Origin of the sequence: Saccharospirillum sp. HFRX-2, from assembly GCF_043196805.1 — a bacterium.
Classification (GTDB): Bacteria; Pseudomonadota; Gammaproteobacteria; order Pseudomonadales; family Natronospirillaceae; genus Saccharospirillum.
In genome coordinates, this window is sequence record NZ_JBEBMU010000009.1 from 56578 (window position 1) to 114248 (window position 57671).

Genomic DNA, 57671 nt, shown 5'->3' on the forward strand with positions numbered 1-57671 from the left:
GTCCGATTAAATATTAGCAAAAACTAATTTAAAGGCGAGTTGCAGTAATTCAAGTGGTTTGTGCAAGGCCTGCCAGGTGGCGTTGTTGAGTGCTTGCAGTCTTCGATAAAAGCTCTATGTTATTCGCTATTGGCCGGTTATTTTCGTAAGCCTGTAACACATCGACAAGCGTTCGAATAAACCTTCGCCCGGCGGATGTCCGCCAGCGATTTCCTCCAACGACAACAACAATAAAACCGGTCCTGACAACGAGGAGAAGTCCATGATTCTCGACCATACTCTTGGTATTTTTACGCACCCGGATAGTGAGTGGTCACTGATTCGCCAGCAGCGTCGTTCCAAACTGATGGAATACCTGACGCACGTTCCCATCCTGGCGCTGATTCCCGCAATTTGCTTCTACATCGGTGTGGTGCATGTCGGCTGGTCTCTCGCCGGCGGTCCGAAAACCACCCTGACCGCAGAAAGCGGATTGGTATTGTGCGTACTGAGTTATCTGGCCGCTCTGGTCGGGGTGTGGATTTTTGCGGAATTCATTAACTGGATGTCGCGCACCTATTCGGATGAAGCCACTGATCAGCACCATGGCATGGCGCTGGCGGTTTACACCACGGCGCCGATTTTTCTGGCCAGTATCGTCGGCATCTGGCCGGTGTTGTGGTTGAACGTTGTGGTCTTTGTCTTGGCGGCCGCTTATTCGGTGTATCTGATTTATGAAGGCATGCCGATTGTGATGAACATCCCCAAAGAACGCGCCTTTATGTACGCGACCTCGGTGATAACCGTGGCTCTGGTACTGCTGGTGTCGATGCGTGTGGGTACGGTGATCGTCTGGTCGGCGGGCTTTGGTCCGGAATACGTCGTGCACGGCTGAGCCAATAAAAAAAACCGCCCGCTGTTGTGGCGGGCGGTTTTTTTCTGACTGATCCAATTCCTTCTTGTTCATTAAATTCCTTCTTTCTAACTAAATTCCCACCAGGGCAGATAGGTGTAATAGCCATCGCTGTCGCGGCGACTGACGCCATCGCTCAGAAAGCGCAGTTCCACCCAATCATAACCACTGCTGATGCGCACTCTTCCAGCGTGCGGGAAGGTTGCGCCGCGATAAAAGTGCACGCCTTCCAGCGTATCCAGGCGGGCGCTGCCGCTGTAGCGGGCGTCGTCCAGGTAGAGGCTGGCGTCGGCGAGTAAGCGGAAGTCGGTGGCATCGAGTTCTTCGATGCGCACATCCAGACCACTGAGTTTGACGCTCTGGAAACTGTTGTTCAGCCGCAAATAGCCATTGAGTCGCGCATCCAGGCTGACGATTTCAGCAAAGGCGTCGTCGTACCAGCCGCGCACGTCGTAAACCAGGCGACTGTTTAATGTGCTCAATCCCAACCAACTGCTGGTACCGCACTGGGTGGCGGTGGCGGTCAGTCCCAGTTCAACCCAGGTCATGCCGCCGCTGTAGGTTTCGGTATCGCCAAAGGCTTCGGTTGCGGTGTAACCGCCAAAACTGCAGCTGTCGCTGTCGAACAAATAGGTGCTGGTGGTTTCGATGGGCAGGGCGCGTGTTGCAGCGCGGCTGGAGGGGGATAAATAGTCGTCCGGGTTTTCCAGCATATCGATGCTGCTGGCCCCCAGGGCGTAAGGCATCAGCGCAGTCCGGGTCAGAAAGACGGTGCTGAATTCACTGACCGGCGTGGAACCGTAAGGCGCGTAAGGGTCGACTTCAACGTAGCAACCGGCGAGTAAAACCGTGCTGAGGGCAGTGAGCAACAGTGAGCGGACCATGAGGTTTCCTGCGTTTGGTTCGAAGTGTCGCTACTGTGGCGTGCCGTGACTGAATGCTTTCTGAACTGGTGCCAGGCAGCGGTCGGCGCGTTCAGTTTCAATTCAGTCTGAGGTTGCCTAGTATCAGCCTTTGCTAAATTGCAGGGTTTTAATCATGACGCAGTCGAACAATCCGGTTCTGGTTCAGGTCATTCGTGGCGGTGCTGTGGAAAGCGAACATCGCGGCCGCGCCTTGGTGATGACGTCTGCCGGCGCAACGCTCTGGTCGCTCGGTGATGTCGATACTCCAACCTACCCGCGCTCGGCCATTAAGGCGTTCCAGGCGCTGCCGATGCTGGCCAGTGGCGCCCATCAGGCGTTTGCGCTCGATGACGAAGAACTGGCGCTGTGTTGCGCGTCCCACAATGGCGAACCCGAACACACGGCGGTTGTCGATCGGTTTCTGGGTAAGCTGGGTTTGGCCGCTGCCGATTTTGAATGCGGCCTGCAATGGCCATCGCATCAGCAGGCGTTTATTGACCTGGCTTGGCAACACGCCAAGCCAGATGGGCGGCACAATAACTGTTCTGGCAAGCATCTGGGCATGTTGGCGTTGGCAAGGCATCAGGGCTGGGCAACCGAAGGTTATGTCGGCGTTGATCATCCGGTTCAGCAGGCGATTCGTGACTGCATTGAACAGTGCTGTGATGTTGAATTAACCGGCGCGCCGCTGTCACCCGATGGCTGTACTGCGCCCACCTGGGCCATGCCGCTGCATCGCTTGGCGCTGGGTTTTGCGCGTTTTGCCGATCCGCTATTTCTGCCCGAAGCCTACCGTGATGGCGCGCGTCGTTTGCACCAGGCCGTCAGCAAGCATCCTTTTATGGTCGGTGGCAGCGAGCGTTTTTGTAGCGAAGCCATGCAGGCTTTAGGCGAACAGGCGTTTTTGAAGATTGGTGCCGAAGGGGTTTATATCGCGGCCCTGCCCGAGCTGAAACTGGGCGTGGCGCTGAAGATGGATTCCGGCTCGGCCGATGCCGCCGAGGTGGCGATGGCGGCGATTCTGAATCAGTTGGGCTTGTCGCTGCCGCAGCGCTGGCAACAACCGCCGATCCGCAACCGCAATGGTCTGGTGACCGGCCAGTGGCAGCCGGTCACCGAGGCCTTCAGCGAGTTAACGCTCAGTCGCTGACGTGAATGGCGATCTTGCCGCGGGCATGGCCGCCTTGGCTCAGCTCGAACGCCTTGGCGGTGTCGGCCAGTGCAAAGGTGGCCGCCAATGGCACGGTCAGGGCACCGGCATCGGCCATATCGGCCAATGCTTGCAAGTCGGTATCGCTGGGCCGTACCCAGACCATCTGGCCGCCAGCCTTGGTGACTTCGCCATCGGCAATAGAAGCGTGGCGACCGCCGGTTTTGAGCACGGCCTGAGTGACATCCAGAACACCGCCGACGAAATCGGCCACCAGATCGACGCCTTCCGGCGCCAGCGCTTTGACCCGGTCGGTTAAACCGTCGCCATAAGCCACCGGCTCAGCGCCCAGTTCGCGCAGGAAATCGTGGTTCTTCTCGGACGCTGTGGCGATAACGCGGGCGCCAAAATGTCTGGCGATCTGCACCGCCAGAATGCCGACCCCGCCAGCGGCATTGTGAATCAGCACGGTCTCATCTTGTTGCAGACCCAAACGGGTGAGCAGTTGGTAGCCGGTAAGACCGGCCAAGGGTAAAGCACCGGCTTCATCCCAGCTCAACGCCGCCGGCTTACGCGCCAGCGCGCGCACCGGCACGGTGGTGTATTCGGCGTAGGTGCCGTCGTTGACCATATCGCGGCGGGCGTAGCCGATGACTTCATCGCCTACCTTAAATTCCGGCACGTCCATGCCGACCTGTTCGACCACGCCGGCCACATCCCAGCCGGGCGTGACGGGAAACCAGGTGTGCAGCATCGGATCGAGGTAACCCATCATGATTTTCCAGTCGACCGGGTTCACCGAGGCGCTTTTGACTTTGACCAGCACATCGTCCGGCCCGACTTTGGGCATGGGTTGGTCGGTCAGTTGCAAGACGCTGTTGTCGCCGTATTGGTCGTAGGTGATGGCTTTCATGCTCGACATGGTGGCTTCCTGATTGAGAGTTGTAGAGCGGCAGATTAGGGCGTTAAACAGGGATTCAAGCGCGCACAAAAAAGGGTGGCCGAAGCCACCCCTGATAAAGCCGAACAAGGCAGCGCGGTTACCAGATCAGCACACCCACGAAGGTTGATACCAGCAGACCCAGCACCACCGGCAGGAACAGCGCTCGTACCGCTTCGAGTACCGGTACCCGGGCGAAACCGGCGACCGCAATCAGTGATGACCAGGCCACCAGCGTGCCGCCGCCAGTCCAGATGGCGCCCATCTGACCAATGGAAGCGAGGGTGGCGGCATCGACATTCACTGTCTGACCCAGAGCGCCAGCCAGCGCACCGGTCAACGGCAGGCCGGAGAAGCCAGAACCATCGGCGCCGGTAATCATGCCAATCAGCAGCAGACCGAAGGCAACGAAGAAACCGTTGTGCGGAATGATGCCCTGAGCCGCTTGAACCAGATCGAACAGAAAACCCGGAGCCGGCTCGCTCAAACCCATAATGGAGGTGGCAGTACCGCCGTTACCCATAAAGAAGAAACCAGCGATCGGCAGCACCGCGCCCATGGCTTTAAAGGCAAACACCAGACCATCGGTGATGTGATCGGACGCCACCGACAGCACCTGCTTGCCGGCACCGGCGAGCGTTGCCAACACCAGGATCAGAGCGGCAACACCACCGACCAGGGCCGCACCGCTGCCACCTTCCATACCCGGCAGAGCATCGGAGTACTTGGCCAAGACCATATAGAAGATGATGGCCAGGAAAGCCGCCGGCACGACGATGGCAAAGACCGTGGACCATTTATCCAGGGTGGCTTTGGATACGTCGTCGGTGGAATCCTGTTCATCGATCAGGCGGCTGGCCTGAGACAACTGCGCCTTGCCCGAGAAGCTGCCCATATGGCGATTCTTCTCTTTCTGTTTTTCCAGCACTTCCTGGCTTTCCAGGTTGTCGCCCTGTTCCCACACCTGAATGCGGGCGGCGTCCGGGCCCATGATGTTTTTACGGAAACCCATATAGCCGAACAGCAGCGCGACGACACCGGTGATGATCGACAACACGAAGGCGCGGTCGGACACCAGATTGACATCCACGCCGGCTGCACCGGCACTGATGCCCGGCGCCACCTGAATGATGTAATCCGCCGACAACGCCATGCCCTGACCGGCAATGGCAATCGCCAGTGCGGCGCCCATGGCGGGCAGACCGGCTGCGATGGCCGCCGGAATCAGGATGGCACCGACCAGCGGAACCGCTGGAGTTGGCCAGAAGAACAGGGAAATCAGGTAGGTCACAAAGGCCAGCACGATGTAGGCGATGTGGCCGTTGGACATCACTTTCTGGAACGGCATGATCATCTTCATGTCCGATCCCAAGTGCCGCAACGAGCCAAGCAAAGCGGTCATCAGGGCAATGATCAAAAAGATATTAAACAGCTCGGCCGCGGCGGTCATGCTGGCATTAAACACCGACATAAAACCGATAACAGGGCTGCCAGTGTAGGCCAAGGCCACAAAGAAAGTTGCGGCGATGGCGGGTACAACGACGGTGGTCCGGAAGATCATGGTTACAATTATCGACACCATACCCGCCAGATATAACCAGTGGGCCAGCGTCAGGGTTACGCTCTCGTTCATTGTCTCACCTGTTTTTGACTCTCGTTTTAGTTAGGACTCGGTTACCTGGCATAAGGCATCGATTTCGATGGCCGAACCGCCGGGCAAGGACGCCACACCGATCGCTGATCGGCTGTGCAGACCTCGCTCTGCGAAGATCTCGACCAAAAGATCCGATGCCCCGTTGGCAACCCAGGGCAGCTCTTCAAAGTCTTCGGTACAGTTGATGAAGACGGTCAACTTCAGACATTGCACCAGTCGATCCCAGTCACCCCCGCACACCTCATGCAATTGACTGATCAGATTCAGCGCACACAGGCGCGCTGCACTCTGAGCCGTCTGCCGATCGAGATCGCGACCCACCTTGCCGCGGTACACCAACTCACCATTGCGCTTGCAGGTCTGGCCGGAAATAGACACCAGGCCGGCATGGCTTAGGTAGGGTCGATAATGTCCCGCTGCCGGGTTGGGCTTGGGCAGTTCAATGCCCAGCTCGCTCAATCGTTGCTTGATGACGGTCATGGGGTACTCCCTCTTATGTCACTTGCCGATGCAGTCCCCGACCTCGGTGCCAGGAGACTGCGGTTTAATAAGATTAAGCAGCGTTTCCTCCTGTTTCGTTGGTCAGAGCTTGCAAGGTGCAAGCAGGTGGCATCCGTCAGGCATAAGGGTTCTGTGCCCCTTGCGGCCGGCCGATGCCCGTTACCCGGGTTCTGTGAAGAGCGTTCTAAACGAGCGAAACGAGTGCTTTTCTTGTTGTTCGTTTCAAATTGAGCCGATCTCGGTCCAAGCCGGCTCTTATTATGGTATCGACGCCTTTTTCGGCGGCGACCCTTATTATCCTTGTGACAACTCCAGATCCTCAGTCACCCAAAGCTGGCACGCCAGGCGATAGCCTTCTTGCAGCTTGGGACCGAGCATCTTCTTTTCTTTCCAGTTCGGGGCCGGCAAATTGTCCTGGCCATCGATGATGCGACACGCACAGGTGGCGCATTTGCCCATACCGCATTTGTAATTCAGATGCGGGTAGGGGAACTGGCGAATACCGGCGCGCACCACCAGATTGGCGTTATCCGGGATTTCGCCCTGGTGCACTTCCCCGTTTTTGTGAAACTTGATCATGGGCATAACAATCGTCCTGTTACTTCATTTTTCTTAATGGGTAATCACGCCAGCCAGATGGCGCCATAGACCAGCGAGGCGGCGACCACCAAGGCCGGATGCAGCTTCAACACCATCAGCGCCAGTGCGGCGACGGCCGCTATGGCCACGGTCTGCACCAGGCCGATCGACATCAGGCCTTCTTGAAAAAACGACACTGTCAGCAGCGCCATCAACAGGGTGATGACTGGCCGCACCCAGGCGCTCATGCGTTTGACCTGGTGTGAATCTTTAAAGCGAACCATCAGACCAAGGGCGGCGATCATCAGCAGCAAAGAGGGCGCAATGGTCGCCAGCAGCGCCACGATCGAACCGCCAACACCGGCGACCTCATAACCGATCTGACCGGCCATCTTGGTGGCGATCGGACTGGGCAGCGCATTGCCGATGGCCAGTGTCTGGGCGAATTCTGAAGACGCCATCCAGCCGTAGCGGCCGACGACTTCCGCTTCGATCAACGGAATGATCGCCGGACCACCGCCGTAACCGATGATGTTGGGAATAAAGAAGGCGACGAAGAGTTGCAGATAGATCATGACTGCGACTCCCGCTTCGACCAGGGCCAGCGGATCTGCTTGGGCAGCACCAGCGCCGCTGTCAGCAGCGTCAGAATGATCAGCGCCGGGTGCACCGCCAGACCGACAATCAGCCCAGCCGCCAGCAGCAACATCACCAGACTCACCGGCCAGCCCAGGCTTTGGCGGGATTTATCGAGGAAGTCCCAGCACAGCTGCAGCATCATGATTGCCACCACCGGCACTACACCCAGCGCCATGCCACGAATCCAGGCGACATCCTGATAAAACGCCACAGCACCGAGCGCCGCGATCAGCGCGATCACCATGGGCACGGTGATGGCAATAACCGCCAGCACACAACCGCTGATGCCCGCCACTCGATAACCCACATAGCCAGGCAACTTGGTGGCAATGGGGCCAGGCAGGGAATTGGCGATGGCCAGCACATCGCTGAAATCGTCTTCTTCCAGCCACTGATGACGCTTGACCACTTCATGGTGAATCAGCGGGATCATCGACGGACCGCCACCAAATCCAACCAGGCCGGTGCGTAGAAAAGCAGTGAACAGAGCTGCGTGTTGCGTCATGCCAATTCCCAACTGAAAGCGAACCATCAAACCGAACGAGGCCGGCGAACCAAAACAATCGACGTTCAAGCGCATGATGGACATGTCTTTGAAAAATCGATTTTCAGGAACCTTAGTGCAGCCGAAAAAGAAGAGTCAAGGATTTTTTGGTTTATGGTATACCATTAGCGCAACAGGAAATGAGATGAATCTATGACACGAAGCAAGCTGCAACCCATCAATACCCTGTCCACCCAGGTGTTCACCGCCTTGCGTGAAGATTTGTTAAACGGCCATTACCCGGCGGGTGACAAGATCGGCATCACCCAGTTGCGTGACCGCTACCAGGTTGGTCTGAGTCCGTTGCGCGAGGCGTTGAATCGGCTTGCCGCCACCGGCCTTTTAAACCTGGAAAGCCAGCGCGGCTTTCGGGTGCCAAGGCTGTGCGCTGAAGAACTCGAAGACATCGTCCAGTTGCGCATCGAGCTGGAAGGCATGGCGGTCACGCGCTCGCTCAAGCTCGGTGATGCCGACTGGGAAGCCGAGTTGCTGGCGGCGGGCCATCGCCTTAAGCAGGCCAGCGGCGAAGCTATGAAACTCAGTGACTGGGAAGTGTTGCACGCCCAGTTCCATTCGGTGTTGCTGTCGCGCTGCCAATCGCCCTGGATGCTGCGTTTCATTCGTCAGTTGCATGAGCAGTTCGACCGCTACCGCCGTCAGGCACCGCGCCAGCCCAAGGTCCGGGCGGCACTGGATCAGCAGCATGAAGACATGGTGCAACTGGCGCTGAGCCGCGATATAGCAGGCATGCGCAACCTGGTGGAGGCGCATATCCGGCTGTCGAACGAAGTCGCCAGCGGCAGCTGTGTTTAGCAAAACCACATCTTTCTTGTGTGCTTTTTTGGTCTATGGTATACCAAAAATAGATCAAATCGTCGCCAACTCGGCGGCGCTTAATAATCACAAGTGAATGACCAAGGGTGAGAGGCTACACAATGAATTCCTACGTTCTGGCGGATATGACCTGGCCGGAAGTGGCGGATGCGCTGAAAACGGTGCAGATCGCCATCATTCCGGTGGGCGCACACGAACAACACGGTCCGCATATGGCCGAAAGCTGTGACGGCGTGCTGGCCGAAGCCATGGCTAAAAAACTGGCTGAGCGACTGTTTCCCGATGTGCTGGTGGCGCCGACGGTGGCCATGGGCATTTCGCCGCACCATATGAATTTCCCCGGCACCATCACCCTGCGCCCGGAAACCATGCTCGCTCTGCTGCGCGATATGGTGCATTCGCTGAAACAGCACGGCATCCGCAAGTTTCTGTTTATGAACGGTCACGGCGGTAATCAACCGGTGCTGGGCGTGGCGGCAGCGTCGCTGGCCCAGGAGTTGGACGTGGAATGCTACTACGCCAAGACCACCGCCTCGGCCAAAGAAGCCACGGGCCGCCATGTTAAATCCCAGCTGTTCGGTCACAGCTGCGAGCGCGAAGTATCCGAAGCCTACTATCTGGCGCCGCATCTGGTGCGTCCGGAAAAACTGGAAAAAGGCGACATCCGCACCGGTGAGCGCTGGGAAAACCTGCGCCCGGGTAAGCCCATTCAGGGCTTTTATACCTACGATGAAATGACCCGCAACGGCTGCATTGGTGATGCGACTCAGGCCAGTCTGGAAGCCGGTCAGGAAATTGTTGAACAGGCGCTGGATGCACTGGTCGATGCCACCAGAGCTTTGATGGACTGAGTTGTCTTTTCACCCAACAGAGGAAGCCCGCATGTACGTGGTTCTGACCAGCAAGGTCAATGAATACGATGCCACCCCGGAACGGGGGCTGACGGTTTTGAAAACCTTCGATTATTACTTCTACGACCGCTGTACTACGGCCTTCAGTATCGCTCATGTCGATGCCGACGGCGCCCGGGTGCGCATCACCGAAACCGGCGAGGGCGGGGCGGTGAATTCGATACCGGTGAAGTTCTTTGAATCGTTCGAGTCACTGCAGGAGGCCGAGGCGGAACTGCATCAGCTGACGCGCTCGCCAGTGATGCGCATTCGCCTCGAAGAGCGGGCGGCGGCTTAATATAGAGTGAACCGCTGCCGGCTGGCAGCGGCTGCTATCAGGCGCTGTGTTGTTGCTGCGCTGCTGCGGCGTCGGCCTGCGCCTGAACGCTGGCTTTTAAATAGGCGTTGCGGGCTTTTTCGACGTGCACCCGGGCGTAGTTTTCGGCCAGACCTTCCTGGCCGTCGCGCACCGCGATCAGAATGTTCAAATGCTCTTTCAGCGCTTCCATGGCGCGACCGGGCGTTTGACTGCTGAGGTTGGTGAAGGCGCGCACGTAGTCTTTCAGTTCCATCAGCATTTCGTGCAGGCGGATGTTTTTCGACGCCTTGCCGATCAGGTCGTTGTACTGCAGGTTTATGTCCAGATGGGTGCCGGAATCGCTGATTTGTTCCGGATGCTGTTCGATGGCCGCCAGCGCAGCAATGGCCTGGTCGAATTCGACCCGGGTCTGCTCATCGATTTTCTGCGCCGCCAGCCGCGCCGCCAGCGATTCCAGCGATGACAGAATTAAAAACACCTCGAGAATTTCATCGCGTGAAATCTCATTCACCACCACGCCTTTGCGCGGCACGGTGGAGACAAACTTTTGCGACTCCAGACGAAACAGCGCTTCGCGAATCGGCGTGCGGCTGATGTTCAGTTTGTCCGCCAGGTTGCGTTCCACCAGACGGTCACCGGCTTTGAATTCGCCGCGCAGAATGGCGTCTTTAATGTAGGAGTAGACCTTGTCCCGGATCGGTGCGAGATCCTTGTCGCTCCAAGGTAGATTGATATTATTGTCGGACAGGCTCATGGCTGGGAAGGCATCACCGTTGCTCAAAAGTGGGCCGATGGTATCACAACGTGGCGCGGGTGGTTCAGTGGCGCAGCCGGCGCAGGCTGATCAAGGTGGCCGCCAGACTGATCAACAAGGCCAGCAACAACGGCCACAGCATGGCACCGGGTGATACCGACCAGGCCAGCGCAAAACTGGCTGACCCCAGGCTTTGCCCCAGCGTACGCACCGTGGCCAGCACGCCCGAGGCGGTCGAGCTGAGCGACAGTTCCACCTGCGCCATCACCTCATGATTGTTCGGTGCCTGGAAAAAGCCGTAGCCCAAACCGCTGATCACCGAGGCCACCAACAATAGTGGTAATTGCAGGCTGACGGCACCGAGTAACAGCAGCAGCAAACCGACCACGAACAGCGCCAGCCCGGCGGTGGATAAAGCGGCCGGGTTGAGCCGATCGGACAGACGGCCGGCCAGCGGACCCGACACCAGCAAGGCAATCGGCCAGGGCGAGAACAGCATCGCAGCCATCAGCGGTCCGTGCTGAAAATCGCTTTGATAGAGAAACGACAGCGCCACAAAGGTCAGACCCTGAGCAGTGAACGCCAGCAGCGTCACTAGGATGGCCAGGCTGAAGCGGCGGCGTCGGAAAATCGACAAGGGTACCAGTGGATAGCTGGCGCGCCGCTCGCGACGCACAAAAAGCGCCAGAGCCAGCGCTGCGGTAACCAGCAACAAAACAGGAATCCAGCTGTCAGCGCCATGACCGAGGCGTTCCAGGCTGAGTAGCAGGCAGGCCATCAGCAGCGCTGAATAGAGCCCGCCGAGCCAATCGAAGCGCCGTCGTTGGGCTGGTTCCGGCGTCAGAGCAGTCGCGCTGAGCCAGAGCGCAGTCAGCGCCAGTGGCAGATTCAGCGCAAAGATCCACGGCCAGTCGGCCAGGTAAAGAATCACACCCGCCAGGCTGGGACCGCCAGCGAGACCGGTGGCCACCACCAACGCATTGATCGCCAATGCCTGGCCCAATCGATTGGCCGGATAAATAGTGCGCAACAGCGCTGGCCCCAGACTGAGCAGCGCGGCACCGCCCAGTCCCATCCAGATGCGCGCCACGATCAGCCAGGCAAAGCTGTCAGCCAGCAGCGCCAGGCTGGCGCCAGCGGCAAACAACAGCAGGCCAGCCAAGTAGAGGCGTTTGCGACCGATGACATAACTCAAGCCTGACGCCAGCATCAGGCTGGCAGCGCACACCAGCTGATAGCTGGTCGATATCCACACCGCCTGCGACTCAGCAATCGATAGACCAGCCGCCATGCTCGGCAACGCCAGATTCACCATGCCCAGATCGAGCACCGCGATCAGCGTGCCCAGGGCCACCGCCAGACTGGCGCGTCGATTGATGGGTGCCGTGGCGGCGGGCGATGTAGACGGCATCAGAGGTCCTGCTGGCTGGTGTAAAAATGGATGGCGATGGTATACCAATATTTTATTTCGAGCCATGGTCGACCGCTGTTCAGGCCGGTCGTCAGCGCTAAAAAGTGGGCTGAAACATTCGCTTTAATATCACTCGAATTAAGGATTTATCAGCTTTATATAAGAGTGTCCGGGCATCGATGACGACGGTTTGGGTAAAAAATCGATTTTCGTTCTTGACTTGGTGGTATACCAAAGTTAGGTTTGAACCCAGCTATTTGGTATACCAAAAACCAATTAGCCATGGGATAAGACAAACAGGGAGTACAAAACAACCGACCACGTCGAGGGTCGCGTCAGCGGCACAACGGCGTCAGGCATAAAGGTGAGAACAATGGCTGAATTGATGAACCGTGAAGAATTTCGTGCCGCTCTGGAGCAGGCGATCAAAGGCAAAAGCGCTAACAAGGCGCCGTTCAGTGTGGCCTGGGCCAGCGGCAAGCTGAGCCGTGACCATCTGTCGCGCTGGGCCGAAAACCACTATCACTATGTGGGCCCGTTCGCCGACTATCTGGCTTATATCTATGCCAACACCCCAGAGCAATACACCGAAGCCAAAGACTTCCTGCTGCAAAACATGAGCGAAGAGGAAATCAGCGGCGATCGTCACACCGATCTGCTGATCCGTTTTGCTGAAGCCTGTGGTACCACGCGTGAGCGCGTTGAAAACCCGGACAACATGTCACCGACCACTCGTGGTCTGCAAAGCTGGTGCTACGCCATCGCCATGCGTGAGCATCCGGTTGTGGCGGTCGCTGCTTTGGTGGTCGGTCTGGAATCTCAGGTGCCGTCCATCTACCGCAAGCAGACGCCTGTCCTGCGCGAGCAATACGGCTTCACCGACGAAGAAGTCGAATTCTTCGACCTGCACATCGTCTCTGACGAAATTCACGGCGAACGCGGTTACCAAATTGTGCTGGAACACGCCGACACCGTTGAGCTGCAGCAACGTTGCCTGAAGATCTGTGAAATCGGTGCGCAAATGCGTCTGCTCTACACCACGGCGCTGTACCACGATTACGTGGCCGATGAGCTGCCGTTGTCTGAGCTGGACATGGGTCAGGCTGCTTAAGCGCTGATACCGATTGCCACCACCGGTTTACCGGCCGGTCGGTGGTGTCATCCGGCGTCCGCTGCGATGACTGAATTCCTGTTGGATATTTCCCGACCGGGCTGACGATCTCAGCCGGGCGGTCGGGTTATATCCGTACTTCCCAAGGGGAGAGACACCATGACCGATTATCTGAATTACATCGATGGACAGTGGCAGCCATCGGTCAGCAACTGCCAGTTTGAAAGCCGTAATCCGGCCAACCGCGAAGAGGTCGTCGGTCGTTTTCAGGCGTCTCTGGATGCGGATGCCAAGGCGGCGATCGAAGCGGCCGAACGCGCCTTCGAGAGCTGGAAAAAAACACCGCTCGGTCAGCGTGCCAAGGTGCTGAATAAGGCGGCCGATTATCTGGAAGCCAAGGTCGAACAGTTCGCCGAAGAGCTGACCCGTGAAGAAGGCAAACTGCTGTCAAACAGCCGCATGGAAATTCTGCGCTCGGCGCAGACGCTGCGTTTTTATGCCGTTGAAGGCACTACCTTTACCGGCGAGACTTATCCATCGGACGATCCGGCGATGCTGGTCTATTCCCAGCGCGAACCACTGGGCGTGGTCAGCGTTATTACGCCGTGGAATTTTCCGATTTCCATTCCCGCCCGCAAGATCGCTCCGGCTTTGATCACCGGCAACACCGTGGTGTTCAAACCCTCTTCCGATACACCGCTGGTGGGTTTGCGTCTGGCGGAAGCCCTGGTAGCCGGTGGTGTTCCGGCCGGTGTGTTCAACTTTATTACCGGCTCTGCCAGCGATGTCGGTCAGGCCCTGACCACTCATCCGGCAATTCGCGCCATCACCTTCACCGGCTCCACCGATGCCGGTGAACGCATCCATCGCGCTGCGGGTTTAACCACCCGTACCCAGATGGAACTCGGCGGCAAAAACCCGCTGATCGTGCTCGACGACGCCGACATCGACACCGCCGTGAAGTTGACTGTTCAGGGTGGTTTTTCTCTCACCGGCCAGGCTTGTACTGGTACCAGTCGGGTGTTGGTAACACCGGCGGTCAAAGACCGTTATCTGGATGCGCTGGTCACCGCCATCGAGCAAATCCGCATTGGCGATGGCATGGACGACAGTACCACTGTCGGTCCCTTGGCGAATCAGAAACAACTCGATTCGGTGCTGCGGTATATCGAAGCGGGTAAGGCTGAAGCGCGATGGGTGTGCGGCGGTGAAAAGCTGACGGGCGGTGTTTACGACCAAGGTTACTACGTCAGCCCGGCGGTTTTTGCCGACGTTACCGGCGAGATGACCATAGCGCGTGAAGAAATTTTCGGCCCGGTGATCGCGGTGATGGAAGTGGCCGATTACGACGCCGCCATCGTCGAAGCCAACAACACCGAATACGGCCTGAGTGCCGCTCTGGTGACCAACGACATCCGCTACATCCAGCGTTTCCCGCTGGAGATCGAAGCCGGCACCGTCAAGGTCAACCGAACCACCACCGGTAATCTGGTCAACGCACCTTTCGGTGGTATCAAACGCTCCAGTACCTCGACCTTCCGCGAATCCGGTCGTACCGGTCTGGAATTTTTTACTCAGGTTAAGACCGTCTATATCGGTCGCTGAACACATCAGGAGACAGCATGAAATCGTTTTTCCGTCTGGAACTGGCCGAAGCCAAAGTGATGCTCGAAGCCGCCAAGCAAAAGTCCGAAGAAATTGGCGTGTTGGAAACCATCTGCATCTGTGACGAAGGCGGTTATCCGCTGGCCATGGAACGCATGGATGGCGCGCGTGTTACCGGTCCGCAAATCGCCTGGAACAAAGCCTTCACTGCCGCCGGCCACAAACGGTCGACGCATCTGTTCAATACCGCGCCCAACGGTCCGGCACTGCCGGGCAATGAAGCCTTCGGTATTCAGTGGAGTTTTGAAGGCAAGTTCGCCGTCTTCGTCGGTGGTTTTCCGATCGTCGTCGATGGTGAAGTTGTCGGTGGCGTTGGCCTCAGTGGTGGCAATGGCGAACAAGATACCCAAGCCGGCGTCGCCGCCTTGCAGGCACTGAGTGATTACCTGGCAAGCCAAAACAAAGAAGTGCTGGTCGCCGCTGATATTAAAAAATAAAGCCGGTCGCCACGCCTTGGCGTGGCCGGTTCGGCAAACAGAGGAGAGAGTCAGGTGAGTTACCGGATAACGCTGGAAGAAACCGACGAGAGTTTTACCGTCGCTGACGACGAGCCCATTCTGGATGCGGCCGAACGCGCCGGTATCAACCTGGCGCATGACTGCCGCTATGGCGGTTGCAGCACCTGTCGGTTCAAGTTGCTTAGCGGCGAAGTGGGCTACGAAGAAATGCCCTTTGCGCTGACCGAAGCTGAAGCCGAAGCGGGTTACGGTTTGGCGTGCCAGGCGCGCGCCAAATCGGATTTGCACATCAGCGCGACCATTCGTCCGGAAGGGTTTATTCAGCCGGATTACCATGAAGCGATCATCGAACAATTGGAATTATTGTGTCACGACGTGGTGCATCTGGTGTTGCGCATTCCGTCGGCCGCCGAGGTGATTTTTCATCCCGGTCAGTATCTCAATGTGATGCTCGATGATGGTGAACCGCGGTCGTTTTCGATGGCATCGCCGCCGGGATCGGAATTGTTTGATCTGCATGTTCGGCGAGTGCCGGGTGGGCGTTTTACCGACACCCTGATCGAACACTATAAGGTCGGCGATACGCTCGATGTGGAACTGCCACTGGGTGATTTCCGCTTGCAATCGGACGACATCAGCCGGCCGATTTTATTGGTCGCCAGCGGTACTGGTCTGGCACCGATCAAGTCGATCATCGAGTCGCTGTGTGACAACGCGCTGCGACCGCCGATGACGCTTTATTGGGGCGTGCGCAGTGAACAGGATCTGTATCTCAATCAGCAACTGACGCAGTGGGTAGAGCAGTTGGACGACTTTGACTACGCGCCGGTGTTGTCGCGCCCCGATAGCAATTGGCAAGGCCGCAGCGGCTATGTGCAGGACGCCGTTGTTGCCGACTTTGCCGATCTTTCCGGTTTCGATGCCTATCTGTGCGGTTCGCCGACCATGGTCAAGGCCGCGCGAGATTTATTCGTGCGTCATGGCATGCCGATCGAACGCATCTATTCCGATGCCTTTAATTTCAGCCACGAACTGACGGGTGAGTCGGTCGAGACGGCTTAAGCAGGTGAAGTTATGTTTGACATCGTTTTTATCAGTAACGACAACAAAACCGTATCGGTCGCCGACAACGCCAATTTATTGCGCGTCTCCTTGCGCGAACAATGCGGCATTCCGTTTAAATGTGGCGGCGGTATCTGCGGTACCTGCAAATGCAAAATCGAGCAGGGCCTTGAGAACACCGATGCCGTGAAAAAGAAAGAAGAAAAGTTGCTGACTGCTGAAGAAATTGCCAGCGGTCATCGCCTGGCTTGCCAGACCTTTGTTAACGGTGACATCGCCGTCAGTTGGCAACCGCGTGCGCGTTAAGGTCGGAGGTGCAGAATGAAAGTTGGCATCATCGGCCTGGGTACAGCCGGGCAGCAATTGATCGAGCGACTGAACAATAAACCCATAGATGGCTGTGAAATTACAGCGGTTTTAGTGCGCGATGTCAGTCGTTATCCGGCGCAAAAACGGCCCTATTTATTAACCCAGAATCGTGATCTGTTTTTCGCCGAAGGTTTGGATTTGGTGGTGGAAACTGCCGGCCATCAGGCTGTGGTTGAACACGGCGTGGAATCTTTGCGGCGTGGTGCAGATTTTGTCGTTGTGTCGGTTGGCGCTTTGGGTGAAGCGGACCTCTACGATGCCTTGCTGGCGCAAGCGCGGGCGTCGAATCGGCGAGTGATTTTACCGTCGGCGGCGATTGCTGGGCTGGATCGTATTGCCGCCGCCGCCGAAGGTGACTTGCAGCAGGTTCGGCTGACGACGCGCAAACCGGTTCGTGCCTGGCGCGGCACCTACGCCGAGACGGTGGTTGATCTGGATGCGGTGCGCGAACCGATCAGTATTTTCGAAGGTAATGCGCGCGAATCATCGCGGCTGTTTCCCGAAAGCGTGAATGTGTCGGCGGCCTTGAGTCTGGCGGGTTTAGGCTTTGAACGTACTGAAGTTCGCGTTGTGGTCGATCCAACCATCGAGCGCAATATTCATGAAGTCAGCGCTGTTGGCGAATTTGGTGAAGTGCATATCGAAGTGCAGAACACGCCGTCGCCGGACAATCCTAAAACTGGCTACATCGTTGCCATGAGCATCGCCAAGGTGCTGCGCAATCTGGCCAGTCCCATCCAGGTCGGTCTCTAGCCGTCGGTTAATTTTTTGGAGTGAATTATGTGGTTGCCTGCACTGGTCTTGCTGGCCGGTTTGGTCGTGCTTGTGTGGAGCGCCGATCGTTTTGTCGATGGCGCGGCGGCACTGGCAAAACATCTGGGCATGTCGAGCTTGATGATCGGTATGGTCATTATCGGTTTTGGTACTTCAGCGCCGGAATTGATGGTGTCGGCATTCTCGGCCTGGACCGGCAATCCCGGTCTGGCGCTGGGTAATGCTTATGGCTCGAACATTACCAACATTGCCTTGGTGGTCGGGGTGACAGCGTTGGTTTTGCCGATCCAGTCGCAGCGCTCCATCGCCCGCCGCGAGTTGCCCATTTTGTTGGGCATTACGCTCTTGGCTGGCTGGCAATTGCTGGACGGTTATTTGAGTCGTCTTGACGCGGCTTTGCTATTGCTGGTCTTTGTTTTGTTGATGGCTTATTCGATCTGGCGGGGTAGCAACGAGCCGGCGGAAGAGATGGCTGACGAGGTTAACGCCCTGCCGCTGTGGCGGGCGCTGGTCGATTTATCCTTAGGCTTGGCGCTGTTGTTGATCAGTTCGCGTGCCTTGGTTTGGGGCGCGGTAGAAGTGGCGCAAGCGTTGGGTGTCAGTGAGCTGATTATCGGTTTGACGGTCGTCGCCTTCGGTACTTCGCTGCCGGAACTGGCATCGGCCTTGGCGGCGGTGCGCAAACGCGAACACGATCTGGCCATCGGCAACGTGCTCGGTTCTGGTCTTTTTAATACGCTGGCGGTGGTCGGTATTGCCGCCGCTGTGCATCCGCTGACGGTGGCAACTGAGCTGTTGCATCGTGACTGGCTGGTGATGCTGGCGGTGACGCTGCTGTTGTGGGCGCTGGTGTGGCGTGGGCTTATTGGTCGGTTGGCTGGGGTGCTATTGCTGTTTATCTATCTGGCGTATATAGCCTGGGTGTCCTTACCCTTGTTGGCTTAACGCGCAATTTCCTCGATCGGCCGCAGCATAGCCGCCAGATCGCCGCTGTTGATCCAGTTATCGAAGGCGTCCGCTAAGCGCTGATTCTCATCGACTACGGTGCGCCAATATTTCAGTCGCGTTTTATCGCTGAGGCGTTCGAAATCCTTGCGGTCGGGAATCTTGCCGTAGGGCAGGCGGGCGATAAATTCCGGGCTCGGTGTGACCACTAAGGTGTGGCTGTAATGCTCTGCGCTGATCTTGCGCCAGGGCAGCGGTTTGTCGAACCAGCCGGGTTTCATCACTGGGGAAAAGTGCGGATAGAGCACGATGCCGTTGTCGGGTTTGAACGGCAGATCGAAATGGTAGTCGACCATGCCGCCATCGCGATAATGCCCCAGCGGTGCACCCGGCGGGTTATCAACACCGTGAATCACCACCGGGATGGCCGCGGTGGCGTGCACCGCCGAGCGGAAGTTGGCGGCGCTTAGCGCGACCTGATGAGTGCTGAAATCGTCCCAGTGCGCCAGCGGCAGTTCGCTGTCGTGGCTGCGGAATACCACGCGCTCGAAATAGCGCGGTAGAGATTTTCTGGATATCAGATTTGCCAAGGCCACCCGGCCAAAGGCCAGCGCTTGCCGGCGCGGGGTGGTGACGGTGGTGGCGCCTTTGCACAGAGCGGTAACGATGTGCAGTTGGCGTTCGGGGTTGAGGTCGGCCAGGCCGCCGGCGCCGATCATGCTGTCGATAAAATCCAGCGTCTTGGTGGTAATTTCATCGGCATCGGCGTGCTCGGTGTAGCGTTGTTCCAGGTAACCTTCTTCCAGCCGTTCAATGGCTGCGAAAGCATCGTTATTGGCGTAGGCGGTCATGCGCAGCGCGCCGATGGACGAGCCGACCAGATCAACCGGATGCGGAATTTTGGGTAGCCATTCGCGCACCAGATAGCGGTCCAGATGGGTCAGTACAAAGCATTTTGGGCCACCGGACGCGCCGAGGATGACGCGGATGTCTTTAGGTGTCAGGCCCTGTTGTTGGATGTGCTCGAAGGCGTTGCGGCCAGCGTACAGATGCAGATCGCTCAAAGGTCAGTCCCCCGCTAAATAAGCAGGGGACTATAACATGACCGTTGGTCAGTTCCGTGAACAGCTGGGTGGTCGTGACTTTTGGCCAGTCGGGCTTAGTGCGCCGCCAGCCATTGCTTGAAGGTTTTCGGTGCAGCGGCAAGCAACTCGCCTTTTTTGATGCTGGCCGGGCCGCCTGTGCGATCACCCGACAGCGCGCCGGCTTCCTGCAGCAACAGGCTGGCAGCGGCGAAATCGACCGGGTTCAGATCGTCGGCGAACGCCAGTTGCAGGCGACCGGCAACCAGGTTGGCCATGCTCAGCAAACCACAGCCCGTAACACGCACACCGGCAACGCGCTCGGCCCATTGGGCGCTGGTGGCGAAGTCGCGGGTTTCGAAGCCAGCGATGGCTTTATCGAGGCTGCCACCGGCGACGCGCACGCGACGCTCGTTCAACTGCACGCCACGGCCGCGCATGGCGCCGTATTCGTCGCCACTGGCCGGGTCGAGTAGGGCCACGGCTTCGATGCGGTCGGCACGGAAGTAGCTGATGTTGATCAGGTAGCCGGGGTAACCGGTGCGGTAGTTGGTCTCGCCGCTGATGATGTTGATCTGCCAGACCGATTCGCCGTCGTAATCACGGCTTTCATCGCGGCCGATTTGCAGGCAGTCGATGTGGTGGCGTTGGTGGGCTTTGCGGATGGCCTTGCGGGCACGCCAGGCGGCGTCTTCGATGGCTTTGCTGAACACCGTCTCACGGCTGTCGCCTTCCGCCGTCAGGGAGTCGATGTTGGCCAGGGTGTAGCTCAGTTTGTCGGCCGCAGCGCGCGCAGCGCGCAGGGCAATGGTTACGATCGGTTGCATAGGCTTACTTCTCACTCATATGACGGCCCAACCGTGCGCAATCGGGCCAGCGTTTCAGATTAGACAGAAACGCGCAGGCCGACGCAGGGTTGAGGCATGCCGCAAGGACGGGTTTGTTAAACAGCGTTCTGGAAGCTGCCAACCTTGGCGAGGTAACACGCCTGGGGCAGCCTTCCGGAAAAAGGGCGCGTATAATAGCGGCATTCGCCTCTTTCTTTAATAGCTTCGGGAAGTTTTTTTCATGTCCGAGCCGCAATCGGCCACCGTTTCCACTAACCCAGCATCGGAGTTGGACCTCAGCGCCATCCGTGTGGTGCTGGTGCACACCTCTCACTCCGGCAATATCGGCGCTGCTGCCCGCGCCATGAAAACCATGGGGCTCAGCGATTTAGCGCTGGTGTCGCCCAAAGAATTCCCGTCGGAAGAAGCCACGGCGCGTTCTTCCGGCGCTCAGGATCTGCTTGAAAACGCCCGGGTGGTCGAAAACCTCGATGACGCCATCGCCGATTGCGGCTTAGTGGTTGGCGCCTCGGCGCGCTCGCGGTCGCTGCCCTGGCCGATGCTCGACCCGCGCCAACTGGCTGATCGAATTGCCGATCATCCCGCCGGTTCGAAAATCGCCTTGCTGTTTGGCCGCGAACGTTCGGGCCTGACCAACGAAGAGCTGGCGCGTTGTCATTATCATGTGAACATTCCCGCCAACCCGGATTATTCCTCGCTGAACCTGGCGCAGGCGGTGCAGGTGCTGGCGTACGAACTGCGCATGCGTTCGCTGGACCAGGAACCGCGTCCGGCTGGCCCTTGGGGCGTGGAGTGGGATCAGCCACCGGCCAATGCCGATCAGTTGGAAGGGCTGTTCCAGGCGTGGGAGAAGACGCTGGTTGAAGTCGATTTCCTCGACCCCACTAACCCGAGAACCTTGATGAATAAGGTGCGCAGGCTAATACTGCGGGCCCAACCCGATGAAGTGGAAGCCAATATCCTGCGTGGCTTTTTGACCCAGGTCGATAAATCCCTGAGGAAGCGTTGATCATGTTTAATGGTGTGAAGGAAGACATTAAAAGCGTCTTCGACCGTGACCCCGCCGCCCGCAACTGGTTCGAAGTACTGCTCAACTACCCGGGCCTGCATGCGCTGCTGTTGCACCGGCTGAACCATCGGTTGTGGAACTGGAACCTGAAAACGCTGGCGCGCTGGATGTCGCAATTTTCCCGCTGGCTGACCGGCATCGAAATCCATCCCGGTGCCAAGATCGGTCGTCGCTTCTTTATCGACCACGGCATGGGCGTGGTGATTGGTGAAACCGCCGAGATCGGCGACGACGTCACCATTTATCAGGGCGTCACCCTGGGTGGCACCAGTTGGAAAAAAGGCAAGCGGCACCCGACGTTAGAAGACGGCGTTATCGTCGGCGCCGGCGCCAAGGTGCTCGGCCCGTTTACTGTCGGCCGCAATGCCCGGATCGGCTCTAATGCCGTAGTGACCAAGGAAGTTCCGGAATCGGCCACGGTGGTGGGCGTGCCTGGTCGTATCGTTAAGCAGGGTGGAGAAAAGGTTCTGCCGTTCAGCGAACAGCAAAAAGCCATGGCCGACAAAATGGGTTTCGATGCCTACGGCGTCTCCTCGATGCCCGACCCGACGGCCCACGCCATTAAAGCCTTGCTCGATCACATTCATGCCCAGGACGAACGCATCAATTCCATCTGCAAGTCGATGAAACGCCTGGATGCGAGTTATAAAGCGCTGGATGCGCCGGAGTTGAGCGATGAAGATTTCGCACCGATTGAAGATTCGGACCGGTCAGCCAACAGTGGTGGCTGAAGACTAAAGAATAAAAAAAACGCGCTCTAGGGCGCGTTTTTTTATGGCCGTAGATCAGCTGTGAGCGATAGGTTGGTTGTTTGGCGCTTGCCAGGTCGGCGACGGATGCAAGTGGGTTCCGGTTTGAGCGTGGGGGACTTCGAGCAGTTCCAGGCTGCCATCTTGGTGTTCGAGCAGGGCGGAGCAGCTTTCTACCCAGTCACCATCGTTGGCGTAAACAAAGCCATCGTTGATGCGCAGTTTGCTTTGGTGAATGTGGCCGCAGACGACGCCTTGAACGCCTTGCTCACGGGCGTAGTGGATGACCTTTTCTTCAAAGCTTTCGATATAGGCGCGGGCTTTTTTCGATCGCATTTTCAGTGCGCCGGGCAGCGACCAATAAGATTTACCCAGCCAGGAGCGCAACCGATTCAGGTGACGGTTCAGGGTGACCACGGTCTCATAAGCCCATTCGCCGATGTGCCACCAGAAATGTCCGCAGTAGATATCGTCGTCGAAGCGGTCGCCGTGCAGCAGCAAATAGCGTTCACCACTGGCGGCGGTATGAATGGCTTCGTGTTCGACGCGCACCGGGCCCAGGTGCGTATCGGCGAAGTGGCGGAAAAACGGATCGTGATTGCCCGGTACATAGACCACTTCGGTACCGCTTTTGGCTTTGGCAAGAATCAGTTTGAGGATGCTTTCGTGATGCTTGTGCCAGCGGCCCTTGCGGGTGCTGAGCTTCCACAGGTCGACGATGTCGCCGAGCAGATAGAGGTAGTCGGTCTCGGTGTTGTTGAGAAAGTCGGCCAGCAAATCCACCTGGCTGTTGGGGTTGGCGAGGTGAATATCGGATATGAACACAGCGCGAACGCGACGTTGGGTCATGGCTCAGTCTCCCATGGCAGAGTTAGGCCAAGGCTAGGCTGGGCGGATGAAGCTAGGGTGACAGCATCATGACGCTTTGATGAATGCGATGACATCTATGCCAGTATTCACCGGGCTAAAAATTCTCCCAACTATCCTCGTCATCATCGAGTTGAGGTTGCAGTGACGGTTTTGGCCTGTTAATCGCGATAGTGTTGGATGTTAATGGGTGCACAGAAGCGTGTTTAGGTGATGATTTGTTGGCGTTAGTAGGCGCTGTGGGTTTAATGCTGTGAGCAGTATGGTCGCTCTCGGTCAGTACAAATCGGTTTACATTTTTGGTTAATAAATCTGCTTGGCTTAATAGATTTTCAGAGGCCGCTGCAGCTTCTTCAACAAGGGCGGCGTTTTGTTGAGTCATTTCATCCATTTGGCTGACGGCCTTATCGATTTCATCCAACCCGGATGATTGTTCTGCAGAGGCGCTGGCGATCTCAGTCATAATGTCATTGACCTGCTTGATCGCAGTCACGACCTCTCGCATGGTGTCACCGGATTTATTGACTAGCTCATTGCCATTGTTGATTTTCCCCGCTGACTCGGAAATGAGATCTTTAATGTTTTTTGCCGCATTCGCTGAGCGTTGCGCTAAGGTTCTTACCTCCGATGCAACAACCGCAAAGCCTCGCCCTTGTTCGCCCGCTCGAGCAGCCTCAACCGCAGCGTTAAGTGCCAGGATATTGGTTTGAAAAGCAATGCCATCGATCATGCCAATGATATCCGCAATTTTTTGTGAGGATTCATTGATGGAGGCCATGGTTTTCACCACGTCTTCTATTAAGTGACCACCATCCAGAGCGATTGTTACTGCGTTGGATGCCAAGTTGTTAGCCTCTTTGGCATTGTTGGCATTTTGGCGAACAGTCGTGGTTAGCTCCTCCATACTAGACGCTGTTTCTTCCAGACTGGAAGCTTGTTGCTCAGTGCGGTTAGAAAGGTCTGTGTTGCCATTGGAGATTTCGCGAGCACCGTTATACACCGCATCAGATGCATTTTTAATATTGACGATGATCTCTGTCATGGTATCAAGCAGTGAGTTTACGCCTTCTGAAATACTGAGCATCATGTCGGATTTGTCTGCCGTTGACACTCGTTGGGTAAGGTCATTATTAACCGCGGCATTAATGGCTGTATTCACCTGGCTAACGGTCAGTTGAAGCTGTTGTTCAGCTTCGACTTCAGCCGTAATATCCGTGGCGAATTTCACTACTTTGTAAGGCGTACCGGTTGCGTCAAAAATAGGGCTATAGTTGGCTTGTATCCAAATAACTTTACCGTTTTTATGAACGCGCGGAAAACGGCCGACAAAATGTTCGCCCTTAGCGAGGCTATCCCAGAAGTTGCGATACTCCTCAGATTTTTGGTATTCGGAATCGACAAACAAACGATGATGTTTGCCTTGCACTTCATTGAGCGTATAGCCAAGAGCGTTTAAGAAATTGTCGTTTGCTGAAAGTATGGTGCCATCCAGTTTAAATGAGATGACCGCTTGAGATTTGGATATGGCTGCTAGTTGACTTTCATAATCGCTAGTTTGTTGTTTCTTCGCAGTGATATCAGTGGCAAATTTAACGACTTTATAGGGTTTTTTGTTGGCATCAAAAATAGGGTTGTAGCTGGCCTCAATCCAGACTGGCTGACCGTTTTTCGAGTAGCGACAGTATTCACCACTTTGAAATTCACCATTACGCAATTTAGCCCAAAAATCTTTGTATTCCTGGCTATTGCGGTAGGTGTTATCGACAAAAATGCTGTGGTGTTGGCCTTTAACTTCCTCTAACGAATAACCTAAAGCGTTCAAGAAGTTGTCATTGGCCATTAAAATATTGCCATTTAAGTCAAACTCAATGACGGCGAGTGAGCGAGATAAGGCGTCGAGTTGACCTTGAGTATTGATCCAATCATCTTTGGCGATAGTTACTTGCTTACCACCTGATATTTTTGCTAACAGGTTTTTTAACATGGTAGTAACCTTTATGTGAGTCTTGTTTACTTTTAAGCCATCAAGATCAGCTGCAAAGAATGTGTGTCTTTATGTGCCTTTGGGTCGTTCGATCTTATCGCTGGATGGCGGTTTTACACTGTTAAAAAAGATGACCAGTGGATTTCCCAATGCGGTAAGTTCATAGAGGAAGCGACTATCAAACACCACTGGAAATTCAAATGCGGGTTTACTGTCTTCGGTTTCTAGGGTCATCTCATCTGAAACGCTCTAAACAGTAACCTTCACTACACCTCTATTTCGTCTACATCGCATAATGAGCGTAGTCCATTTGTCAGTAAGTGGTTTCACGCCTATCGAATTTAATTAAAAAATCCACATATCGGCGTGATATTGTCAGCTAACGGCCACCTCATTTAATAACATTCGGTAACCTAACTAGCGTTCACGTAAATTGGCGTATGCGCTTTTGTGGTGGCTAATGAGTCACCAAGATAACTTTTACCTTCATCAGGCCAATGGCATAGGGTTTATCGTTTGATTTAAGAGTGAAGCACGTTTTTGCAGGCATTCAAGGCGCATTGCACGGTTTAGGTGATGCGCTAGGGGGACGGATGACAGCGGGACGAGAGAGTTGTGACTGTTTGGTGATGAAATAGACATAGAACTTGGGGCCGTGGATACGACCCCGAGAGTTATAGATCAGTGCCTTGGCAGTTGCTGCGTCAGGCTGTCGGTGGCACCGCTGTTATCGGTGACCGTCAGGGTGACCTCGTTGCCTGGCTGGCGCTTAACCTGGCCAATCGACAGCAGTTTCCAGCTGCCGTGGAAACTCAGGTTGCCGACCTGCCAGTGTTGGTCGGTCAGGTAGCCATCCGGGTCTTGGCTGTCGCTGATAAACAGATACCAGAACAGAATTTTAAAGACGCGGAAGCTGGCGACGGGCGGGGCGTTCATGGCCACATCGACAATTACCGGATCGTGGTCTGACGAGCGGTAGGCATTCGGTGCGTAGAAGCTTTCCACCTGAGCCGGCGATTTGTAGTTGGTGTTGTAGTCCAGTGCCAGCGGTTCGTCGGTGTTGATGTGCCAGTCCTGGGTTTTCAGCACTTTGTCGGCCAGTGAACGGCTGGCTAAGGCGTGGTCGAGGTTGCCCGCTGCACCGTCAAAGACATAGGAGTAGTCGCCAGCGGATTTCAGCGAAGCGTAACCGGCGTCAGCCAGGGTCTGGATCGGGTCTTCCATGCTATAGGCGTTAAGGTCACCCATGATCAGTACATCGCTGTCGACGACACCCGTTGGGTTGTTATCCAGCCATTCGGCCATGGCCTGGGCGGCGCGGGTGCGGGCAATGTTATAGGCGCCCTGGCCGTCGCCGGTGGCGCAGTCGTTGTAGTCGGCGCAGTCGCCGTCACCTTTGGATTTGAAGTGATTAACCACGACCGTAAAGCGGTCGCCGCTGGCAGCGTGCTCGAAGCTTTGCGCCAAAGCGGGACGGTTTAGATCGTCGATAAACAAGGGTTCGCCTTCATCGTCCAGCGGTGAGCTGTTGCTGTCGAGAATTTGCGCCAGGTTAACCGGCGATACCACCTCCGGCCGATACAGCAGACCAACGGCGATGACATCGCTGCCGATCTGGCTGACACCCGGGACGACGTAATCGTAGTCGTTGCCAGCGCTTTGGGTGGCGTTCAGGGCGTCGGTCAGTTGGGCGATGGCACTGTCGGCGCTGTAGCCGTCGTTTTCAATTTCCATCAGGCCGATGACATCGGCGTCGAGCGCTTCCAGGGCGGCAACCAGTTTGGTTTGCTGGCGTTCCAGTTCAAACGGCGTTTCGGCGCCGCGCTCGGTTGGAAAACCGCCGCCCATGCCATCGCCATTAAAATAGTTGAGCACGTTGAAACTGGCTAAGCGCAGATCGGCGTCGGGAGTGGCCCTGGGTTCGAGCGTGCGCGGGTTGGTGCCCTGGAACACCGGCGTGCTGGTCGGAATCACCTTGTAGGCGCTAAAGGCGTAAGTCATCACGCCGTTCAGGCTGGCCAGAGTGTCGCCGATGCGCAGGCTGTTGTAGGCCGACAGTTCCGGCGCTGGGAAGATGACCGGGTCCGGGTTTTGGGTGGAAATGCCGTCTTCGACGATCAGTGAGTTCAAAGCATTGGCTTCGACTACCGCTTCAGCCGCAGCGCCGGGTTCGGCCACTTCGGTGGGAATATAGCGACGGCCATTGCCGATCATAAATTCGCCATAACGGCCCAGTTGATAAACCTCGTTCACGGTCAGTATCTGGTTAAAGGCGACGCTCATGCCTTCGACGGCTTCGAGTTCATCACGGTCATTCAGCGGCAGACTGAGGCTGGCGGCGCTGGGCAGCGTTTGGTTGCTGGCGCAGATGTCGATGCCGGCAATTTGATTCAGCTGGGTCAAACCGAAGTATTCATCGACCTGGCCGTTGACGACGACTTTGTCGCCAACAGAAACGGTCGGGGTGTCGGCATAGATAAAGAGGCCTTCGGAGGTGGCCGGGTCGCCATCGGCATCAACATCTTCTTCCTGCACAAAGAAACCGCTTAGCTGATTGTCGTTCTGCAGTTGCGCCACGACGATGGCTTCGATGGCCACCGACTGGCCGAGCAAGGGCGATTCGCTGCCGCTGCCTTGAATGGCAGAGATGGCGGTCATCTCATCACCACATTGCGCCAACGTTGGCTCGCCATCACCCGGATCGCTATCACCATCACCCAGGTAGGCGAAGGTGTCTTGCGGGTAGCTGTCCCACTGGATGCTGGGGTCGAAGGGGGTGTTGTACTGAGGGTCGCCCTGAGTAATGCCGGCTTTGCGCACCAGGGTGACTTCGCCGCCGAAATAGTCGTCGTTGCCCAACTCGCCAATGCGATCGACCACAGTGCCGTTTTGTTTCAGCAACAACACATCGTTGCCGTTGAAGAAGGTGACGCTGGCGGTGAGGTCGGCCTGGTCGAGAATGGCGCTGGTCGCCTGGCTATTGGCGATAACATAGAAACCACCGGCTTCCAGCGTGCCGCTGAGCGTCAGCTGGTTCTGCACGTTGGTATTGCCGTTGGAATAGAGTTCGATGCGGTACTGCGACAGATCGACAGCGTTTGAACCGGTGTTGTTCAGTTCCAACGCTTTGTTGTTGGACGAGCCTTCAATGTACTCGCTGAAAATCAGATCGGCCTGGGCTGTGGCACTGGCGAGCAGCGTCGCCAAGGCCAGAATCGGCAGTTTGTTGTTCATGGAATTCCCTCAGTTTCAGTTCGTTGATTGGCAGAATCCCTGGCTCTCCCCAGCAACAGCGGAGTGTGTAGTCACACTCCGCCGAATTCTCTGTCACAAGAGCGCCGACACCTGGTTCCATTCATTTGAACGACTGGTCAGTTTTTTTGCGACCACTGTCCACCCTAGCGGTTTTTTATGACAGGGCAATATCCGTTGAGTGTCCATTTGAGTCATCGTTTGAAATGACCAATGGCCGATGCCACTGACTTGGGTTCTGCTAGTCTGGCTGACGCCTTATTGCCCATTCCTCATAACTCATAATCAAGGACGTTAGGATGCTGAAAACCACCACTAATACCGTAGAAGGCCGTCCCATTGTCGATTATCTCGACATCGTCGTCGGTGAAGCCATTCTCGGTGCCAACATTTTTAAAGACGTATTCGGCGCCATTCGCGACATTGTCGGTGGTCGTTCGGCCGCTTACGAGCGCGAAATGGGTAAAGCGCGCGAAACCGCCTTTGCCGACATGGAAGAGCGGGCTGCGGCCTTGGGTGCCAACGCCATTGTCGGCATTGATATCGATTACGAAGTGGTCGGTGATCGCGGCAGCATGATGATGGTCAGCGTCAGTGGTACCGCCGTTCGCTTGAGCGACTGACCGGGCAGGCTCTGGCCTTGTCATCACCGTCACAGCCGCTATGATGCGCGCTCCGTGCGCGCCTGCCGGTTACCCATTGACCGAACGATTATGATGCAGTGCGCTAACCGACCCAAATGAGGTAAGCATGCTGTTTCTTTCCCGCCGCCAGGATTGGTTTGGCAATCTGCGTGGCGATATTCTCGCCGGTATCGTCGTCGCCCTGGCGCTGATTCCCGAGGCCATCGCCTTTTCCACCATCGCCGGTGTCGACCCGAAAGTCGGCCTTTATGCGTCTTTTTGTATCGCGGTGATCACCGCTGTTACCGGCGGCAGACCGGGCATGATCTCAGCGGCCACCGGCGCCATGGCGTTGCTGATGGTGACGCTGGTGAAAGATCACGGCCTGCAGTATCTGCTGGCAGCCACCTTGTTAACCGGCGTGCTGCAAATTATCGCCGGTTATTTGCGGCTGGGTTCACTGATGCGCTTTGTGTCGCGTTCCGTGGTGACCGGCTTCGTCAATGCGCTGGCGATTCTGATCTTTATGGCTCAGTTGCCGGAACTGACCAATGTGACCTGGCATGTCTACGCGGTCACTGCCGCCGGCTTGGGCATCATTTATGGCTTCCCCTATCTGAACAAAACGATTCCGTCGCCGCTGGTGACTATTTTGTTTTTGACCGGTGTGGCGATCTGGCTGGATCTGGACATTCGCACCGTCGGTGACCTGGGCCAGTTGCCGGATTCACTGCCGGTGTTTTTATGGCCGCAAGTGCCGCTGAATTTTGAAACGCTGGCGATTATTTTTCCTTATTCCGCCAGCCTGGCGGTTGTCGGTTTGCTGGAATCGTTGATGACCGCGACCATTGTCGATGACCTCACCGATACCAGCAGCGACCGAAATCGTGAATGCAAGGCTCAGGGTTTGGCGAACCTGGGTGCTGGTGTGCTCGGCGGTATGGCCGGCTGCGCCATGATTGGTCAATCAGTCATCAACGTGAAATCCGGTGGCCGGGGACGTTTATCGACGCTGATCGCCGGTGTGGTGTTATTGCTGCTGGTGGTGTTTTTGAAAGACTGGGTGTCGATGATTCCCATGGCGGCGCTGGTTGCGGTGATGATCATGGTGTCCATCGGTACCTTTAACTGGGGTTCGGTGCGCGATTTGAAACGGCTGCCACTGTCGACCAACCTGGTGATGATCGTAACCGTCGTGGTGGTGGTCTGGACCCACAACCTGGCCTATGGTGTGCTCGCCGGCGTACTGTTAGCGAGCCTGTTCTTTGCCAACAAGGTTGGTCATTTTATGTACGTGCGGTCGGATTACGATGCCGACAGCGATACCCGCCGCTACGCCGTGGTCGGCCAGGTGTTTTTCAGCTCGGCCGAGAAATTTATCGCCTCCTTCGATTACAAAGAGGCGGTTGACCGGGTAGTGATCGATCTGCAACGCGCGCATTTTTGGGACATCACTGCGGTTGGCGCGCTCGATAAAGCGGTGATCAAGTTCCGTCGCGAAGGCGCGCAGGTCGAGGTGATTGGTCTGAACGAGGCCAGCGAAACCATCGTCGACCGTTTTGGCGTACACGACAAACCCGATGAAATCGACAAGGTATTGGGAGCCCACTGATGGCCAATGACATCAACAATAACAACAAGAATGGCAAAATTTTAACCTGCATCGACGCGTCCCAGTTCAGCGCGGCGGTGTGCGATTACGCCGCCTGGATTCATCGCCGCACTCAGGCGCCGGTGCAGCTGCTGCACAATTTAGAGCAGGGCCCGGCGGTGGTACCGAGTGATCTTAGCGGCGCTATTGGTCTGGGCAGTCGTGAAACTTTGATGCAGGAACTGACCGACGTCGAAGCTGAGCGCAGCCGCCTGATGTTGGAGCAGGGTAAGCTGATGTTGAACGCGGCGCGTGACCGGCTGCAACAGGCCGGCGTGGTCGAGTCGGAAATGAAGCAGCGTCACGGTGGTTTGACCGAATCGCTGATCGAGCTGGAAGACGACATCCGCGTGCTGGTGTTGGGCATTCGTGGCGAAGAACGCGGCGACGATGACCGTCATCTCGGCGGCCATCTGGAAAGTATTTTGCGCTCGCTGCACAAGCCGGTGCTGGTGGTGAATAATGATTTCCAGGAACCCAAGCGCGTCATGCTGGCTTATGACGGCAGCGATGCCTCGGGCAAGGCGCTGGAGATGCTCGCCAACCGGCCGCTGTTTACCGGCCTGGAAGTGCATCTGGTGACCGTGGGCGAAGATCCGGCCACGGCTCAGGCGTTGCAGCAGGCGGCGACCTTAAAGCTGCGTGAAGCGGGCTTGAATGTCACCGCAGTGACGCTCGATGGCAAACCCAGTGAAGAGCTGGTGCGCTATCAGTCCGAGCATGATATCGACCTGACCTTGATGGGCGCGTTCAGTCACACCCGGCTGCGCGATCTGGTGTTGGGCAGTCTGACGGTGAAGATGCTGCTGCGCGCAAATAAGCCGTTGCTGTTGTTGCGTTAAGTTAAAAGGTTACGTTAATTCGCTGCGTCAGTCCTCTTGCTCCGGCGGGTCCGCCCGCCACACCTTGAACAGATAGACGTACAGACAGATCACCAGGGCGGTAGCCAGAGCCGTTGCCAGCCAGGACGGTTGTTCAATCACTTCCGGGTTGACCGTCAACCCCAGTCCGCCCAGGGTGAAGACCTGCTGCGGCATCAGCCATCGCTTGCGTGGCCGGGGTTTGAACGATAACCGCAAGGTAAAATGCAACGCCATCGGCACCGCCGCAATGATGACGCCCCACCAGGGTCGCGTCGCCTCGCTGAGCAACACTTCCAGCAATGAAACCAGCAAGGATAAACCCAGCAGTGTCTGATAGAAGGTCACAAACCGCTGCATCATCGCGCCGCCTCCAGTCGGTTGAGCAGGTCATCGATGTCATCGGCGACGATCAGACTTGTGGTCAGATCGGACCAGGCGAATTCAGCGCTGATCATGCGATCGATCATCGCCAGCAGTGGGTCGTAATAACCGTTTAAATTCAGCAGCGCCACCGGCTTGCTGTGATAACCCAGCATGCGCCAGGTCCAGACTTCGAATAATTCCTCCATGGTGCCGGGGCCGCCGGGCAGGGCAATAAAGGCATCGGCTTCGCCGGACAGAATGGCTTTGCGCTGATGCATGGTGTCGACCACGTACAACTGAGTCAGGCCATCATGGGCGACTTCTTTCGATACCAGCGCCTTGGGAATGGCGCCGATCACCTCGCGGCCGCCAGCCAAAACACTGTCGGCCACCGCGCCCATCAGCCCGACCTTGGCGCCGCCATAAACCAGATCATGACCGCGCTGCGCCATGCGTTCGCCAAGCCGGCGCGCCGACCGAATAAAGTCCGGGTCCAACCCAGGTTTGGAGCCGCAAAATACCGTAATATGCATCGCTGATTCCTCAGTGCACCCTGATGATTTATCGGCTCGCCATGGTAACGCAAGCCAGGGGCCGTGCAGAGGCCGTCATTGAAAAGGCATCTTATTTAAAGGCGTTAGCATGCCCATCGAACCCTTTGTGGAGCTGGCCTGTCCGCTGGACGGCGAGCCGTTAACCAAGCACGACAACCGCTGGGTCTGCCCGCAGGGCCACAGCTACGACCAGGCGCGCCAGGGCTATGTGAACCTGCTACCGGTACAGCACAAACGCTCCAAAGATCCGGGTGATTCCAAGGCCATGGTCGCCGCCCGCCAGCGCTTTCTGGCGACTGGGCATTATCAGCCAGTGGTGGAATTAATTGCCCGGTTGTGCCGCCCAAGCCCGCTGCCGGATACCGATTTCACGATCCTCGATGCCGGCTGTGGTGAAGGTTATTACCTGCGTCAGTTGGCCGAATGGGCGCCGGATTCGATGCCAGTGAAGATGGCCGGGCTCGATATTTCCAAGGACGCCGTTCTGGCTGCGGCGAAACAGGATAAGCGTGAGACCTGGGTGGTGGGTACCAATGCGCACCTGCCGATTCAAAACGCCAGCCTGGATCGGTTGTTGTGCGTTTTTGGGTTTCCGGTCGCCAGCGAATTTGCCCGCGTACTGAAACCCGGCGGCCGCCTGATACAGGTCGATCCGGGACCGGCGCATCTGCGTGAATTGCGCGAAGTGTTGTACGAACAAGTGGATGGCCCAGAATCGCCCAAAGCGCCGACACTGGACGGTTTTCAGTTGGTTGAGGAGGACGAAGTCAGTTACCGCTTCCAGCTCGACAACGCCCAGGCGATACAGGATTTACTGGCGATGACACCCCACGGTTATCGCGCCCCGGCCGAGGGGAAGGCGAGGGTGGCGGCATTAACGTCATTGGATGTAACGGCTGAGGTGTTTGTGCGGGTGTATGAGCCGACTGATAAATGATTTACAGCCTTGAAGCACGCAAGAAAAAAACCGGCATTGCGCCGGTTTTTTTATGGGAGACGACCATTAGTTCAGCGGTTTAATTAGCTGCCGCCAGTGCTACCGCATCCGGCCCGGCCGGGAACCTCAGCTTGCTGGTGGTGTCGGTGCTGGCGCGCCAGACGCCTTCGGCAACATCGATGGCTTCGGTAACCACTGACGAAACCCCAAAGCTGGCGAAGATCTGTTCAGCAAAGGGCGCATAGGGTTCGGTAACCAGACCGGCCATGCGCTCGGCGCCGTTGGCAGCAAACTGGGTGGAGGGGCCGTAGCCCGGTTCGACCAGTTTGACCTGGATATTGAAGTCGGCCAGTTCCAATGCCAGCGATTCGGTAAAGCCTTCGATGGCGGTCTTGCTTGCGGTGTAAACCGCCACCAGCGGGAAGGGCGCCAGCGTTGCGCTGGAGGTGACGTTGACGATTACGCCGCTGCGTCGCTCGCGAAACTGCGGCAGAACGGCCTGAACCATCGCCATGACACCGAAGGTGTTGGTCTCGAAAATGTCGCGCACCGTGGTCATAGGCGTGGCCTCAAACGCGCCGAACAGGCCAAGACCGGCGTTGTTGACCAGCACGTCGATGGGACCGGCTTCCTGCAACGCAGCGGTGATGCTGGCCGGATCGGTGACATCCAGAGCAATAACGCGCATCCGCGGCGATTGCGGCAGTAGCTCCGGGCGCGGTGTGCGCATGGTGGCGATCACCTGCCAGCCCTGGTCGTGAAAGTAGTGCGCCGTTTCCTGGCCGTAGCCGGATGAACAGCCGGTAATCAGTACGGTTTTCATCTTGAGTGTCCTCTGTTGGTTGGATGGCCATACGATAGTCAGCAGGGTCAGGACTTGCTACGATCCAAAGTCCGTAATTAATTTGCCAGAGTCCGGTTATGGTCGATCCACTCTCCGAAGTCATCAATCTGCTGCAACCGCGCGCCGTGTTCAGCAAGATCATCAGTGGCGCGGGTGCCTGGGCGGTGCGTTACGCCGCCTTTGAACAGCCGAGTTTCAGTGCGGTGCTGGAAGGGCGCTGTCGGCTGCAGGTGGACGGTCAGCCGGAAATCGAACTGGTTGCCGGCGACTTTGTGTTGATGCCGGCGACGCCGGGTTTTGTGATGTCTGGCTATGAGGTTGCTGAGCCTGCCTTTGTTGATCCGAAATTGATGCCGTCGCCTCAGGGTGAAGTCCGCCATGGTCGTCAGGACGGGCCGGCCGAGGTGCGTATGCTCGGTGGCAGCTTTGTGTTTGGTTCCCAGGATGCGTCCTTGCTGGTGTCTCTGTTGCCGACCTTGCTGCACGTGCGTGATGTATCGCGGTTAGCGACCCTGGTGCAGCTGGTACGGGACGAGTCGCTGGCGCAACGGCCAGGGCGAGAACACGTACTGGGCAATCTGGTGGAGGTGTTGCTGGTGGAAGCGCTGCGCGCCAATTCGGCGGAGAATGCACCGGTGGGTTTGTTGCGGGGTTTGGCAGATACCAAGTTGGCAGTGGCGATGCGCGCGCTGCACGCTGATCCGGCCCGCTCCTGGACGGTCGAGGAATTAGCGGCCACGGCGGCGTTATCGCGTTCGGCCTTTTTTGAGCGGTTCAGCCGCGCGGTCGGTGTGCCGCCGATGGAATATCTGCTGGCCTGGCGCATGTCGCTGGCCAAAGACTTGTTGCGCCGTCCGGATAGCGCCATCGCCACAGTGGCGCAGCGCGTCGGTTACGGTTCCGCCAGTACGTTCAGCACCGCTTTCAGTCGCCATGTGGGCACGCCACCGGGGCGCTTTGCGAAGTTGCAGTAATTTTCCAGCCATAAAAAAACCGGCCCAGAGGCCGGTTTTGTGTCGAGCGTAAAACGCCGGTTTAGAGCACCAGTCGACGAACGTCCGCCAGTACCTGAGTCAGGTAGGTGGTGAACTTGGCGGCGTCGGCACCGTTGACGGCTTTGTGGTCGTACGACAACGACAGCGGTGTGAAGGTGCGCGGTACGAACTCTTTGCCGGTCCAGAAGGGTTTTACCTGGTTTTTGGAGACACCGAGGATGGCCACTTCCGGCGCGTTGACGATCGGCGTGAAGGCGGTGCCGCCCAGGCCACCGAGGCTGGAGACGCTGAAGCAGCCGCCTTTCATCTCGTCGGCTTTTACCTTGCCATCGCGACCGCGTTTGGCGAAGTCGATGATCTCTTCGGCAATCTGCCAGATCGACTTCTTGTCGGCGTCTTTGATCACCGGAACGATCAAGCCGTTCGGAGTGTCGACGGCGACACCGATGTTGACGTAGTGCTTCTGCACGTAACGTTTGCCATCGGCCATCAGCGAGACGTTGAAGTTCGGGAACTCGACCAGAGCAGCGGCGCAGGCTTTAACGATAAAGGCCAGCGGGCTGATCTTAACGCCACGTTTTTCCATTTCCGGTTTCAGCGAGTTGCGGAAGGCTTCGGTGTCGGTGACATCGGCTTCGTCAAACTGGGTGACATGCGGGATGTTGACCCAGTTGCGCCACATATTGGCCGCCGTGATCTGCTGAATTCGGCTCAGTTCTTTGATTTCGACGTCGCCGAACTTGCTGTAGTCCTGATCCGGAATGGCCGGGATTCCAGAGCCGCCAGTGGCAGCACCCGGTTCCTGAATGCGCTTTTTCACCCAGGCAGCGACGTCGTCTTTGACGATGCGGCCTTTCGGGCCAGAGCCCGGAACCAACGCCAGATCGACGCCGAATTCGCGTGCCAGTTTGCGCACTGACGGGCCGGCATGAACGTTCTTCGACGGTCGTGTCAGTTCGCCTTCGTGGGCGCTGGCGAGCGTCGGAGCCTGAGCTTCAGCGGCCGCTTTCGGTGCTGGCTTGGATTCTTCTTTGGCAGCCGGAGCAGAGGCGGCCGGAGCCGATTCATTGCTGCCACCGCTGGTCTTGATTTCGATCAGCACGGTGCCTTCGGAGACGTCGTCGCCAACGTTCACCTTGACCGACAGCACTTCACCGGCGGCATCGGACGGTACGTCCATGCTGGCTTTGTCGGATTCCAAGGTGACCAGGGTGTCTTCCTCGGCGATGGTGTCGCCGGCTTTGACATGCACTTCGATGACGCTGGCTTTGTCCATACCGATGTCCGGTACTTTGACTTCGCGCTTCTCACCACCGCTGCTTGATGGTGCTGCAGCCGGAGCTGATTCACCGCTGGACGCAGTTTCTTTGCTGCCGCCACCGGCGGTTTTGACTTCGATCAGTACCGTGCCTTCGGAGATGTCGTCGCCTTCTTTGACCTTCACCGAGACCACTTCACCGGCGACGTCAGACGGAACATCCATGCTGGCTTTGTCGGATTCCAGCGTTACCAGTGCGTCTTCTTCGGCGATGGTGTCGCCGACTTTGACGTGCACTTCGATGATGCTGGCGGAATCCATACCGATGTCCGGTACTTTGACTTCCTGCACTTCGCCACCGCCTTTGCTGGCCGGTGCCGCTTCCGCTTTGGATTCTGTCTTTGACTCTGACTCTGACTCTGATTCGGCCGGAGCGTCGTCGGCCTGGCTGTCGCCAGCGCCTTCAACTTCCAGATACAGAATTTCGTCGCCTTCGGAGACGGAATCGCCTTCTTTGACTTTGATCTCAGTGATCTTGCCGCCTTTGGACGCAGGTACGTCCATGGACGCCTTGTCCGACTCCAACACGATCAGGGTGTCGTCCTCGGCGATCACATCGCCGGGTTTGACGCTGATTTCGATGATGGTCGCCGCGTCCATTCCCAGGTCGGGTACCTTGATAATTTCAGTTGCCATGATGACTCCTCAATTCCTCAACCGACTCAGGCGATGACCGGATTAGGTTTGTTCGGGTCCAGCTTGAATTGCTTGATCGCCTTGGTGACTTCACTGGCTTCAACGCTGCCTTCTTCGACCAGCGCTTTCAGGGCGGCGACCACAATCCAGTAGCGGTTCACTTCAAAGAAGTGGCGCAGCTGGGCGCGCGAATCACTGCGGCCAAAGCCGTCAGTGCCCAGCACGTGGTACGACTGGGGAACCCACTGGCGGATCTGGTTGGCGTAGTTCTTCATGTAATCGCTGGCGGCAATGATCGGGCCGCGACGGCTTTCCAGCATCTCGGTGACGTAGGCCTTACGCGGCTTGTCTTCCGGATGCAGCATGTTCCAGCGCTCAACGTCCTGACCATCGCGTGTCAGTTCGTTGTAGCTGGTCACCGCCCAGACATCAGCCTGTACGCCGAAGTCGTCACGCAGCATGTCAGCGGCGGCACGGACTTCCTGCATGATGGAGCCGGAGCCGAACAGTTGCACGGCTTTCTTGCCTTTCTTGACGCCATCTTCGAGCAAGTACATACCACGTTTGATGCCCTCAACCATCTGTGGTTCGAGGCCCGGATTGTGGTAGTTCTCGTTCAGGGTGGTGATGTAGTAGAAGACGTTTTCGTTGTCTTCAACCATACGCTTCATACCATCCTGAATGATGGTGACCACTTCGTAGCCGTAGCTGCAGTCGTAGGACACGCAGTTCGGAACGGTGCCCGCCAGAATGTGGCTGTGACCGTCCTGGTGCTGCAGACCTTCGCCGTTCAACGTGGTACGGCCAGAAGTCGCGCCGATCAGGAAGCCGCGCGCCTGTTGGTCGCCCGCCGCCCAGCACAGATCGCCAACGCGCTGGAAGCCGAACATGGAGTAGAAGGCGTAGAACGGAATCAGCTGACGGTTGTAGGTGCTGTACGCAGTGGCGGCGGCAATCCAGGAGCTCATGGCGCCGGATTCGTTAATGCCTTCCTGCAGAATCTGACCTTTAACGTCTTCTTTGTACCACATGACCTGACCCTTATCCTGAGGGATATAGAGCTGGCCATTGGGCGAGTAGATGCCGTACTGACGGAACAGACCTTCCATACCAAAGGTGCGCGCTTCATCGGGCACGATGGGCACGATGCGATCGCCGATTTCCTTGTCTTTGAGCAGGTTGGAAATCATCCGCACGAACGACATGGTGGTGGAAATTTCGCGGTCGCCGCTGTCTTTGGTCAGCGACTCAAAGGATTCCAGCGTCGGCACCTTGAGCGTCTCTTTGGATTCCTGACGACGCATCGGCAGGTAGCCACCGAGGTTGTTGCGGTGGTTACGGATGTACTGCATTTCCGGGCTGTTTTCGTCCGGACGATAGAAGGGGATTTTGCCCGCTTCCAGGTCTTCGTCGGAGATCGGCACGCCGCAAGTATCGCGGAAGGCTTTCAACGCATCGACGTCGAGCTTCTTCAGCTGGTGACTGGCGTTCTTGCCTTCACCGGCTTCCAGGCCGTAACCCTTAACGGTGTGCGCCAGAATGACGGTCGGCTGACCGTTGTTGTCGGCAACCGCGCGTTGGAAAGCGGCGAAGACTTTGTACGGATCGTGACCGCCACGGTTCAGACGATAGATATCGTCATCGCTCATATCCTTGACCATTTCGGCCAGTTCCGGATATTTGCCGAAGAAATGTTCACGGGTGTAAGCGCCGCCGTGGGCTTTACAGGCTTGCAGTTCGCCGTCGACGATTTCGTCCATGCGTTTCTGCAGAATGCCTTTGGAATCTTTGGCGAACAGCTTGTCCCAATGCCGTCCCCAAACCACCTTGATGACGTTCCAGCCAGCACCGCGGAACACGCCTTCCAGTTCCTGAATGATCTTGCCGTTACCGCGCACCGGACCGTCCAGACGCTGGAGGTTGCAGTTGACGATAAAGTTCAGGTTGTCGAGGTGTTCACGACCGGCCAGGGCGATGGCGCCCAGTGATTCCGGCTCGTCGGTTTCACCGTCGCCCAGGAAAGCCCAGACGCGACCGCCTTTTTCGATTTCACCGCGGTTTTCCAGGTAACGCATGACGTGCGCCTGGTAGATCGCCTGGATCGGGCCCAGACCCATGGAAACGGTTGGGAACTGCCAGTAGTCCGGCATCAGCCAGGGGTGTGGATAAGATGACAGACCTTTGCCATCGACTTCGCGACGGAAGTTGTCGAGCTGATCTTCGCTCAACCGGCCTTCAACGAAAGAACGCGCGTAGATGCCCGGCGAGATGTGGCCCTGGAAGTAAACCATGTCGCCCGGATGAGTGTCGGTCGGGGCGCGCCAGAAATGGTTGAAGCCCATGTCGTACAGGGTGGCGGACGATTGGAACGAAGAAATATGGCCGCCCAGGTCATCGCCGGATTTATTGGCGCGAACCACCATGGCGACGGCGTTCCAACGAATCATGGCGCGGATTTTCCGCTCCATATCGTTATCGCCCGGGTACTTGGGCTCGTCTTCCAGATTGATGGTGTTGCGGAACGGGGTGTTCAGCGCAAAAGGAACGTCCGGGCCGCTCTGGGTGATATTGTCGGACAGACGCTTGAGCAGAAATTGGGCGCGGTCGGTGCCTTCTTCACGCATGACCGACGCCAGGGCATCAAGCCATTCCTGCGTTTCAATTGGATCGATATCGTTTGCCATAAAGTTCAGACCTCTTCCCCTTTTGGGTTGAATCCTCAACGAGTTGAGTCGGTTGACGATCGCCGCACTTTTTGAGTTTTGGACGACCGGCCTGTTGAAAATCTTGTTGTTACTTGAGTTGTCACTTTAGCCGAATTTATCGGCTGCGCGGATCCTGCGGCGAAGTGACATCTACCAGCGAAATTTCGCTTTTTTCATCCCTTAGATGCACAAACGGCAGCCATGGTGGCTGCCGTCGGTTACCTGAAATTCTATCGGTGCGCCTTTTTACAGGATATTACCGACACTGACAATCTTCAGGGTGTTGGTGCCACCATGAACGCCTTCGTGATCGCCGTAGCTTAAGATCACCAGGTCGCCGTCTTTAACGATGTCGCGTTTTTTCAGTTCGTCCACGGCCAGACGATTAATCTGATCGTTGGGCACACTGTGAATGTCGAACGGCACCGCTTCAACACCACGATACAGCGCCACACGGCGTGCAGTGGTGTCGTGACGGGTCATCGCATAGATCGGCATGCCGGAACTGATGCGTGACATCCAGCGCGGCGTGGCGCCAGATTCAGTCATACAGATGATCGCCTTAACACCACGCAGATGGTTCGCAGCGTACATCACCGACATGGCGATGCTTTCGTCGATGCGATGGAACTCTGTGTTCACACGGTGACGTGACTGAGTGGTCAGCGGGTGTTTTTCCGCGCCCAGACAGACGTCGTGCATGGCTTTGACCGTCTCTACCGGGTAAGCACCGGCGGCGGTTTCAGCCGAACACATGACGGCATCGGTGCCATCGAGTACAGCGTTGGCGACGTCGAACACTTCCGCCCGGGTCGGGAACGGATTGTCGATCATCGATTCCATCATCTGAGTGGCGGTGATGACCACGCGGTCCAGAGTACGGGCGCGTTTAATGATGTGCTTCTGCACGCTGATCAACGCCGGATCGCCAATTTCCACACCCAGGTCGCCACGGGCAACCATAACCACGTCGGACGCCAAAATGATCTGGTCGAGCGTTTCATGGTTGAGGGTGGCTTCGGCGCGTTCCAGCTTGGCAACGACTTCCGCAGTAGAACCGGCAGCGGCCAATAATTGGCGTGCTTCGTTCATGTCTTCGGCGTTGCGCGGGAAGGAAACGGCGATGTAATCGACGCCGATTTCAGCGGCGGTCTTGATGTCTTCTTTGTCTTTCTCGGTCAGCGCCTTGGCAGACAAACCACCACCGAGCTTATTGATGCCTTTGTTGTTCGACAGCGGACCACCTTGAATAACGGTGGTGTGTACTGCGCTGCCTTCAACCTTGTCGACCTTAACCTTAACGCGGCCATCGTCGAGCAGGTAGATGTCGCCCGGCTTGCTGTCTTCAGCCAGGGCCGGGTAGTCGATACCGACACGGCTGTTGTCGCCGGCGGTTTTGTCGAAACCGACATCGAGGATAAAAGCCTGGCCGTCTTCGAGTTGGACTTTGGTGTCCTTGAAGCGGGCAATGCGGATTTTCGGGCCTTGCAGGTCACCTAAAATGGCAACTGAGCGGCCGTGCTTGGCAGCAATTTCACGAACCGCGTTAGCGCGGCCTTTGTGATCATCGGCGCTGCCGTGGGAAAAATTCAGTCGAACCACGTTGGCACCGGCCAGAATCAGCTTTTCCAGCATGCCGGGCTTATCGGTCGCAGGACCCAGGGTGGTTACGATCTTGGTGCGTCTCATCGTCATGAAGAGTCTCTTGTTATGCTTCGCCGCCGAATGAGCGGGTCATTATAACGAAAAAAGCCCGGACCGGGTCCGGGCTCTTATAAGTGGGCTTACTTGGCGTTCATCAGGGCAACGGTGTTGTCCAGCATACGGTTGGAGAAGCCCCATTCGTTGTCATACCAGGACATGACCTTAACCAGACGGCCCTGGACGCGGGTTTGAGTCGCATCAAAGCTGGAGCTGTACGGGTTGTGGTTGAAGTCGGTGGAGACCAGTGGTTCTTCGTTAACGGCCAGAACAGACGCCAGTTTCGGATCGGCAGCGATGGCGTCAGCGATGACCTTGTTGATTTCTTCAACGCTGGTGTCGCGGCTGGCCGTGAAGCTCAGGTCGACCAGAGAAACGTTGGCGGTCGGTACGCGGATCGACAGGCCGTCGAACTTGCCCTGCAGTTCCGGAACCACCAGACCGGTAGCCGCAGCGGCGCCGGTTTTGGTCGGGATCATGTTCAGCGCAGCAGCGCGGGCACGGTAGAGGTCAGAGTGATACACATCGCTCAGACGCTGGTCGTTGGTATAGGAGTGAATGGTGGTCATCAGACCACTTTCGATACCGACGCTGTCGTTCAGTACCTTGGCAACCGGTGCCAGGCAGTTGGTGGTGCACGAAGCGTTGGAGATAACGGTCATGTCTGAAGTCAGCACGCTGTCGTTAACGCCGTAAACCACGGTGGCGTCCACTTCTTTGCCCGGTGCAGAGATGATGACTTTCTTGGCGCCAGCGGTGATGTGCTTGCTGGCATCAGCCTTGGTGGCGAAGAAACCGGTGCACTCGTAAACCACGTCGACCTTCAGTTCAGCCCACGGCAGGTTGGCCGGGTCGCGCTCAGAGCAGGTGATGATCTTGTCGCCGTTGACGTACAACGCTTCGTTGTCGTAATCGACCTTGGCATTGAAGCGACCGTGAACGGTGTCGTACTTGGTCAGGTGAGCATTGGTCTTGGAGTCGCCCAGATCGTTGATGGCAACGATTTCGATGGGGTAGTCCTTACCGTCCTGCTTGGCTTCGTACAGAGCTTTCAGGACATTCCGGCCGATGCGGCCATAGCCATTAATCGCAACGCGTATCTTGGACATTTTGTGCTCCTCTAAGCGTGATTAGGCGGTTTTTGCGCCACCGCCGTTCGAAGTGCGAGTCGAGGTCGGGCGGGGCCGGACATCGTCTCTTAAGCTTGGCTGTTGTTGTGCGATCCTTGCCGGCCTGTTGTCGACTTTGATCGTCTGGTTATGTTGTAGCTTATTTACATCGTTATACAACAAAGCGGCCGCATTCTGCCACCGATCAGCCAGATTGAACAGCAGTTTGTAGTTTTATTACATGATTTGGGTCAAGAAGGCAGGCGATAGCCGCAACTGCCATTCAGTAAGGTTCAGTCGGTTTCGGCTGATTTAAAGCGGGTGTCGGCGAGTGCTGCCTTGATGCGCTTTAAGTGGCTCTGGAATTCCGGGCCGTGTTTGAGGATGACGCCGGTGGCGAGTACATCGATAACCGTCAGGTGCACGATGCGCGAGGTCATGGGTGTATAGATGTCGGTGTTTTCTGGGCTGTCGACACCGAGCAGAATATGGCTGTCTTCGGCCAGCGGTGAATGCGGCTGGGTGATGGCGATAACAGTGGCACCGGAGTCGCGCGCAATGCGTGCGGTCTCTACCAGGGCAATGGTGCGGCCGGTGTTGGAAATAATGATCACCACATCGCCCGGCTTGGTGGCGGCTGCGGCCATGCGCTGCTGTAATACATCGGTGTAGGCGACGCAGGGCGTGTTCATGCGGAAGAACTTGTGCTGCGCATCCATGGCGACGCTGCCGGACGCGCCCAGGCCGTAGATTTCGATGCGTCGTGCCTGTGCCAGCGTATCGACGGTGCGGCTTAAGGCATTGGGATCGATAGAGCGTTTGGCGTCGGAGATGGCGCTCATCGTCGCCTCGAAAATTTTGCTCGAGTATTCCTCGACGTTGTCGCTGGCTTCGACGTTGCGGTTCACATAGGGCGTGCCGGTAGCCAGGCATTGTGCCAGCTTCAGTTTGAAGTCGGGGAAGCCGGTGCAGTCGAGGCTGCGGCAAAAGCGGTTGACCGTCGGTTCAGAAACGTCGGCGGCCTTGGCCAGGCTGGCAATACTGGAACGAATCGCTTTGTTCGGATCTTCGAGAATGACCTGGGCGACCTTGCGTTCGCTCTTGCTCAGGCAGCTCGGGTTCGACTTGAGTCGTTCCAGAATGTTCAATGACATGCGTGCGCTATCCTTAAATGGTCGCCTTGGGCCTTGATGATGTCGCTAACTAGTCGCTGGCGGATTGTATGGAATATCCCGGGCCAGCGAAAGGCTGACAGCCTTGCACGCTGGCGGTGGTAACCAGCGTTCAGGCGGCCTGATGTCTTGTTGTAAAATTACAATTATAGGCGACATTAAGCCCTCAATGCCGTAAAATTGGAAAAAAACTACAGTTCACCGCCTTAGGTATCGGAGTCATCTATGGATCAACTGACAGCCAGCAGCCCTTGTAACGTCGTCATCTTCGGCGGCAACGGCGATCTGGCTATCCGCAAGCTGTTGCCGGCACTCTACAACCTCGATCGTACCGGTTATCTGGGTGACAACACCCGCGTGATCGGCGCTTCGCGTACCGATCTGGGCCACGACGGCTATCTCGATCTGGTCAAGCAGGGGCTGGATCAATTTGTCGATCGCGCCCAGTGGGATGAAGCTGTCTGGGAACGGTTTTCCAAGCGCCTGACTTATGTGGCTGTGAATGCGCGCGAACCGGAAACCTTTAAAAATCTGGCGGCCGAGCTGGATCAGGATTTCAGTTGCCAGGATACCGTTTATTACCTGTCCACCGCGCCGGACTTTTTCGGTGAGATCAGTCGCAATCTGAACGAAGCCGGTCTGGTGAATAGCAGCAGTCGGGTGGTGCTGGAAAAACCCATCGGTAAAAGTCTGGCGTCATCGAAGGTGATCAACGATGGGGTGTCGGAAATTTTTGCCGAGAACAATATCTATCGCATCGACCATTATCTGGGTAAAGAGACGGTTCAGAACTTGCTGGCGGTGCGTTTTGCCAATGCCTTGTTTGAACCGGTCTGGACCAACGCTCATATCGACAATGTGCAGATCACCGTCGCCGAAACCGTCGGCGTCGAAGGCCGCTGGGGTTATTACGACGATTCCGGCGCCTTGCGCGACATGATTCAGAACCACCTGCTGCAATTATTGTGTCTGGTGGCCATGGGTGTGCCGGTGTCGCTCGATGCCGACGCGGTGCGTGCTGAGAAATTAAAAGTACTGAAATCGCTGCAGACCATGAGTCTCGATAAAGTACGCCGCAACACCGTCCGTGCGCAGTACGCGGCCGGTAACGTCGGCGGCAAGGCGGTACCGGGTTATAAAGAAGAAGAGGGCGGCAAGCCCAATTCGCAGACCGAAACCTTTGTCGCCATTCGCGCCGATATTCATAACTGGCGCTGGCGCGGAGTACCATTCTATTTGCGCACCGGTAAGCGACTGCCGGCGCGCTACAGCGAGATCGTTATCCAGTTTAAAGACGTGCCGCACTCCATCTTCCCGGAAGGCTCCAACCTGGCATCGAACAAGCTGGTGATTCGTCTGCAACCGGAAGAATCCATTCAGCTCAACATGATGAACAAACTGCCGGGCCTGGGTGAAGGCATGCAGGTCACGCCGGTGACGCTGAACCTGACCATGCCCGATCACATCGCCGACTCGCGCGTGCCGGAAGCTTATGAACGTCTGATTCTTGATGTGATCCGCGGAAACTCCACTCTGTTCGTGCACCGCGATGAAGTCGAAGCTGCCTGGGTCTGGGCCGATGCCATTCTCGATGGCTGGAAACAATCAACGGTCGCACCGCACAGCTACCCGGCCGGCAGTTGGGGCCCGCAAGCGGCCTTCGAACTGGTGGCGCGAGATGGCCGTAGTTGGCATGAAAGCAACTGACCGCTAGACGCTGAACGGGAGCGGTACGCCGCCCGGACGTGAGACGCCAATGAGCGTAACCCGGCGTTTGGCGTCCGGGCGGCGTACCGCTTCCGTGAAGCGTCTCCCAGATAGCCGAAGGATATCCAAATGCAACAACTCGATTTTAACAGCCGCGATGCGCTGACTGAACAATTGGCCGGTGACATTATCGAACGCCTGGCTGCAGCCATCGCCGAGACCGGCGAGGCGGGTCTGGCGGTTTCCGGCGGTCGCACGCCGGTGGATTTGTTTAAAGCCTTGAGCGTGGCCGACCTGGATTGGTCCAAGGTAACCATCACGCTGGTCGATGAACGCTGGGTCGACCCCAGTGACGACGACAGCAATGAAAAGTTGGTGCGCATTCATTTGTTGCAAAATAACGCCGCTGCGGCGCGTTTTATCGCGCACAAGAGCGATTACGCCACTCCGTTCGAGGCCGAAGCCAGCCTGAACAAAAAGCTCGCGGCGTTGCCGGAACAATTGACCGTGACCTTGCTGGGCATGGGTGAAGACGGCCATACCGCCTCTTTCTTCCCCGGCGCGGAAACGCTGAATAAGGCGCTGGACACCCATAACCACATTGATTGTTGCGGCGTGGTACCGAAAACCGCACCGCACGCCCGCATGACGCTGACACTGAAGCGCATTCTGCACAGCGATTGGATCGTGCTGCATTTAACCGGCGCCGGTAAAAAGCCGGTACTGGAAGCGGCGCTGGGCGATGGCCCGGTGGTGGAGTTACCGGTGCGCTCGGTGCTGAAGCAGACGCTGACGCCAGTGTCGGTCTATTGGGCGGAATAAGCCGCTAGACGCTCAACGGGAGACGCCGAACGCTAGATAGCGCTAACACGGCGTCCAGCGTCTCCCGTCCAGCGTCTTCCGTAAAAAATTCAGAGGTAGAGTTAACAATGAACACCACCTTACAAACCGTCACCAATCGCATCATTGAGCGCAGCGGGCCTTCGCGCCGTCGCTATCTGGAGCGGATGCGCGATGCCGGTGAAAATATTCCTGATCGCCGCCAGTTAAGCTGCGGCAATCTGGCGCATGGCTTCGCCGCCTGTTCCGAAGATGAAAAGAACACCATCAAGATGATGAACCAGGCCAACCTGGGCATCGTCACCGCCTACAACGATATGTTGAGCGCCCACCATCCGTACGAGCGTTTCCCCAACATCATCAAGCAGGCCGCGCGTGAAATGGGCTGTACCGCTCAGGTCGCTGGTGGCGTACCGGCCATGTGCGACGGCGTAACCCAGGGTCAGCCGGGCATGGAGCTGAGCCTGTTCAGCCGCGACACCATTGCCATGGCGACCGGTGTCGCGCTGTCGCACAACATGTTCGATGCCGCGCTCTACTTGGGTGTGTGCGACAAGATCGTCCCCGGTCTGGTGATCGGCGCGCTGCGTTTTGGTTATCTGCCGTCGGTCTTTGTACCGGCCGGCCCCATGCCGTCGGGTCTACCCAACAAGGAAAAAGCCCGGGTGCGTCAGGAATACGCTCAGGGCAAAGTCGGCCGCGATGAACTGCTGCAGGCCGAGTCCGATTCCTACCACAGCGCCGGTACCTGTACTTTTTACGGCACTGCGAATTCCAACCAGATGCTGATGGAATTTATGGGTCTGCATCTACCAGGTTCGAGCTTTGTGAACCCGGAAACGCAAATGCGCGATGCGCTGACGCGGGAAGCGGCCCAACAGGCGATTCGTTTGACCAAACAAAACGGTCAGTACACGCCGATTGCCGAAGTGCTCGACGAGAAAGCCTTTGTTAACGGCATGGTCGGGCTGCTCTCAACCGGTGGTTCCACCAACCTGACCATTCATATGATCGCCATGGCGCGCGCCGCTGGCATCATTTTGAAATGGGAAGATTTCTCCGATCTGTCCAAGGTTGTACCGACCCTGGCGCATGTCTACCCCAACGGCATGGCCGACGTGAACCACTTCCACGCCGCCGGTGGTCTGGGTTATGTGATGGGTGAATTACTTGGCGCCGGTTTGTTGCATGCCGATGTGAAAACCATCTTCGGTACGGGCCTGGATGGTTACACTCAGGAGCCGTTTATGGACGGTGACGAAGTCGAATTCCGCCCGGGCACGACGCAATCGCTGGATGAAGACATCGTGCGTCCGGCCAGTAATCCGTTCAGCCCACAAGGCGGCCTGCAGGTATTGAAGGGCAACCTGGGTACCGGTGTGATCAAGGTGTCGGCAGTGAGCGAAGATCACCGCATTATCGAAGGTCCGGCTGTGGTGTTCGAAAGCCAGCACGATTTGCAGGAAGCCTTTAAAGCCGGCGATCTGGATCGTGATTGCGTTGTGGTCGTTCGCTTCCAGGGCCCTAAAGCCAACGGCATGCCCGAATTGCACAAATTGACGCCGCCGCTGGGCGTCTTGCTTGATCGCGGTCACAAGGTTGCGCTGGTAACCGACGGCCGTATGAGCGGTGCCTCCGGCAAGGTGCCGGCGGCGATTCATATGTCGCCCGAGGCGAGCGAAGGTGGTCCGCTGGCGAAGGTGAAAGCCGGCGACATCATTCGTCTGGACGCCGATGCCGGTACCGTCGAAGTGCGCGTCGATGCTCAGCAATGGGCGCAGCGCACCCCGGTTATCGCTGATTTGAAAGACAACCAGTTTGGCGTTGGTCGCGAACTGTTCGCGCCGATGCGGGCTGCGGTGAATACCGCCGAAGAGGGTGCCACCATCTTCCGCTTTGAAGATTTCGAGGACTGAGCATGGCCCAATACGGTTTGATCGCCGATATCGGCGGCACCAACGCCCGCTTTGCGCTGGCACCTATCAATACCTTTGATCCAGCAACCGGACCGCAATTGACTGAAGGCGACCTAGTGGCAGTGGCCGGGCTCAACGGCGCTGAATACGACACCATTGCCGACGCCATTCGCGCCTATCTGGCGGGTCCGGCTGCCGACTATGACCGGCCTGAACATGCGGTGATGGCGATTGCCTGTCCAACCGATCAGGACCGCATCACCATGACCAACCACACTTGGTCGTTCAGTGTGCGTGAACTGCAGGCGGACATTGGACTGGCGTCACTGCATTTCATCAATGACTTCAATGCGCTGGCCAATTCCATTCCACATTTGACGGCCGATGATGTGGTCAAAATCGGCCGTGGCGAGGGTCTGCCGGGATGGCCAATGGCGGTTACTGGTCCGGGAACGGGGCTTGGTGTTGCCGGCCTGGCGTTCAGTGAGACCGGCCCGGTAACGCTGCAAACCGAAGGCAGCCATGTCAATTTTGCGCCATCGGACGCTGTAGAAATCGATATTCTGCGGTTCTTGATGAATCGCTATGAGCGCGTTTCGGCAGAGCGTTTGATTTCTGGCATGGGCTTGGAGAACACCTACCAGGCTTTGTGTGATCGTCAGGGAGTCGCCCCACAAAGCTTGAAAGCCGCCGATATTTCACAGCGGGCGTTGGATCGTGCTGACCCTTTGTGTGAAGAAGCGCTGGCGCGATTCTGTGCCATCCTGGGCAGCTACGCCGGCGATGTCGCCTTGATGATGGGTGCCAAAGGCGGTGTGTATATCGCCGGTGGCATCGTGCCCCGCTTTGTCGACTATTTCGCCACCAGTCAATTCCGTGCCCGCTTTGAAGCCAAAGGGCGGTTGCGCGGTTTTGTCGAAAGTGTGCCCACCTACGTGGTGGTATCCAAACAACCTGGTCTGCTCGGTGCAGCGGCCGTTCTGAACCATCGCCACAACGCCCACTGAGGTGAGGCAAACGCCTTCTTGGAGAGATGCAAATGAGCTATTCCGTCAGCGAGATTCTGCAACAAGCCTATCCGGTGATGCCGGTATTGGCGGTTAATCGGGTTGAAGATGCCCGGCCTTTGGCCGAGGCGTTGAAAGCCGGTGGTTTAAAAGTGCTGGAGGTGACCTTGCGCACCGAAGCGGCCATCGAGGTCATCGCCGAAATGAAAAAAGTCGAGGGCGTTATCGTCGGCGCGGGCACCGTGACCCGGGTTGAGCAACTGAAACAACTCGAAGACGTCGGTGCTGATTTCGCCATCAGCCCGGGCGCTACACCGCGTCTGTTGGATGCCGGTTTGCAGGCGTCCATGCCGTTTTTGCCGGCGGTCGCCAGTGTCTCTGAAATGATGCAGGGCATGGAACTGGGTTACACCCATTTCAAATTCTTCCCGGCGGCGGCGTCTGGTGGCGTGTCGGCGCTTAAGGCCTTTGCCGGTCCGTTCCCGGACGTGCGTTTCTGCCCGACCGGTGGCATTTCCGTTAAGGACTTCCGCGATTATCTGGCCTTGGATAATGTCGCCTGTGTCGGCGGCTCCTGGGTGGTACCGGCCGATGCCTTGAACCAGGGTGACTGGGGTCGTATTGAGCAGCTGGCGCGCGAAGCCTGCGAACTGGCCGGTTGATCCGGCCGCCGGCTTGGCTTGTCGAACAGCCTTAGTACAATAACAACTCTTCGTTTCCAGACGTTGCCCGGCTTTGGTCGGGCGCGTTCTTTAGGCAACCATTCATGCCCGACTCCGTCATGCCCAATCCCGGCCCTGACAGTTTGAACGCCTGGTTCGAGGCGGTCGATAGCACCATCCTGAGCCGTCAGGATGCGACCACCGGTCTGTTTCCCGCCAGTACCGATGTCAACGGTCACGGTGATTACACCGATGCCTGGGTGCGCGATAACGTCTATTCCGTTCAGGCCGTCTGGGGTTTATGGCTGGCTTATCGGCGCAGCGGCGAAGATCCTGAACGCACGGCCTATCTGGCTGACTGTGTCACCCGTCTGATGCGTGGCCTGTTGCAGTCGATGACCCGTCAGGCGCACAAGGTCGAACGCTTTAAATACACCCAGAATCCGCTCGATGCGCTGCACGCCAAGTACGCCACCCATTCGGGTCAGGTGGTGGTCGATGACGACAAGTGGGGCCATCTGCAACTTGATGCCACCTCGCTTTATTTGCTGATGCTGGCGCGGATGACGCGCTCTGGTTTGCGTCTGGTGCAGACCGTCGCCGAAGTGAATTTTGTGCAGAATCTGGTCTGGTATATCGGCCGTGGTTATCGCACGCCGGATTATGGTATCTGGGAGCGCGGCAACAAGATCAACAACGGCCGGGTGGAGATCAACGCCTCTTCGGTTGGCATGGTTAAGGCGGCGTTGCAGTCGATTCGTGGCGTTAATCTTTTCGGCGAAGGTGGTGGCCAGGCGGGTATCGTCCATGTGGTCTCCGATGAAATTGCCCGTTGCCGAACTACTTTGGAAAACCTCTTGCCGCGTGAGTCGATGTCCAAGGAAGTCGACGCCGCCGATCTGTCGATTATTGGTTATCCGGCGTTCGCGGTAGAAAAGGCGTCGCTGGTGAAAAAAACCCGCGAGCGTATTCTGAGCAAATTAGGCGGTCGCTATGGCTTTAAGCGATTTTTGCTCGATGGTCATCAGACGGTTCTTGAAGACCCTCACCGACTGCATTACGAAGCCCACGAACTGCGCAATTTCGAGCATATCGAATCGGAATGGCCGCTGTTTTATACCTACTGCTATCTCAATGCGTTATTCGATGGCGATGCTGAATTGGCTGCCGATTACCGTCAGCGTTTGGATGATTTGCGCGTTGAACACAACGGCCAGTGGCTGTTGCCGGAACTCTATTTTGTGCCGGCTGATCGCATCGAAGCCGAAAAGGCCGATCCCGGCAGTCAGCCGCGTCAGGCCAATAACAATGTGCCACTGATCTGGGCGCAATCCCTCTACACCCTGGGTTGTCTGCTCGATGGCGGCTATATCGAGCGCAGCGATATCGATCCGCTGAACGCTCATCGCCGCGTTGGCGACAAACATAAAACACCGGTGGTGGTCGGTCTGCTGGCTGAAAACGAACAGGTGCGCTCGACGCTGGCGCAAGCGGGTTTGTTCAGTGAAACCGTCGATGATCTGGAACCGGTGCGTGTATTGCCGCCGCTGGAATTGGCGCGGGTATTCAACATCATCGGTCAGAATCGCGAACTGGGTTTGACCGGTCGGCCACAGCGTCGGCCGCGTTCCCTGTCGACCGCTCAGTTGTACGAACTCAATGGCGAAAGCTGTGTTTTCCTGCCGCAATTCCAGAACCGCGATACCTTCTATCTGGCCTCGGATAACCGTTTGCTGTGCGAGAAAATCAAGGCGGAACTCAGCTACATCAGCCGTCACTGGGACCAGCCAGCGCGACCGCTGATGATGATTCTGCTGTCCGAGCCGATGCTTAACGCGCCCGACAAAGATGCGCTCTATGAACTGATTCGCGAACTGATGGCCGGAGAGTGCGGCGATATAGCGGTCACTACCGGACCGATGAATGAGCTGCTCAACGAAGTCGGTGTTGAGCGCATTGAAGAACTCAATGATTACCAGGTGCCGGCGGCGATGGCCTTGTCGCGCCGGGTGCGCAAGCAATGGTTGCAGGTGGATCTGGCGCAATGTACGCCACTGCAACCGTCGATGCTCAGCTTGCTGGAACCAACTGAAAGCCTGGAAGTGAAGGTGCAGCGTCTGCGTGCTTCGCTCAACCTTTATGAGCAGATCGATATCCTTAGCGACCTGGCCGAAGCGAACGGCCTCGATTTCGACCCGGGCATTGCGCCGCGGGTGACCGTTAAGGTGTTGTTGGAAGAGGTTTATCGGCGCGCCAGCGATGCCTATCTGTGGAGCGTGATCCGCAAGGCCGCCGGTGTGCTCGGCAAGTACTGGGGTGGTTTGGAAGACGCCGTTGCCGAAGTGCTGGCACGGCAACGCATCATTATCGTCGGCCGCGCCTATTCCGATCAGGGCACCATTCGTGAGCCTTTGTCGAACAAAGAAACGCTGAAACTGATCAACCGCAACTGCGGCCAGGATCGGCGTGAAGCGGTGTTGAATCAGGAAATTCTGGTCATTCTGTCGACCATTATGCGCGGCGAACCGGATTTGTTTCAGGGCATGATGACGCTACGTCCCGGTCACTTGGCGATGTTGATCATGGGGCAGTTGGCGCAAAGCGACGATCTCAAGCCAGACCAGGCCTTTGAACGACTGGCCTCGCTCAGCCCTTACGATATTCAGCACCGCATTCGCGCCATTCTGGGCAGCTATTCGCAGGAAGTCGGCCGCTTGTTTGCCCAGGAATCATTGCAGATGCGGACTGAACCGGCGCAGTTGAATCCGGTGTCGGACGAAGGCGATAGCCAGGCCGAGCTCGGTGAAGCGCGTAACTGGTACCAATGGCGCGAACAGCGCGGCGTGATGCCGCGCCTGCCAGAGGACTTTCATCCGGGCCTCTGGGCGTTGCTCGGGCAATGCCGGGGATTGGTCGTCGGCGACCGCTTTGACCCGCGCTCGCGGTTGGAATCGGCTCGGGTGCTCGACCAGATGACCGCCGGTGAGCCGCAGTTTGCCCAGTTGGTGGAGCGCATGCTCGATCAGATTCCCAGTCCGGCTTATCGCCAACTGAGCATTGAAGCCTTGTTGGGTTTGCTGGCTTTTGCCCGGGCAAACCCGGCGATGGAAGTCGATGACTATGTGGTGCTCGATGTCATTATCTCTCACGCGGTCCGCCTCAACTGGATCGCTCAGTTCCCCGCCCAGAAAGAAAACTACAATCAATTTCGCGGTCAGGCTTGGCAAGCCTTCTACCAGAACCCGCCGGCGCGGGTAAAAAACCGGATTTTGGAAGCGCTGACTTATCTGATGCAGGCGGCCGGTAACGACAACCGTCCAAGCTGAGGCCGCATGATACGGGCATTCGGCGCATCTTTACGGCCTTTGGCAACGATCCGGGCTTGCATTTGGTAGTATTATTACGTCAAGATGAGGCCAGTTTGATCGGCAGCCACAAAAGTGGTGAAAGAAAATTACATTCCGGTCTGGAATGGGGTCGGCAAGGTAGCTTCCCGGGCGCTGTTAGCCAGGGTGATGAAAGCCGGGTCCAGTCGGGGTTTCGCCATGTAGGCGGAACGGTGCTTGTATAACGACAAGAAACGAGTGAAAGCTGATGGCTAGTATTACTTTTGAGAACGTAGGTAAGAACTACGAAGACGTGAGCGTCATCAAGAGCCTGAACCTGGAAATCAAAGACAAAGAGTTCATGGTTCTGGTTGGCCCTTCTGGCTGTGGTAAATCCACCACCCTGCGTATGATCGCTGGCCTGGAAGAAATCACCGACGGCAAACTGTATATCGGCGATCGCGTCGTTAACAACATCCACCCCAAAGACCGCGACGTGGCTATGGTATTCCAGAGCTACGCTCTGTACCCGCACATGTCTGTGTTTGAAAATATCGCCTTTGGTCTGCGTCTGCGCAAAATGCCGAAGGACGAAATCGACCGTTTGGTTAACGAAGCGGCCGAAACGCTGGGCCTGACTCCGTTGCTGGACCGTAAGCCTAAGGCTCTGTCTGGTGGTCAGCGTCAGCGTGTGGCTCTGGGTCGCGCTATTGTGCGCAAGCCTTCGGTATTCCTGTTCGACGAGCCGCTGTCCAACCTCGACGCCGAACTGCGGGTGCATATGCGCGCTGAAATCGCCAACCTGCAGAAGCGTCTGGGCATTACCTCTGTTTATGTAACGCACGATCAGGTTGAAGCCATGACCATGGGCGACCGTATTGCGGTACTGCACGACGGTAACCTGCGCCAGGTTGGTACGCCGCTGGATCTGTACGACACGCCGCACAACGTCTTCGTCGCTCAGTTCATCGGTACGCCGAACATGAACATCCTGACTTTCAAAGTCTCTGACGATGGCAGCGAGCTGGTTCATCCAGATCTGACCTTCAAAACCCCTGCCGAGTGGAAAGACGGCATTGTTGAGCGCAAGGGTAAGAACGTCATCGTTGGTATTCGTCCGGAGCACATTATCTCCGCTGATGAACAGGACTGGACCAACGTTGCACCGCTGAAAGGCAAGGTTGAGATCATCGAAACCCTGGGTCACGAAGTGGTTGTCCATATCAAGATGGCGAACGAAGAGAAGAAAATCCTCGCCAAGATGGACGTCCATAAAGTGCCTAAGGTGGGTGAAGAAGTGGCTCTGGAAGTTAATGTCGACCGTCTGCATGTGTTCGACGCCGAGACCACCAACCGGCTGTGATGCGGGCCTGAAAAACGAACTTAAAAAAGCCGGCATGACGCCGGCTTTTTTGTCGCTATAGTAGTCATATTTCCTTGTTACAGGTGTCCGATGAAAATCCAGATCGCCTCGCCCAGCCATTACATCACTGACCTGCGTTATCCCTGGTCCAAACATCTGACGCAGTGGCCGCCAGAATTATTCGTCGAAGTGGCGCGCGGTATTCACCGCAATGTGGTGCGTTTTATCAGCCACAACAATCAGGTGTATGCGCTGAAAGAATTGATGACGCCAGTGGCGCGCAAGGAATACAAGCTGTTGCGCGAACTGCAGGAGATGGGATTGCCGGTGGTCGAAGCGGTCGGTTTGGTCACCAACCGGGACGAGGAAGTCGCCGAGGCACGGGCGCGTTTTGATCTGGTCGGTGAGCCGGTCGATATGGCCAATCGCAGCCTGTTGGTGACCCATTATCTCGATGGCGCCTTGCCATATCGCATCATTATTCAGCAGGGCATTTCGGCCGAACAACTCAGTCAGATGCTCGATGCGCTGGCTGAATTATTAGTGCGTTTGCATCTGTCCGGTTTTTATTGGGGCGACTGCTCATTGTCGAATACCCTGTTCCGGCGCGATGCGGGTTTGATGGCGGCCTATCTGGTGGATGCTGAGACCGGCGAGATGCGCGATAAGTTGTCCGAAGGTCGGCGCGAGTACGACCTGGAACTGGCCGAAACCAACATTGGTGGCGAACTGATGGATCTGGAAGCGGCTGGCACCCTGCCCAAAGGCCAGGACCCGATTGATCTGGCTCAGGCCTTGGTGGAGCGTTATGCCAAGCTCTGGGCAGAGCTGACTCAGGATGAGATCTTTGATCCTGAAGATCAGTACCTGATGGAGCAGCGTATTCGCCGCTTGAACGATCTGGGCTTCGATGTCGAAGAGATGGAAATCACCACCGTCGATAATGGTCAGCGCGTACGCATGGTGCCACGTGTGGTGGAACACTGGCATCACCGCCGGCGCCTGAACAGCCTGACCGGTTTGCAGGTGCAGGAGAACCAGGCGCGTCGATTGCTGAATGATCTCAGCCGTTACAAGGCCCATTTAAGCGAAGTTGACGGTCGCGAAATTCCGGAGCCGGTCGCGGCTTATCGCTGGTTATCCGAAGTTTTTAATCCGACGGTTCAGCCCATTCCTGATGAAATGAAAGGCAAGCTCGACGATGCTGAAATCTTCCACGAAGTATTGGAGCACCGCTGGTATTTAAGCGAAGCCTCGGGCAAGGATGTTGGTCAGAAAGCCGCCATTGATTCCTACATCAATACGGTGCTTAAACGTCGCCAGGCCGGTGATGTGGAAAGCGAGACCGATCCGTTCGTTTCCTCCCAGAAATAACCTGAAGCGATTACCGTCGATCGTCAGTATCGGTAGTCAGGTCGATAGGCTGTTTGAGCCTTTTAAAACCAAACCCGGCAGGCTGCATGATTAGTGGTTTTGCGACCTGTTGGTAGCGCATCTGTCCGCCTGAGCGCTTAAGTTTGTCGCATCATGGTCGTAACTACCTGACGTTAAGGACAGAACTGAGGGTTGCTCGAATGGTGATGTCAATCGGGCCAGGAACGCCCTTATTGATCCAGGTAGAAGCTTCGGTGCCGGCCAAGCCGGTGTCATTTAACAACGGCATGCTTTTATTCGGCGATGGCGGATCTGACGCAACGAAGCTCACTTATTTACCTCCCGTCCAGGTCGAGATGGTTGCTGCCGCCGCTGAACAGTCGCCCACCTATTTAACGGATCAACTGGCGCAGCAAGTGGTGCGTGACCAGCCGAGACTGGCGCTGAAAAACCTGTCGCTTAACCTGGCGACGTTTTTGGCTGAGGGCGAATCTTCAGTCGATCAAACCCTGACTCAATATCGCTACTCGACGATGGCAGAGGCATCCGCGCCACTGGACGTCGCCAGTTTCGAGTCAAAGCGCCGCAACGATAATGACGAACTCAGTCTCAGCATTAAGACCAAAGATGGCGACACAGTGACCTTCAGCTTCCGCTATGAAGCTGGCTTTGGGGGCACAGACACTCAACAAGGTGTCGGCTATCAAAGTCTGACGGTCAGCTATGAGTTGGATGGCGAGCTGTCGGAAAAGGAAATAGATGAGTTAGCGGGGCTGTCCGAGGGCTTGAATGCGCTGGCCAACAGCTACTTCAGTGGCGCTGGTGCCCAGTTGGCTGATCTGCAGTTGGATCAACTGAGCACAGTTGCAGAATTATCGTTGTCTTTGGAAGGTGTAGGGCCTGGTGATATCAAACTATCAATGACAGATAACGATCTTCTTCGCGAATACCGCATTCAGATGAACGGCGATACCGTTGAGATGTCGCGTGACAAACTCAGTCTACTGGGTTCATCAGGCTCGCAGCGGCGCGAAGCTGCGCTTAACCATTATCGGCAGATGTTGATTGAAGGGGTGGAGCGTTCGCATGGCGGTGCCGGCCAACAAGCCTTAATGCTCGATGCATTTAACCTGTTGCACGGCGAAAACAGCGACACAGAAAACACCTTTGATTTGACCGATGCCGAATCCAGTCTGTTAACTGGCTTGGCAGATTTTTCATTCAGCTTTGAAGGTCGAGCCAGACAAAGTGCTGCTAACCCTCTGTTCGGTGGTTTGGTTGAGCAGATGAGTTTGTCGCTGTCGCAGGAAACTCGCATTCGCATAGATGGACCTTTGACGAGAACAGTCGATCAGCGTCAGAACTGGATGTTGAAATCGAGCTATTTTGAGCCCTTACCACACCTGGATTCCGCAGATTTTGAAAATCACAATTACAGCTATGTAAGCCTGGAAGAACAGGCTCAGGTACGCAATCAGGTTAGCATGACGGATGGCCGGATGTCGGCGCTACAGACTCAACGCTTCGACAGTGAACGGAATGAAATGGTGTTCATCGAAGGTGAGTTGGCCGACTGGAAAACAACCCGGCAGTCACTGCATGAGATTCGTGATTTAACGGCCCGTCTGCGCAGTCAGAGCGATAACTTTGATGGCATCTTGCTGGAGGAAATATTGCTCGATCCGAAACAGATGGCGCAGCGGGCGGCAACAGAGACGCTAGAACATGATCTGTCGTCGGCATCCTAGTCTATCCCTG

Annotated in this window: 50 protein-coding genes; 28 read left to right on the forward strand and 22 right to left on the reverse strand. The window is 56.8% G+C overall.

Annotated elements, in window-relative coordinates; all coding sequences use genetic code 11:
- Nucleotides 1–262 precede the first annotated feature (262 nt).
- Complete coding sequence (locus tag ABMA60_RS16115) at nt 263–874, forward strand: Yip1 family protein (protein ID WP_392805170.1); 612 nt, start codon at nt 263–265, stop codon at nt 872–874.
- 86 nt (nt 875–960) lie between these two features.
- Here ABMA60_RS16115 and ABMA60_RS16120 read toward each other — a convergent pair whose 3' ends face one another.
- Nucleotides 961–1776: a hypothetical protein gene (locus tag ABMA60_RS16120; protein WP_392805172.1), complete on the reverse strand. Its 816-nt coding sequence runs from the start codon at nt 1774–1776 to the stop codon at nt 961–963.
- Nucleotides 1777–1930: 154 nt separating this feature from the next.
- Here ABMA60_RS16120 and ABMA60_RS16125 point away from each other — a divergent pair, with 154 nt between their 5' ends.
- Nucleotides 1931–2947 carry an asparaginase gene (locus ABMA60_RS16125; RefSeq protein WP_392805174.1) on the forward strand — a complete coding sequence of 339 codons (1017 nt, stop codon included), beginning with the start codon at nt 1931–1933 and terminating at the stop codon, nt 2945–2947.
- Here the strand turns inward: ABMA60_RS16125 and ABMA60_RS16130 are convergent.
- From ABMA60_RS16130 to ABMA60_RS16155, 6 genes are all read right to left on the reverse strand, one after another.
- The gene (locus tag ABMA60_RS16130; protein ID WP_392805178.1) at nt 2937–3869 is read right to left on the reverse strand and encodes an NADP-dependent oxidoreductase; all 933 of its coding nucleotides are present in this window, start codon (nt 3867–3869) and stop codon (nt 2937–2939) included. The two genes, ABMA60_RS16125 and ABMA60_RS16130, sit on opposite strands and share 11 nt — an antisense overlap.
- 118 nt (nt 3870–3987) lie before the next feature.
- The gene (locus ABMA60_RS16135; RefSeq protein WP_392805180.1) at nt 3988–5520 is read right to left on the reverse strand and encodes a hypothetical protein; all 1533 of its coding nucleotides are present in this window, start codon (nt 5518–5520) and stop codon (nt 3988–3990) included.
- Nucleotides 5521–5550: 30 nt separating this feature from the next.
- A complete protein-coding gene (locus tag ABMA60_RS16140) occupies nt 5551–6021 on the reverse strand; it encodes a RidA family protein (RefSeq protein ID WP_392805181.1) in 471 nt (156 codons plus the stop codon).
- Between the two features lie 315 nt (nt 6022–6336).
- Nucleotides 6337–6627, reverse strand: coding sequence for a 2Fe-2S iron-sulfur cluster-binding protein (locus tag ABMA60_RS16145; protein ID WP_392805184.1), 291 nt, complete (start codon nt 6625–6627; stop codon nt 6337–6339).
- Nucleotides 6628–6665: 38 nt separating this feature from the next.
- Entirely contained in the window at nt 6666–7196 is a 531-nt protein-coding gene (locus ABMA60_RS16150) for a chromate transporter (protein WP_392805187.1), read from the reverse strand.
- Nucleotides 7193–7765: a chromate transporter gene (locus ABMA60_RS16155; protein ID WP_392805312.1), complete on the reverse strand. Its 573-nt coding sequence runs from the start codon at nt 7763–7765 to the stop codon at nt 7193–7195. The genes ABMA60_RS16150 and ABMA60_RS16155 overlap by 4 nt, the downstream gene beginning before the upstream one ends.
- A 192-nt stretch (nt 7766–7957) precedes the next feature.
- On the opposite strand from ABMA60_RS16155, the gene ABMA60_RS16160 reads away from it, so the two are divergent.
- The 3 genes from ABMA60_RS16160 to ABMA60_RS16170 all read left to right on the forward strand — a co-directional run bounded on the left by ABMA60_RS16160 (nt 7958) and on the right by ABMA60_RS16170 (nt 9826).
- On the forward strand, nt 7958–8617 hold the full coding sequence (locus tag ABMA60_RS16160; protein ID WP_392805190.1) for a GntR family transcriptional regulator: 660 nt from the start codon (nt 7958–7960) through the stop codon (nt 8615–8617).
- A 122-nt stretch (nt 8618–8739) separates the two neighbouring features.
- Entirely contained in the window at nt 8740–9489 is a 750-nt protein-coding gene (locus ABMA60_RS16165) for a creatininase family protein (RefSeq protein WP_392805193.1), read from the forward strand.
- 31 nt (nt 9490–9520) lie between these two features.
- A complete protein-coding gene (locus ABMA60_RS16170; protein WP_392805196.1) occupies nt 9521–9826 on the forward strand; it encodes a hypothetical protein in 306 nt (101 codons plus the stop codon).
- Between the two features lie 37 nt (nt 9827–9863).
- On the opposite strand, the gene ABMA60_RS16175 is transcribed toward ABMA60_RS16170, so the two are convergent.
- Nucleotides 9864–10601, reverse strand: a complete 738-nt coding sequence (locus ABMA60_RS16175) for a GntR family transcriptional regulator (protein ID WP_392805198.1) — start codon at nt 10599–10601, stop codon at nt 9864–9866.
- Nucleotides 10602–10665: 64 nt separating this feature from the next.
- Complete coding sequence (locus ABMA60_RS16180; RefSeq protein WP_392805202.1) at nt 10666–12012, reverse strand: MFS transporter; 1347 nt, start codon at nt 12010–12012, stop codon at nt 10666–10668.
- Nucleotides 12013–12385: 373 nt separating this feature from the next.
- On the opposite strand from ABMA60_RS16180, the gene ABMA60_RS16185 reads away from it, so the two are divergent.
- The 7 genes from ABMA60_RS16185 (at nt 12386) to ABMA60_RS16215 (ending at nt 18396) form a co-directional block, all read left to right on the forward strand.
- Nucleotides 12386–13123, forward strand: a complete 738-nt coding sequence (locus ABMA60_RS16185) for a TenA family transcriptional regulator (RefSeq protein ID WP_392805204.1) — start codon at nt 12386–12388, stop codon at nt 13121–13123.
- Between the two features lie 159 nt (nt 13124–13282).
- A complete protein-coding gene (locus ABMA60_RS16190; protein WP_392805207.1) occupies nt 13283–14728 on the forward strand; it encodes an aldehyde dehydrogenase family protein in 1446 nt (481 codons plus the stop codon).
- Nucleotides 14729–14745: 17 nt separating this feature from the next.
- Nucleotides 14746–15225 carry a heme-binding protein gene (locus tag ABMA60_RS16195; RefSeq protein WP_392805210.1) on the forward strand — a complete coding sequence of 160 codons (480 nt, stop codon included), beginning with the start codon at nt 14746–14748 and terminating at the stop codon, nt 15223–15225.
- Between the two features lie 54 nt (nt 15226–15279).
- On the forward strand, nt 15280–16308 hold the full coding sequence (locus tag ABMA60_RS16200; protein ID WP_392805212.1) for a 2Fe-2S iron-sulfur cluster-binding protein: 1029 nt from the start codon (nt 15280–15282) through the stop codon (nt 16306–16308).
- Nucleotides 16309–16320: 12 nt separating this feature from the next.
- Nucleotides 16321–16614, forward strand: a complete 294-nt coding sequence (locus tag ABMA60_RS16205; protein WP_392805214.1) for a 2Fe-2S iron-sulfur cluster-binding protein — start codon at nt 16321–16323, stop codon at nt 16612–16614.
- Between the two features lie 15 nt (nt 16615–16629).
- Nucleotides 16630–17430: an aspartate dehydrogenase gene (locus tag ABMA60_RS16210; RefSeq protein ID WP_392805216.1), complete on the forward strand. Its 801-nt coding sequence runs from the start codon at nt 16630–16632 to the stop codon at nt 17428–17430.
- Nucleotides 17431–17457: 27 nt separating this feature from the next.
- On the forward strand, nt 17458–18396 hold the full coding sequence (locus ABMA60_RS16215; RefSeq protein WP_392805219.1) for a calcium/sodium antiporter: 939 nt from the start codon (nt 17458–17460) through the stop codon (nt 18394–18396).
- On the opposite strand, the gene ABMA60_RS16220 is transcribed toward ABMA60_RS16215, so the two are convergent.
- Both ABMA60_RS16220 and ABMA60_RS16225 read right to left on the reverse strand, forming a co-directional pair.
- Nucleotides 18393–19460 carry a patatin-like phospholipase family protein gene (locus ABMA60_RS16220; protein ID WP_392805221.1) on the reverse strand — a complete coding sequence of 356 codons (1068 nt, stop codon included), beginning with the start codon at nt 19458–19460 and terminating at the stop codon, nt 18393–18395. The genes ABMA60_RS16215 and ABMA60_RS16220 overlap by 4 nt on opposite strands.
- A 95-nt stretch (nt 19461–19555) precedes the next feature.
- Entirely contained in the window at nt 19556–20305 is a 750-nt protein-coding gene (locus tag ABMA60_RS16225; RefSeq protein WP_392805224.1) for an inositol monophosphatase family protein, read from the reverse strand.
- 241 nt (nt 20306–20546) lie between these two features.
- Here ABMA60_RS16225 and trmJ point away from each other — a divergent pair, with 241 nt between their 5' ends.
- On the forward strand, nt 20547–21335 hold the full coding sequence (trmJ, locus tag ABMA60_RS16230) for a tRNA (cytosine(32)/uridine(32)-2'-O)-methyltransferase TrmJ (protein ID WP_392805227.1): 789 nt from the start codon (nt 20547–20549) through the stop codon (nt 21333–21335).
- A gap of 2 nt (nt 21336–21337) precedes the next feature.
- Nucleotides 21338–22126 (forward strand): serine O-acetyltransferase, encoded by a 789-nt coding sequence (gene cysE, locus ABMA60_RS16235; RefSeq protein WP_392805230.1) that lies wholly within the window; start codon nt 21338–21340, stop codon nt 22124–22126.
- A gap of 54 nt (nt 22127–22180) precedes the next feature.
- Here the strand turns inward: cysE and ABMA60_RS16240 are convergent, their stop codons facing one another.
- The 3 genes from ABMA60_RS16240 to ABMA60_RS16250 form a co-directional block, all read right to left on the reverse strand.
- The gene (locus tag ABMA60_RS16240; RefSeq protein ID WP_392805232.1) at nt 22181–22993 is read right to left on the reverse strand and encodes a UDP-2,3-diacylglucosamine diphosphatase; all 813 of its coding nucleotides are present in this window, start codon (nt 22991–22993) and stop codon (nt 22181–22183) included.
- Nucleotides 22994–23108: 115 nt separating this feature from the next.
- Nucleotides 23109–24995: a methyl-accepting chemotaxis protein gene (locus ABMA60_RS16245; protein WP_392805235.1), complete on the reverse strand. Its 1887-nt coding sequence runs from the start codon at nt 24993–24995 to the stop codon at nt 23109–23111.
- Nucleotides 24996–25676: 681 nt separating this feature from the next.
- Nucleotides 25677–28229, reverse strand: coding sequence for an ExeM/NucH family extracellular endonuclease (locus tag ABMA60_RS16250; RefSeq protein WP_392805238.1), 2553 nt, complete (start codon nt 28227–28229; stop codon nt 25677–25679).
- Nucleotides 28230–28546: 317 nt separating this feature from the next.
- Between ABMA60_RS16250 and ABMA60_RS16255 the strand changes: the two genes are divergently transcribed.
- The 3 genes from ABMA60_RS16255 to ABMA60_RS16265 all read left to right on the forward strand — a co-directional run bounded on the left by ABMA60_RS16255 (nt 28547) and on the right by ABMA60_RS16265 (nt 31363).
- A complete protein-coding gene (locus ABMA60_RS16255) occupies nt 28547–28870 on the forward strand; it encodes a heavy metal-binding domain-containing protein (RefSeq protein ID WP_392805241.1) in 324 nt (107 codons plus the stop codon).
- Nucleotides 28871–28997: 127 nt separating this feature from the next.
- Nucleotides 28998–30482: a SulP family inorganic anion transporter gene (locus tag ABMA60_RS16260; protein WP_392805243.1), complete on the forward strand. Its 1485-nt coding sequence runs from the start codon at nt 28998–29000 to the stop codon at nt 30480–30482.
- Nucleotides 30482–31363, forward strand: a complete 882-nt coding sequence (locus tag ABMA60_RS16265; RefSeq protein ID WP_392805245.1) for a universal stress protein — start codon at nt 30482–30484, stop codon at nt 31361–31363. The genes ABMA60_RS16260 and ABMA60_RS16265 overlap by 1 nt, the downstream gene beginning before the upstream one ends.
- A gap of 27 nt (nt 31364–31390) precedes the next feature.
- Here the strand turns inward: ABMA60_RS16265 and ABMA60_RS16270 are convergent, their stop codons facing one another.
- Nucleotides 31391–31744: a hypothetical protein gene (locus tag ABMA60_RS16270; RefSeq protein ID WP_392805247.1), complete on the reverse strand. Its 354-nt coding sequence runs from the start codon at nt 31742–31744 to the stop codon at nt 31391–31393.
- Nucleotides 31741–32280, reverse strand: a complete 540-nt coding sequence (locus ABMA60_RS16275; protein ID WP_392805250.1) for a TIGR00730 family Rossman fold protein — start codon at nt 32278–32280, stop codon at nt 31741–31743. Before ABMA60_RS16275 ends, ABMA60_RS16270 begins: the two co-directional genes overlap by 4 nt.
- Before the next feature lie 109 nt (nt 32281–32389).
- On the opposite strand from ABMA60_RS16275, the gene ABMA60_RS16280 reads away from it, so the two are divergent.
- Nucleotides 32390–33238: a putative RNA methyltransferase gene (locus ABMA60_RS16280; RefSeq protein WP_392805252.1), complete on the forward strand. Its 849-nt coding sequence runs from the start codon at nt 32390–32392 to the stop codon at nt 33236–33238.
- Between the two features lie 79 nt (nt 33239–33317).
- Here ABMA60_RS16280 and ABMA60_RS16285 read toward each other — a convergent pair whose 3' ends face one another.
- A complete protein-coding gene (locus tag ABMA60_RS16285; RefSeq protein ID WP_392805256.1) occupies nt 33318–34061 on the reverse strand; it encodes an SDR family oxidoreductase in 744 nt (247 codons plus the stop codon).
- 98 nt (nt 34062–34159) lie between these two features.
- On the opposite strand from ABMA60_RS16285, the gene ABMA60_RS16290 reads away from it, so the two are divergent.
- The gene (locus ABMA60_RS16290) at nt 34160–35056 is read left to right on the forward strand and encodes an AraC family transcriptional regulator (RefSeq protein WP_392805258.1); all 897 of its coding nucleotides are present in this window, start codon (nt 34160–34162) and stop codon (nt 35054–35056) included.
- A gap of 61 nt (nt 35057–35117) precedes the next feature.
- Here the strand turns inward: ABMA60_RS16290 and aceF are convergent, their stop codons facing one another.
- From aceF to hexR, 5 genes are all read right to left on the reverse strand, one after another.
- A complete protein-coding gene (gene aceF, locus ABMA60_RS16295; protein WP_392805262.1) occupies nt 35118–37031 on the reverse strand; it encodes a pyruvate dehydrogenase complex dihydrolipoyllysine-residue acetyltransferase in 1914 nt (637 codons plus the stop codon).
- A gap of 26 nt (nt 37032–37057) precedes the next feature.
- The gene (aceE, locus tag ABMA60_RS16300; RefSeq protein WP_392805265.1) at nt 37058–39715 is read right to left on the reverse strand and encodes a pyruvate dehydrogenase (acetyl-transferring), homodimeric type; all 2658 of its coding nucleotides are present in this window, start codon (nt 39713–39715) and stop codon (nt 37058–37060) included.
- Nucleotides 39716–39982: 267 nt separating this feature from the next.
- A complete protein-coding gene (gene pyk, locus ABMA60_RS16305) occupies nt 39983–41425 on the reverse strand; it encodes a pyruvate kinase (protein WP_392805315.1) in 1443 nt (480 codons plus the stop codon).
- Nucleotides 41426–41520: 95 nt separating this feature from the next.
- Entirely contained in the window at nt 41521–42546 is a 1026-nt protein-coding gene (gap, locus tag ABMA60_RS16310) for a type I glyceraldehyde-3-phosphate dehydrogenase (RefSeq protein ID WP_392805268.1), read from the reverse strand.
- A gap of 293 nt (nt 42547–42839) precedes the next feature.
- Nucleotides 42840–43700 carry a transcriptional regulator HexR gene (gene hexR, locus ABMA60_RS16315; RefSeq protein WP_392805271.1) on the reverse strand — a complete coding sequence of 287 codons (861 nt, stop codon included), beginning with the start codon at nt 43698–43700 and terminating at the stop codon, nt 42840–42842.
- A gap of 243 nt (nt 43701–43943) precedes the next feature.
- Between hexR and zwf the strand changes: the two genes are divergently transcribed.
- The 9 genes from zwf (at nt 43944) to ABMA60_RS16360 (ending at nt 57661) form a co-directional block, all read left to right on the forward strand.
- Nucleotides 43944–45425: a glucose-6-phosphate dehydrogenase gene (gene zwf / locus ABMA60_RS16320; protein WP_392805274.1), complete on the forward strand. Its 1482-nt coding sequence runs from the start codon at nt 43944–43946 to the stop codon at nt 45423–45425.
- Nucleotides 45426–45554: 129 nt separating this feature from the next.
- The gene (gene pgl / locus ABMA60_RS16325; RefSeq protein WP_392805277.1) at nt 45555–46247 is read left to right on the forward strand and encodes a 6-phosphogluconolactonase; all 693 of its coding nucleotides are present in this window, start codon (nt 45555–45557) and stop codon (nt 46245–46247) included.
- A gap of 107 nt (nt 46248–46354) precedes the next feature.
- Nucleotides 46355–48181, forward strand: a complete 1827-nt coding sequence (edd, locus tag ABMA60_RS16330; RefSeq protein ID WP_392805280.1) for a phosphogluconate dehydratase — start codon at nt 46355–46357, stop codon at nt 48179–48181.
- A gap of 2 nt (nt 48182–48183) precedes the next feature.
- Complete coding sequence (gene glk, locus ABMA60_RS16335) at nt 48184–49188, forward strand: glucokinase (protein ID WP_392805283.1); 1005 nt, start codon at nt 48184–48186, stop codon at nt 49186–49188.
- 32 nt (nt 49189–49220) lie between these two features.
- Complete coding sequence (locus ABMA60_RS16340; protein ID WP_392805286.1) at nt 49221–49850, forward strand: bifunctional 4-hydroxy-2-oxoglutarate aldolase/2-dehydro-3-deoxy-phosphogluconate aldolase; 630 nt, start codon at nt 49221–49223, stop codon at nt 49848–49850.
- A gap of 104 nt (nt 49851–49954) precedes the next feature.
- Complete coding sequence (locus tag ABMA60_RS16345; RefSeq protein ID WP_392805289.1) at nt 49955–53176, forward strand: glycoside hydrolase family 15 protein; 3222 nt, start codon at nt 49955–49957, stop codon at nt 53174–53176.
- 268 nt (nt 53177–53444) lie between these two features.
- A complete protein-coding gene (locus tag ABMA60_RS16350; RefSeq protein WP_392805292.1) occupies nt 53445–54539 on the forward strand; it encodes an ABC transporter ATP-binding protein in 1095 nt (364 codons plus the stop codon).
- 90 nt (nt 54540–54629) lie between these two features.
- Nucleotides 54630–55913 (forward strand): DUF4032 domain-containing protein, encoded by a 1284-nt coding sequence (locus ABMA60_RS16355; protein WP_392805294.1) that lies wholly within the window; start codon nt 54630–54632, stop codon nt 55911–55913.
- Between the two features lie 356 nt (nt 55914–56269).
- Nucleotides 56270–57661 (forward strand): hypothetical protein, encoded by a 1392-nt coding sequence (locus tag ABMA60_RS16360; protein WP_392805297.1) that lies wholly within the window; start codon nt 56270–56272, stop codon nt 57659–57661.
- Nucleotides 57662–57671: the final 10 nt, after the last annotated feature.

Coding starts and splice junctions, on each gene's coding strand:
- ABMA60_RS16115 (WP_392805170.1), top strand. CDS start 263: ATGATTCTCGACCATACTCTTGGTATTTTTACGCACCCGGATAGTGAG.
- ABMA60_RS16120 (WP_392805172.1), bottom strand. CDS start 1,776: ATGGTCCGCTCACTGTTGCTCACTGCCCTCAGCACGGTTTTACTCGCC.
- ABMA60_RS16125 (WP_392805174.1), top strand. CDS start 1,931: ATGACGCAGTCGAACAATCCGGTTCTGGTTCAGGTCATTCGTGGCGGT.
- ABMA60_RS16130 (WP_392805178.1), bottom strand. CDS start 3,869: ATGTCGAGCATGAAAGCCATCACCTACGACCAATACGGCGACAACAGC.
- ABMA60_RS16135 (WP_392805180.1), bottom strand. CDS start 5,520: ATGAACGAGAGCGTAACCCTGACGCTGGCCCACTGGTTATATCTGGCG.
- ABMA60_RS16140 (WP_392805181.1), bottom strand. CDS start 6,021: ATGACCGTCATCAAGCAACGATTGAGCGAGCTGGGCATTGAACTGCCC.
- ABMA60_RS16145 (WP_392805184.1), bottom strand. CDS start 6,627: ATGCCCATGATCAAGTTTCACAAAAACGGGGAAGTGCACCAGGGCGAA.
- ABMA60_RS16150 (WP_392805187.1), bottom strand. CDS start 7,196: ATGATCTATCTGCAACTCTTCGTCGCCTTCTTTATTCCCAACATCATC.
- ABMA60_RS16155 (WP_392805312.1), bottom strand. CDS start 7,765: ATGACGCAACACGCAGCTCTGTTCACTGCTTTTCTACGCACCGGCCTG.
- ABMA60_RS16160 (WP_392805190.1), top strand. CDS start 7,958: ATGACACGAAGCAAGCTGCAACCCATCAATACCCTGTCCACCCAGGTG.
- ABMA60_RS16165 (WP_392805193.1), top strand. CDS start 8,740: ATGAATTCCTACGTTCTGGCGGATATGACCTGGCCGGAAGTGGCGGAT.
- ABMA60_RS16170 (WP_392805196.1), top strand. CDS start 9,521: ATGTACGTGGTTCTGACCAGCAAGGTCAATGAATACGATGCCACCCCG.
- ABMA60_RS16175 (WP_392805198.1), bottom strand. CDS start 10,601: ATGAGCCTGTCCGACAATAATATCAATCTACCTTGGAGCGACAAGGAT.
- ABMA60_RS16180 (WP_392805202.1), bottom strand. CDS start 12,012: ATGCCGTCTACATCGCCCGCCGCCACGGCACCCATCAATCGACGCGCC.
- ABMA60_RS16185 (WP_392805204.1), top strand. CDS start 12,386: ATGGCTGAATTGATGAACCGTGAAGAATTTCGTGCCGCTCTGGAGCAG.
- ABMA60_RS16190 (WP_392805207.1), top strand. CDS start 13,283: ATGACCGATTATCTGAATTACATCGATGGACAGTGGCAGCCATCGGTC.
- ABMA60_RS16195 (WP_392805210.1), top strand. CDS start 14,746: ATGAAATCGTTTTTCCGTCTGGAACTGGCCGAAGCCAAAGTGATGCTC.
- ABMA60_RS16205 (WP_392805214.1), top strand. CDS start 16,321: ATGTTTGACATCGTTTTTATCAGTAACGACAACAAAACCGTATCGGTC.
- ABMA60_RS16210 (WP_392805216.1), top strand. CDS start 16,630: ATGAAAGTTGGCATCATCGGCCTGGGTACAGCCGGGCAGCAATTGATC.
- ABMA60_RS16215 (WP_392805219.1), top strand. CDS start 17,458: ATGTGGTTGCCTGCACTGGTCTTGCTGGCCGGTTTGGTCGTGCTTGTG.
- ABMA60_RS16225 (WP_392805224.1), bottom strand. CDS start 20,305: ATGCAACCGATCGTAACCATTGCCCTGCGCGCTGCGCGCGCTGCGGCC.
- trmJ (WP_392805227.1), top strand. CDS start 20,547: ATGTCCGAGCCGCAATCGGCCACCGTTTCCACTAACCCAGCATCGGAG.
- cysE (WP_392805230.1), top strand. CDS start 21,338: ATGTTTAATGGTGTGAAGGAAGACATTAAAAGCGTCTTCGACCGTGAC.
- ABMA60_RS16240 (WP_392805232.1), bottom strand. CDS start 22,993: ATGACCCAACGTCGCGTTCGCGCTGTGTTCATATCCGATATTCACCTC.
- ABMA60_RS16245 (WP_392805235.1), bottom strand. CDS start 24,995: ATGTTAAAAAACCTGTTAGCAAAAATATCAGGTGGTAAGCAAGTAACT.
- ABMA60_RS16250 (WP_392805238.1), bottom strand. CDS start 28,229: ATGAACAACAAACTGCCGATTCTGGCCTTGGCGACGCTGCTCGCCAGT.
- ABMA60_RS16255 (WP_392805241.1), top strand. CDS start 28,547: ATGCTGAAAACCACCACTAATACCGTAGAAGGCCGTCCCATTGTCGAT.
- ABMA60_RS16260 (WP_392805243.1), top strand. CDS start 28,998: ATGCTGTTTCTTTCCCGCCGCCAGGATTGGTTTGGCAATCTGCGTGGC.
- ABMA60_RS16265 (WP_392805245.1), top strand. CDS start 30,482: ATGGCCAATGACATCAACAATAACAACAAGAATGGCAAAATTTTAACC.
- ABMA60_RS16270 (WP_392805247.1), bottom strand. CDS start 31,744: ATGATGCAGCGGTTTGTGACCTTCTATCAGACACTGCTGGGTTTATCC.
- ABMA60_RS16275 (WP_392805250.1), bottom strand. CDS start 32,280: ATGCATATTACGGTATTTTGCGGCTCCAAACCTGGGTTGGACCCGGAC.
- ABMA60_RS16280 (WP_392805252.1), top strand. CDS start 32,390: ATGCCCATCGAACCCTTTGTGGAGCTGGCCTGTCCGCTGGACGGCGAG.
- ABMA60_RS16285 (WP_392805256.1), bottom strand. CDS start 34,061: ATGAAAACCGTACTGATTACCGGCTGTTCATCCGGCTACGGCCAGGAA.
- ABMA60_RS16290 (WP_392805258.1), top strand. CDS start 34,160: ATGGTCGATCCACTCTCCGAAGTCATCAATCTGCTGCAACCGCGCGCC.
- aceF (WP_392805262.1), bottom strand. CDS start 37,031: ATGGCAACTGAAATTATCAAGGTACCCGACCTGGGAATGGACGCGGCG.
- aceE (WP_392805265.1), bottom strand. CDS start 39,715: ATGGCAAACGATATCGATCCAATTGAAACGCAGGAATGGCTTGATGCC.
- pyk (WP_392805315.1), bottom strand. CDS start 41,425: ATGAGACGCACCAAGATCGTAACCACCCTGGGTCCTGCGACCGATAAG.
- gap (WP_392805268.1), bottom strand. CDS start 42,546: ATGTCCAAGATACGCGTTGCGATTAATGGCTATGGCCGCATCGGCCGG.
- hexR (WP_392805271.1), bottom strand. CDS start 43,700: ATGTCATTGAACATTCTGGAACGACTCAAGTCGAACCCGAGCTGCCTG.
- zwf (WP_392805274.1), top strand. CDS start 43,944: ATGGATCAACTGACAGCCAGCAGCCCTTGTAACGTCGTCATCTTCGGC.
- pgl (WP_392805277.1), top strand. CDS start 45,555: ATGCAACAACTCGATTTTAACAGCCGCGATGCGCTGACTGAACAATTG.
- edd (WP_392805280.1), top strand. CDS start 46,355: ATGAACACCACCTTACAAACCGTCACCAATCGCATCATTGAGCGCAGC.
- glk (WP_392805283.1), top strand. CDS start 48,184: ATGGCCCAATACGGTTTGATCGCCGATATCGGCGGCACCAACGCCCGC.
- ABMA60_RS16340 (WP_392805286.1), top strand. CDS start 49,221: ATGAGCTATTCCGTCAGCGAGATTCTGCAACAAGCCTATCCGGTGATG.
- ABMA60_RS16345 (WP_392805289.1), top strand. CDS start 49,955: ATGCCCGACTCCGTCATGCCCAATCCCGGCCCTGACAGTTTGAACGCC.
- ABMA60_RS16350 (WP_392805292.1), top strand. CDS start 53,445: ATGGCTAGTATTACTTTTGAGAACGTAGGTAAGAACTACGAAGACGTG.
- ABMA60_RS16355 (WP_392805294.1), top strand. CDS start 54,630: ATGAAAATCCAGATCGCCTCGCCCAGCCATTACATCACTGACCTGCGT.
- ABMA60_RS16360 (WP_392805297.1), top strand. CDS start 56,270: ATGGTTGCTGCCGCCGCTGAACAGTCGCCCACCTATTTAACGGATCAA.